This window comes from Neobacillus sp. NRS-1170 (assembly GCF_050468025.1).
The window spans coordinates 1-57,671 of record NZ_JBITPF010000048.1 but is presented as its reverse complement, the minus strand read 5'-3'; the positions used below and the strand labels follow the sequence as shown (position 1 = coordinate 57,671).

At 39.1% G+C, this 57,671-nt stretch carries 55 protein-coding genes, 13 tRNA genes and 1 rRNA gene (1 of these 69 running past the window's edge); 12 read left to right on the top strand and 57 right to left on the bottom strand.

The features are described 5' to 3' along the window. From ACIFOT_RS20490 to ACIFOT_RS20455, 8 genes are all read right to left on the bottom strand, one after another. On the bottom strand, nucleotides 1–946 hold the 5' portion of the coding sequence (locus ACIFOT_RS20490; RefSeq protein ID WP_430067170.1) for an MDR family MFS transporter. Its footprint begins 269 nt before the window's first position; only the first 946 of its 1,215 coding nucleotides appear in the window; the start codon lies at nucleotides 944–946; its stop codon lies off the left edge, out of view. A 77-nt stretch (nucleotides 947–1,023) separates the two neighbouring features. Continuing rightward, nucleotides 1,024–1,422 (bottom strand): helix-turn-helix domain-containing protein, encoded by a 399-nt coding sequence (locus ACIFOT_RS20485; RefSeq protein ID WP_430067169.1) that lies wholly within the window; start codon nucleotides 1,420–1,422, stop codon nucleotides 1,024–1,026. Nucleotides 1,423–1,434: 12 nt separating this feature from the next. Next, nucleotides 1,435–1,917: a hypothetical protein gene (locus tag ACIFOT_RS20480; RefSeq protein ID WP_430067168.1), complete on the bottom strand. Its 483-nt coding sequence runs from the start codon at nucleotides 1,915–1,917 to the stop codon at nucleotides 1,435–1,437. Nucleotides 1,918–1,939: 22 nt separating this feature from the next. After that, nucleotides 1,940–2,728 (bottom strand): HAD family hydrolase, encoded by a 789-nt coding sequence (locus ACIFOT_RS20475; RefSeq protein ID WP_430067167.1) that lies wholly within the window; start codon nucleotides 2,726–2,728, stop codon nucleotides 1,940–1,942. Between the two features lie 181 nt (nucleotides 2,729–2,909). Beyond that, nucleotides 2,910–3,842, bottom strand: a complete 933-nt coding sequence (locus ACIFOT_RS20470) for an alpha/beta hydrolase (RefSeq protein WP_430067166.1) — start codon at nucleotides 3,840–3,842, stop codon at nucleotides 2,910–2,912. Nucleotides 3,843–4,053: 211 nt separating this feature from the next. Next, complete coding sequence (locus ACIFOT_RS20465; protein WP_430067165.1) at nucleotides 4,054–4,401, bottom strand: YkgJ family cysteine cluster protein; 348 nt, start codon at nucleotides 4,399–4,401, stop codon at nucleotides 4,054–4,056. 19 nt (nucleotides 4,402–4,420) lie between these two features. Then, entirely contained in the window at nucleotides 4,421–4,837 is a 417-nt protein-coding gene (locus ACIFOT_RS20460) for a GNAT family N-acetyltransferase (RefSeq protein ID WP_430067164.1), read from the bottom strand. A gap of 18 nt (nucleotides 4,838–4,855) precedes the next feature. Further along, the gene (locus ACIFOT_RS20455; protein WP_430067163.1) at nucleotides 4,856–5,023 is read right to left on the bottom strand and encodes a hypothetical protein; all 168 of its coding nucleotides are present in this window, start codon (nucleotides 5,021–5,023) and stop codon (nucleotides 4,856–4,858) included. A 207-nt stretch (nucleotides 5,024–5,230) separates the two neighbouring features. On the opposite strand from ACIFOT_RS20455, the gene ACIFOT_RS20450 reads away from it, so the two are divergent. From ACIFOT_RS20450 to ACIFOT_RS20435, 4 genes are all read left to right on the top strand, one after another. Continuing rightward, nucleotides 5,231–5,719: a hypothetical protein gene (locus ACIFOT_RS20450; RefSeq protein ID WP_430067162.1), complete on the top strand. Its 489-nt coding sequence runs from the start codon at nucleotides 5,231–5,233 to the stop codon at nucleotides 5,717–5,719. Beyond that, nucleotides 5,710–6,024 carry an ABC transporter permease subunit gene (locus tag ACIFOT_RS20445; protein ID WP_430067161.1) on the top strand — a complete coding sequence of 105 codons (315 nt, stop codon included), beginning with the start codon at nucleotides 5,710–5,712 and terminating at the stop codon, nucleotides 6,022–6,024. The genes ACIFOT_RS20450 and ACIFOT_RS20445 overlap by 10 nt, the downstream gene beginning before the upstream one ends. Nucleotides 6,025–6,104: 80 nt before the next feature. Further along, entirely contained in the window at nucleotides 6,105–6,866 is a 762-nt protein-coding gene (locus tag ACIFOT_RS20440) for a hypothetical protein (RefSeq protein ID WP_430067160.1), read from the top strand. A 36-nt stretch (nucleotides 6,867–6,902) separates the two neighbouring features. Next, nucleotides 6,903–7,106, top strand: a complete 204-nt coding sequence (locus ACIFOT_RS20435) for a hypothetical protein (RefSeq protein WP_430067159.1) — start codon at nucleotides 6,903–6,905, stop codon at nucleotides 7,104–7,106. A 55-nt stretch (nucleotides 7,107–7,161) separates the two neighbouring features. On the opposite strand, the gene ACIFOT_RS20430 is transcribed toward ACIFOT_RS20435, so the two are convergent. Further along, the gene (locus ACIFOT_RS20430; RefSeq protein WP_430067158.1) at nucleotides 7,162–8,253 is read right to left on the bottom strand and encodes a CotH kinase family protein; all 1,092 of its coding nucleotides are present in this window, start codon (nucleotides 8,251–8,253) and stop codon (nucleotides 7,162–7,164) included. 202 nt (nucleotides 8,254–8,455) lie between these two features. On the opposite strand from ACIFOT_RS20430, the gene ACIFOT_RS20425 reads away from it, so the two are divergent. After that, nucleotides 8,456–8,926 carry a CotG/ExsB N-terminal domain-containing protein gene (locus ACIFOT_RS20425; protein ID WP_430067157.1) on the top strand — a complete coding sequence of 157 codons (471 nt, stop codon included), beginning with the start codon at nucleotides 8,456–8,458 and terminating at the stop codon, nucleotides 8,924–8,926. A 66-nt stretch (nucleotides 8,927–8,992) separates the two neighbouring features. Here ACIFOT_RS20425 and ACIFOT_RS20420 read toward each other — a convergent pair whose 3' ends face one another. The 9 genes from ACIFOT_RS20420 to eutL all read right to left on the bottom strand — a co-directional run bounded on the left by ACIFOT_RS20420 (nucleotide 8,993) and on the right by eutL (nucleotide 16,848). Continuing rightward, complete coding sequence (locus ACIFOT_RS20420) at nucleotides 8,993–9,712, bottom strand: DsbA family oxidoreductase (RefSeq protein WP_430067156.1); 720 nt, start codon at nucleotides 9,710–9,712, stop codon at nucleotides 8,993–8,995. Between the two features lie 153 nt (nucleotides 9,713–9,865). Further along, nucleotides 9,866–11,401 (bottom strand): amino acid permease, encoded by a 1,536-nt coding sequence (locus tag ACIFOT_RS20415; RefSeq protein WP_430067155.1) that lies wholly within the window; start codon nucleotides 11,399–11,401, stop codon nucleotides 9,866–9,868. A gap of 15 nt (nucleotides 11,402–11,416) precedes the next feature. Then, nucleotides 11,417–11,554 (bottom strand): hypothetical protein, encoded by a 138-nt coding sequence (locus tag ACIFOT_RS20410; protein WP_430067154.1) that lies wholly within the window; start codon nucleotides 11,552–11,554, stop codon nucleotides 11,417–11,419. Nucleotides 11,555–11,599: 45 nt separating this feature from the next. Continuing rightward, a complete protein-coding gene (eutC, locus tag ACIFOT_RS20405; RefSeq protein WP_430067153.1) occupies nucleotides 11,600–12,463 on the bottom strand; it encodes an ethanolamine ammonia-lyase subunit EutC in 864 nt (287 codons plus the stop codon). 16 nt (nucleotides 12,464–12,479) lie between these two features. Further along, nucleotides 12,480–13,841 carry an ethanolamine ammonia-lyase subunit EutB gene (locus ACIFOT_RS20400; protein WP_430067152.1) on the bottom strand — a complete coding sequence of 454 codons (1,362 nt, stop codon included), beginning with the start codon at nucleotides 13,839–13,841 and terminating at the stop codon, nucleotides 12,480–12,482. A 5-nt stretch (nucleotides 13,842–13,846) separates the two neighbouring features. After that, nucleotides 13,847–15,262: an ethanolamine ammonia-lyase reactivating factor EutA gene (locus tag ACIFOT_RS20395; protein ID WP_430067151.1), complete on the bottom strand. Its 1,416-nt coding sequence runs from the start codon at nucleotides 15,260–15,262 to the stop codon at nucleotides 13,847–13,849. Between the two features lie 98 nt (nucleotides 15,263–15,360). Then, nucleotides 15,361–15,801 carry a EutP/PduV family microcompartment system protein gene (locus ACIFOT_RS20390; RefSeq protein ID WP_430067150.1) on the bottom strand — a complete coding sequence of 147 codons (441 nt, stop codon included), beginning with the start codon at nucleotides 15,799–15,801 and terminating at the stop codon, nucleotides 15,361–15,363. Then, entirely contained in the window at nucleotides 15,798–16,139 is a 342-nt protein-coding gene (gene eutS / locus ACIFOT_RS20385; protein WP_430067149.1) for an ethanolamine utilization microcompartment protein EutS, read from the bottom strand. Before eutS ends, ACIFOT_RS20390 begins: the two co-directional genes overlap by 4 nt. Nucleotides 16,140–16,191: 52 nt before the next feature. Next, nucleotides 16,192–16,848, bottom strand: coding sequence for an ethanolamine utilization microcompartment protein EutL (eutL, locus tag ACIFOT_RS20380; protein ID WP_430067148.1), 657 nt, complete (start codon nucleotides 16,846–16,848; stop codon nucleotides 16,192–16,194). A gap of 198 nt (nucleotides 16,849–17,046) precedes the next feature. Here eutL and ACIFOT_RS20375 point away from each other — a divergent pair, with 198 nt between their 5' ends. The 3 genes from ACIFOT_RS20375 to ACIFOT_RS20365 all read left to right on the top strand — a co-directional run bounded on the left by ACIFOT_RS20375 (nucleotide 17,047) and on the right by ACIFOT_RS20365 (nucleotide 18,889). Continuing rightward, the gene (locus tag ACIFOT_RS20375) at nucleotides 17,047–17,844 is read left to right on the top strand and encodes a GNAT family N-acetyltransferase (protein ID WP_430067147.1); all 798 of its coding nucleotides are present in this window, start codon (nucleotides 17,047–17,049) and stop codon (nucleotides 17,842–17,844) included. 116 nt (nucleotides 17,845–17,960) lie between these two features. Further along, nucleotides 17,961–18,434: an SRPBCC family protein gene (locus ACIFOT_RS20370; protein WP_430067146.1), complete on the top strand. Its 474-nt coding sequence runs from the start codon at nucleotides 17,961–17,963 to the stop codon at nucleotides 18,432–18,434. Between the two features lie 26 nt (nucleotides 18,435–18,460). After that, entirely contained in the window at nucleotides 18,461–18,889 is a 429-nt protein-coding gene (locus ACIFOT_RS20365; RefSeq protein WP_430067145.1) for an acyl-CoA thioesterase, read from the top strand. A 176-nt stretch (nucleotides 18,890–19,065) separates the two neighbouring features. Here ACIFOT_RS20365 and ACIFOT_RS20360 read toward each other — a convergent pair whose 3' ends face one another. From ACIFOT_RS20360 to ACIFOT_RS20350, 3 genes are all read right to left on the bottom strand, one after another. After that, nucleotides 19,066–19,164 (bottom strand): putative holin-like toxin, encoded by a 99-nt coding sequence (locus tag ACIFOT_RS20360; RefSeq protein ID WP_223590929.1) that lies wholly within the window; start codon nucleotides 19,162–19,164, stop codon nucleotides 19,066–19,068. 96 nt (nucleotides 19,165–19,260) lie between these two features. Beyond that, the gene (locus tag ACIFOT_RS20355; protein ID WP_430067144.1) at nucleotides 19,261–22,452 is read right to left on the bottom strand and encodes a UvrD-helicase domain-containing protein; all 3,192 of its coding nucleotides are present in this window, start codon (nucleotides 22,450–22,452) and stop codon (nucleotides 19,261–19,263) included. Beyond that, nucleotides 22,445–25,453, bottom strand: a complete 3,009-nt coding sequence (locus ACIFOT_RS20350) for a PD-(D/E)XK nuclease family protein (RefSeq protein WP_430067143.1) — start codon at nucleotides 25,451–25,453, stop codon at nucleotides 22,445–22,447. Before ACIFOT_RS20350 ends, ACIFOT_RS20355 begins: the two co-directional genes overlap by 8 nt. Nucleotides 25,454–25,638: 185 nt before the next feature. Between ACIFOT_RS20350 and ACIFOT_RS20345 the strand changes: the two genes are divergently transcribed. After that, a complete protein-coding gene (locus tag ACIFOT_RS20345) occupies nucleotides 25,639–26,361 on the top strand; it encodes a hypothetical protein (RefSeq protein ID WP_430067142.1) in 723 nt (240 codons plus the stop codon). 51 nt (nucleotides 26,362–26,412) lie between these two features. Here ACIFOT_RS20345 and dacB read toward each other — a convergent pair whose 3' ends face one another. After that, nucleotides 26,413–27,846, bottom strand: a complete 1,434-nt coding sequence (gene dacB / locus ACIFOT_RS20340) for a D-alanyl-D-alanine carboxypeptidase/D-alanyl-D-alanine endopeptidase (protein WP_430067141.1) — start codon at nucleotides 27,844–27,846, stop codon at nucleotides 26,413–26,415. 167 nt (nucleotides 27,847–28,013) lie between these two features. Between dacB and ACIFOT_RS20335 the strand changes: the two genes are divergently transcribed. Further along, nucleotides 28,014–28,838, top strand: a complete 825-nt coding sequence (locus tag ACIFOT_RS20335; protein ID WP_430067140.1) for a dienelactone hydrolase family protein — start codon at nucleotides 28,014–28,016, stop codon at nucleotides 28,836–28,838. Nucleotides 28,839–28,886: 48 nt separating this feature from the next. On the opposite strand, the gene ACIFOT_RS20330 is transcribed toward ACIFOT_RS20335, so the two are convergent. From ACIFOT_RS20330 to ACIFOT_RS20270, 13 genes are all read right to left on the bottom strand, one after another. Further along, nucleotides 28,887–31,481: a polynucleotide kinase-phosphatase gene (locus ACIFOT_RS20330; protein ID WP_430067139.1), complete on the bottom strand. Its 2,595-nt coding sequence runs from the start codon at nucleotides 31,479–31,481 to the stop codon at nucleotides 28,887–28,889. Next, entirely contained in the window at nucleotides 31,478–32,830 is a 1,353-nt protein-coding gene (locus ACIFOT_RS20325) for a 3' terminal RNA ribose 2'-O-methyltransferase Hen1 (protein WP_430067138.1), read from the bottom strand. Before ACIFOT_RS20325 ends, ACIFOT_RS20330 begins: the two co-directional genes overlap by 4 nt. 200 nt (nucleotides 32,831–33,030) lie before the next feature. Continuing rightward, the gene (locus tag ACIFOT_RS20320) at nucleotides 33,031–34,893 is read right to left on the bottom strand and encodes a M6 family metalloprotease domain-containing protein (RefSeq protein ID WP_430067137.1); all 1,863 of its coding nucleotides are present in this window, start codon (nucleotides 34,891–34,893) and stop codon (nucleotides 33,031–33,033) included. A gap of 186 nt (nucleotides 34,894–35,079) precedes the next feature. Then, a complete protein-coding gene (locus tag ACIFOT_RS20315; protein WP_430067136.1) occupies nucleotides 35,080–37,656 on the bottom strand; it encodes a DEAD/DEAH box helicase in 2,577 nt (858 codons plus the stop codon). Nucleotides 37,657–37,838: 182 nt separating this feature from the next. Beyond that, a complete protein-coding gene (locus ACIFOT_RS20310; RefSeq protein WP_223590865.1) occupies nucleotides 37,839–37,928 on the bottom strand; it encodes a putative holin-like toxin in 90 nt (29 codons plus the stop codon). Nucleotides 37,929–38,028: 100 nt separating this feature from the next. Next, nucleotides 38,029–38,220, bottom strand: coding sequence for a YbxH family protein (locus ACIFOT_RS20305; protein WP_430067135.1), 192 nt, complete (start codon nucleotides 38,218–38,220; stop codon nucleotides 38,029–38,031). Between the two features lie 105 nt (nucleotides 38,221–38,325). After that, a complete protein-coding gene (gene ppdK / locus ACIFOT_RS20300; RefSeq protein WP_430067134.1) occupies nucleotides 38,326–40,995 on the bottom strand; it encodes a pyruvate, phosphate dikinase in 2,670 nt (889 codons plus the stop codon). Nucleotides 40,996–40,997: 2 nt separating this feature from the next. Continuing rightward, nucleotides 40,998–41,813 (bottom strand): pyruvate, water dikinase regulatory protein, encoded by an 816-nt coding sequence (locus ACIFOT_RS20295; RefSeq protein WP_430067133.1) that lies wholly within the window; start codon nucleotides 41,811–41,813, stop codon nucleotides 40,998–41,000. Nucleotides 41,814–41,830: 17 nt separating this feature from the next. Next, nucleotides 41,831–42,466: a helix-turn-helix transcriptional regulator gene (locus ACIFOT_RS20290; RefSeq protein ID WP_430067132.1), complete on the bottom strand. Its 636-nt coding sequence runs from the start codon at nucleotides 42,464–42,466 to the stop codon at nucleotides 41,831–41,833. A 201-nt stretch (nucleotides 42,467–42,667) separates the two neighbouring features. Continuing rightward, a complete protein-coding gene (locus ACIFOT_RS20285; RefSeq protein ID WP_430067131.1) occupies nucleotides 42,668–43,477 on the bottom strand; it encodes an Fpg/Nei family DNA glycosylase in 810 nt (269 codons plus the stop codon). Between the two features lie 100 nt (nucleotides 43,478–43,577). After that, a tRNA-Ile gene (locus ACIFOT_RS20280) sits at nucleotides 43,578–43,651 on the bottom strand. Nucleotides 43,652–43,655: 4 nt separating this feature from the next. Next, a tRNA-Gly gene (locus ACIFOT_RS20275) sits at nucleotides 43,656–43,729 on the bottom strand. Nucleotides 43,730–43,987: 258 nt separating this feature from the next. Further along, nucleotides 43,988–45,229: an esterase/lipase family protein gene (locus ACIFOT_RS20270; protein WP_430067130.1), complete on the bottom strand. Its 1,242-nt coding sequence runs from the start codon at nucleotides 45,227–45,229 to the stop codon at nucleotides 43,988–43,990. Nucleotides 45,230–45,511: 282 nt separating this feature from the next. On the opposite strand from ACIFOT_RS20270, the gene ACIFOT_RS20265 reads away from it, so the two are divergent. Next, nucleotides 45,512–45,838: a TM2 domain-containing protein gene (locus ACIFOT_RS20265; RefSeq protein ID WP_430067129.1), complete on the top strand. Its 327-nt coding sequence runs from the start codon at nucleotides 45,512–45,514 to the stop codon at nucleotides 45,836–45,838. 456 nt (nucleotides 45,839–46,294) lie between these two features. On the opposite strand, the gene ACIFOT_RS20260 is transcribed toward ACIFOT_RS20265, so the two are convergent. Further along, entirely contained in the window at nucleotides 46,295–46,585 is a 291-nt protein-coding gene (locus ACIFOT_RS20260) for a hypothetical protein (protein WP_430067128.1), read from the bottom strand. A 349-nt stretch (nucleotides 46,586–46,934) separates the two neighbouring features. On the opposite strand from ACIFOT_RS20260, the gene ACIFOT_RS20255 reads away from it, so the two are divergent. After that, nucleotides 46,935–47,072, top strand: coding sequence for a hypothetical protein (locus tag ACIFOT_RS20255; protein ID WP_430067127.1), 138 nt, complete (start codon nucleotides 46,935–46,937; stop codon nucleotides 47,070–47,072). 396 nt (nucleotides 47,073–47,468) lie between these two features. Here ACIFOT_RS20255 and ACIFOT_RS20250 read toward each other — a convergent pair. The 21 genes from ACIFOT_RS20250 to rrf all read right to left on the bottom strand — a co-directional run bounded on the left by ACIFOT_RS20250 (nucleotide 47,469) and on the right by rrf (nucleotide 57,665). Beyond that, a protein-coding gene (locus tag ACIFOT_RS20250) for an IS3 family transposase (RefSeq protein WP_430067126.1) occupies nucleotides 47,469–48,631 on the bottom strand; the annotation gives its coding sequence in 2 pieces (ribosomal slippage) (nucleotides 47,469–48,352 and nucleotides 48,352–48,631; 1,164 coding nt in all). Between the two features lie 229 nt (nucleotides 48,632–48,860). Further along, entirely contained in the window at nucleotides 48,861–49,139 is a 279-nt protein-coding gene (locus ACIFOT_RS20245) for a DUF438 domain-containing protein (protein ID WP_430067125.1), read from the bottom strand. 220 nt (nucleotides 49,140–49,359) lie between these two features. After that, entirely contained in the window at nucleotides 49,360–49,920 is a 561-nt protein-coding gene (locus ACIFOT_RS20240; protein WP_430067124.1) for a lipopolysaccharide kinase InaA family protein, read from the bottom strand. 42 nt (nucleotides 49,921–49,962) lie between these two features. Continuing rightward, nucleotides 49,963–50,880, bottom strand: a complete 918-nt coding sequence (locus ACIFOT_RS20235) for an NAD-dependent epimerase/dehydratase family protein (protein ID WP_430067123.1) — start codon at nucleotides 50,878–50,880, stop codon at nucleotides 49,963–49,965. 88 nt (nucleotides 50,881–50,968) lie between these two features. Further along, the gene (locus ACIFOT_RS20230; protein WP_430067122.1) at nucleotides 50,969–52,036 is read right to left on the bottom strand and encodes a phosphotransferase; all 1,068 of its coding nucleotides are present in this window, start codon (nucleotides 52,034–52,036) and stop codon (nucleotides 50,969–50,971) included. Between the two features lie 32 nt (nucleotides 52,037–52,068). Next, complete coding sequence (locus ACIFOT_RS20225) at nucleotides 52,069–53,247, bottom strand: ATP-grasp domain-containing protein (RefSeq protein ID WP_430067121.1); 1,179 nt, start codon at nucleotides 53,245–53,247, stop codon at nucleotides 52,069–52,071. A gap of 11 nt (nucleotides 53,248–53,258) precedes the next feature. Then, nucleotides 53,259–54,557, bottom strand: coding sequence for a glycosyltransferase family 4 protein (locus ACIFOT_RS20220; protein WP_430067120.1), 1,299 nt, complete (start codon nucleotides 54,555–54,557; stop codon nucleotides 53,259–53,261). Beyond that, nucleotides 54,554–55,210 (bottom strand): PIG-L deacetylase family protein, encoded by a 657-nt coding sequence (locus tag ACIFOT_RS20215; protein WP_430067119.1) that lies wholly within the window; start codon nucleotides 55,208–55,210, stop codon nucleotides 54,554–54,556. Before ACIFOT_RS20215 ends, ACIFOT_RS20220 begins: the two co-directional genes overlap by 4 nt. 213 nt (nucleotides 55,211–55,423) lie before the next feature. Further along, entirely contained in the window at nucleotides 55,424–55,774 is a 351-nt protein-coding gene (locus ACIFOT_RS20210) for a YkgJ family cysteine cluster protein (protein ID WP_430067118.1), read from the bottom strand. Between the two features lie 516 nt (nucleotides 55,775–56,290). Then, a tRNA-Leu gene (locus tag ACIFOT_RS20205) sits at nucleotides 56,291–56,372 on the bottom strand. A 22-nt stretch (nucleotides 56,373–56,394) separates the two neighbouring features. Further along, a tRNA-Trp gene (locus tag ACIFOT_RS20200) sits at nucleotides 56,395–56,465 on the bottom strand. Nucleotides 56,466–56,468: 3 nt separating this feature from the next. Beyond that, nucleotides 56,469–56,553 (bottom strand) — tRNA-Tyr (locus tag ACIFOT_RS20195). 18 nt (nucleotides 56,554–56,571) lie between these two features. Continuing rightward, nucleotides 56,572–56,664 (bottom strand) — tRNA-Ser (locus ACIFOT_RS20190). Nucleotides 56,665–56,680: 16 nt separating this feature from the next. Further along, nucleotides 56,681–56,757: transfer RNA gene (locus ACIFOT_RS20185), tRNA-Met, on the bottom strand. 17 nt (nucleotides 56,758–56,774) lie between these two features. Beyond that, nucleotides 56,775–56,850: transfer RNA gene (locus ACIFOT_RS20180), tRNA-Ala, on the bottom strand. 22 nt (nucleotides 56,851–56,872) lie between these two features. After that, nucleotides 56,873–56,949: transfer RNA gene (locus tag ACIFOT_RS20175), tRNA-Pro, on the bottom strand. Nucleotides 56,950–57,010: 61 nt separating this feature from the next. Continuing rightward, a tRNA-Leu gene (locus ACIFOT_RS20170) sits at nucleotides 57,011–57,099 on the bottom strand. A gap of 5 nt (nucleotides 57,100–57,104) precedes the next feature. After that, a tRNA-Gly gene (locus ACIFOT_RS20165) sits at nucleotides 57,105–57,179 on the bottom strand. Nucleotides 57,180–57,214: 35 nt separating this feature from the next. Then, a tRNA-Leu gene (locus ACIFOT_RS20160) sits at nucleotides 57,215–57,299 on the bottom strand. A 5-nt stretch (nucleotides 57,300–57,304) separates the two neighbouring features. Next, nucleotides 57,305–57,380, bottom strand: a tRNA-Thr gene (locus ACIFOT_RS20155). Nucleotides 57,381–57,548: 168 nt separating this feature from the next. Next, nucleotides 57,549–57,665: ribosomal RNA gene (rrf, locus tag ACIFOT_RS20150) — 5S ribosomal RNA — on the bottom strand. Nucleotides 57,666–57,671 lie beyond the last annotated feature (6 nt).

Genomic DNA, 57,671 nt, shown 5'->3' with positions numbered 1-57,671 from the left:
AACAAAGAATTTCTCCTACAGAAAAAAGGATCATGGAAACGATGAACAAAACTAGTGAATCAGATATTCCAAAACCCAATATCCCTATTGAAAACAATAGACACCCTGCTTTTAATGCGGTTAAGGAAGAATACCTCTTCATCATTTTAATAATAGGAAACTGCAGGAGAAGAATGGCCAATGCATTGGTGGTGAACAAAATCGTATACACACTTGCTTTGTCACTGCCTAAATATTGAGAAAGAGTCGTATCAAGATGGGCATAGCCACCAGTTACAAATATATTCCCCATCAGGAAAAATCGAAAAACACGATCCTTGCTAATAATCTTCAAGCTCTCACCAAAGGTATTTTTTTCTTCTTTTTCTCTCGTTACCTTAATCGGATATTTACGGCTCCAAATGAAAATTAGGAACCCGTATACCAGATATATACCTGCACTTATCATAAAGGGAATCATAGTTTGTGCTCCGCCAATGAACAAGCCTATAATCTGTCCAATTGCTCCGCCTAGATTTATTGCAAAATACCGGATGTTGAATACTTCGACCCTTGTTTCCTGTGGCGTAACATCAACTAGCATAGCTCGTGCAGTCGGTTCAAAAATGCTTCGGCATAAACCGTTTAAGGCATTTAGAATAAGGAAATGCCACACCTCTTCTGCTGCAGCGAACCCTGAAAATACCCCTCCCCAAATAAAAATAGAGAATATCATAATCGGATATCTTCCGATTCGGTCCGACATTGCGCCTCCAATGAAACTCGCAAAGGTACTAACAAAAAAACTTACTGCCAAAATGGCGCCAGTCACAACAGGGTTAAAGCCTTTCACCTCATGCAAATAAATCCCTAAAAACGGAAGACTCATAAAAAAGCCTGCTCTTGCTAAAAAGGTCCCATAAATGATTCCCAAAGCTACCGGGTGAAATTTAGTCAATGATTTCATATGTCGTTCACACTTCCTAATTAGTTGATACATTGAATTTATCAAAGGAATTAAGAAGCTTCTCTGTCAAAATTGCTTTATTCCTTCCAGCAACTTTTGAACATGAAAAAACCATTGCGTATTTTGCAATGGTTTCCGTTTAAGTTTTTATTTTTCTTACGAAAATCTGAAATCGTCACGCCATATTTTTTCTTGAATATCCTTTCAAAAGTATGAAGGCTGCCAAATCCGACTTCAAAACCAATCGTGGTAATATCAAGGCTCGTGGCCAGCAATAATTCAACTGCCCGCTTCAGCCTAGTATCCGTCACATATTTGGCCGGCGTACAATCCATCACCTCTTTAAAAGAACGAATCAAATAATACTTACTGAGACTTGATTCGGCTGCTAAAACCTCTAGTGAAATTTCAGATTGATAATTTTCCTCAATATAATCAACAGCTCTCTTAATTAAAGGATGGAATCCAAGGGTCACTTCCCTTTTCCATTATTTGCTATGGGAGCCTTTTTGGATACCTAAAAAAGTCTCCGCTAATTCCCATTCTAGTTCCTCTGTCCTGACAGGATCTGAATTCCCTAAGAGATTCAATCTAATGAGGTCATCCGCAATTTTAATTAATTTTTCAGAAGAGCCCTCGCCAAAATGTTTGAAGCCAATTCCGCCAAACTCTTTGTTTAAACGGGAGGACACCACCTGATCAAGAAAGTGCCTATTAATATTAATTAATAAAATTCGGCTCTCCTCTTCACCAGTGAAGTGGAAATGCTTTTCACCAGGAATGGTAATAATCCGATTGCTTTTATTCAATGAATTTAATTTTTGCTCAAGTTCTAAAAAAGGTGTCCCTAAAATGGGCATGGTAATTTGATAATCGTCACCATGGTCATGTGCCAAGGGATCAGATTCATGAGGGGCTAAATGAGTCATCATAAACTTCGTATTATCCAGTTTCAGTCTTAAATACCTCATTTGCCTCCCGCCATTTCAGCATTTATTTTTTTAACTCCTCCAAAATTGAATAAAGTTCTTCAAGGTGCTTTATTTCATAAGAAGGAATCACTTCATTCCGCTCCTTTTTGTGGCGGTTAATCCACACGGATTTTATTCCGGCTCGATTGGCACCGAGAATGTCTGTCATCAGGTTATCCCCAACCATGATAGCTTCCTCCTTATGTAAGGACATTCGTTCCAATGCATGTTCAAAAATGGCTGGATCCGGCTTGCCTCTTCCAAAATCTCCAGAAATTACAATTTGGTCAAAATAAGGAACAAGTTCTGGCGTTATCGCAAGTTTAGTATTTTGCAAATCCGGTGATCCGTTGGTTAACAGAAGAAGCTGGTAATTATCTTTTAAATCATCTAATATTTTAAAGGTTTCTTCATACACAAATGGCAGGTTCCGGCGCTCTTGAGGGAATCGCTCTGCTAACTCATGGCCAAAATCAGGGTCCTCTATCCCCATTGCCTTTAATCCCAATGTCCAGGCATTCTTGCGATAGGCAGGAACCGTTTCTTTCATTTTTTTAAACTCATCCTGGTCATCTAAAAAATTGCCCCATAATCCTTCAAAGGGATTGATACCAATCATTTGGGTAAAAGAATAGAACTCATAGGACGAGTAAAGATTTCTAGCGGCCTCGCGTACGGCTTCTTCAAATTGAATCGGGTCAAGACCATGCTTTTCCTGAGCTACTTTACAGGTGGCAGCAAAAGCCTCCTTTATACTTTTTTGATCCCATAAAAGGGTATCATCTAAATCAAAAAAAATGGCTTTAATCATATTGTTCCTCACCTATTAAAAAGATTTTTTATTAGTTTACCATTTTTACATAAAATTCGTAATATTTTTATTCATTAACTTAAACAAAAAGGTCCCTCAACTAAATAAAAGGGACCTTCGTTTCCTGAACTTTAAGTACCCAAAAAAGACCACCTGAGGATAAGGCGGTCCTTATTTGGATCTATTTTGTATTAAACGCTTTCTTTAGGGTGCTCCCTGATTTTTCAAGGGCACGTTTTCCTTGCTCTATCACCGCAGCCATGCTGACAAATCCATGGATTGTTCCGTCGTAGCGAACACATTCCACTTCCACACCGGCTTCACCAAGCTTTTTCGCGTATTCCTCACCCTCATCTCTGAGAGGATCAAATTCAGCGGTAATCACAAGTGCTGGAGGAAGGTCTTTAAAATCTTCATACAGAATTGGCGATAAAAGCGGGTTATGCTTATCTTCTTCACTATTTAAATAACAAGCCCTAAACCATTCCATCGTTCCTTTTGTTAAGAAATATCCTTCTGCATTTTCCCTCATAGAAACAGTTGGTTCTCCTCCAACGTTTGTACTTGGATAGATTAATAGTTGGAAGCATATAGCTGGTTGGTTATTATCCTTGGCCAGATTTGCAACGACTGCCGCCAAATTTCCACCGGCACTATCACCACCAACTGCAATCCGGGAACGGTCAACTTGAAAAGCTTCTGCATTTTCGAAAACATACTGAACTGCCGCATACGAATCTTCCACTGCAGCAGGGAATTTATGCTCAGGAGCTAGACGATAATCGACTGAAATAGTCACACAATTGGCTAGATTCGTTAATGCCCGGCATACATTATCATGAGTTTCAATGTTTCCGATAACCCAACCGCCGCCATGATAAAAGACAAGTGCGGGATAGTTAGTTTGACTTTCCTTAGGATAATAGACTCGAACAGGAATATCCGTCACTGGACCAGGGATTGTCCGATCTTCTATTTTACCTACTTCCTCTAACTCAGCCTGTGGCAATAAAAACGCTTGTCTTGCTTGCTCAGGAGTTAAAGTTTCCATAGGAGGTGCTCCGGCAGCAGCTAACTGATCTAAAACTAATTTTGTTTGTGGATCTAGTGACATGAATTCGCCTTCCTTCTGTTAGAATATTCTTACATTAATTCAATTCGAGATAAGGCATTTATTTCCTTCAATCGGAAATTATTTGTTAATAATAGATTAAATGAGGCACCCATCGAGTAAACGATGGCTATTGTGTCCGAATGAGGTGCTCTTGATTTTAAACTTATCAGTAATCCTGTTTGAAAAACAGCAATTTTTGCGAAAACAGCTTTTAACTAAAATCTTTCCAGGTAAAATCGACACTAAGCATTCCGACAAATTCTTCTGTAAATGGTTCTGGTTCTTTTGTTGCTGCTGCTGGATTCCTGAAACAAACGAGATGTTTATAATAGCCAAACTTCCGGCAAGTTTCTGGCCGAGCTGCATGAATGCCACATCTATCTTTATCAAGGTCATAGAAAATACATGTTCCATAAAATCTTTTTTGATTTTGAAGCTGTAGACGTAATTTAGCTGGCATCGTTTTGATCTTTGTTTTAATTCTTTTTAATTCCTTTGAAGTGACTGGCACAGGGCCGCAGCATAGACCTCTGCAGCCTTGACATGGAAGACTTTCCATAAATCTCTCCCTTAATTATCTATTTATTTATTAATCTCATAAAAGTAAGGTCGCCCAATTTTTCTGAAAATCCCCATTTATGATAAAAAGGGACCATTTCTGGGCGGCAATATAATTCGAAATGCTTTACATCTTTTAGAGAATGTTCTATTAGAATAGTATTTATTATAGCACAACCTAGTTCTCTTCCTCGATAGGCTTCCTTTACTATAACATCAAAAATCATCGCCTTATAGACATAGTCTGTTAATACACGCGCAAAAGCAATTAACTCATCTGTCTCTGGATCAATATATCCTACAATGAAGTCTGAATGTTCAACCATCCGCTTAATATCGGAAAGTTCTCGTCCTTTTGTCCACCATTCTAACTGAAATAGTCTTTCTAACTGGAACAATTGATCGTTAGAAAGCTGAGTTACAATATTAAAATCCATTTAGTTTCACCTTTCGATTTAATATCGAGTTAATCTTTTCATAATCTCTCTTTTTCTATCCCTATCTTTAATTCGTGTTAAATCAAGGGCATACTCATGTCCTTTATGCTTTGCCCGCAAAATTTCTCTAATCGCCTGTTTTACACTGTCTTCATCATCTGTTACAACAATTACATTTCTAAGCATTGTTTCCCCTTCCCTTCTAATAGGGTGTCAATTGCCTGTCTTAGTCTGTTTCGCATTTATTTTTTTACAAATTTCTTCAAGTTCCGCAATAAATAGACGTAAATTTGACAAAAGATGTTTCAGAAAATTTTTTCTTTTATAGAAGAAACCTTTTATTTCTATTTCCGGCAAAATATTGAACAGTGTTTATGGAAGGGAATGGAGCGCATGATTAAAAAAATATTGTATTCCCCTGTGAGACTGATCGCTATATTAGCGGGCTTTGTATGCGTAGTAAATATACCGATCCTTTTTGTTTTCAATTCCAGCAATAAAGGGGTTGAAGTTCATTTCAGCTCGTATAAGTACTATGTCCTAGACAACTTAGCCTTGTTTTTGCACTATGATGACTATTCTTACATATTTAATTATTTTAAAGGTGAAGGTATGGAGAAGTATGCCTATACGATGACCATCTTATCGATTTCTCTACTATTAGTCGTGTTTATCGGAATTCTTGCGGCTACCGCGATTATGTTGCTTCCTCATACATTTCGAAAACAAATAAGCAATTTTATTGATTTCACGATTACCGCTCCAGACCTCCTAATTATTTTTCTGCTTCAATATATGGTCATTTATATTTATAAGACCTTCGATGTAAACTTTTTCAGTTATATGGCGGAAATCATACAGAACCCTATTTCATGTCTATAGTCATTTCGATTTTTGTTCCTGCCATTTTTTTAATACAGTTCCTTTTAAAAGAAATGGCCGGCGAGGAGCAGCAGGATTATGTTTTATTCTTGAGGGCTAAAGGGCTTCCTAAAAGCGTCATCTATGTTAAACATATTATTCGTAATATTTTTCCATTAGTATTGATTCATTTACGGACAATCATTTGGTTCTTGTTATCAAATATTATCGTAGTAGAATACTTGTTTAATATTCATGGTTTTGCAGAGGTGCTGCGCTCCATTTATGGCCAAAGAGCAGAAACTTTTATTCTTGGTTTCCTTTAATTTGCCGTACCCATTATCATTGCCAATCTAATTGCTTACTTAGTTATCAAGTTGAGGAAAAGAAAGGAAAAGGTCAGCGTATGAAAACTCTTAAATACAAAAAGACGATTATCGGCTTATCCGTTCTCGGGATGGTGTTCATCCTTAGCTTGCTTTACCCGCTTTATGGACCTGAAGATTTTAATAAAGTTATGTACTTATATGACAAAAAGGGAAATTTGATAGGGGTACCGCCAATTCCGCCCTCCTCCCATTACCTTTTAGGCTCAGACCGAAACGGGGCAGATATTCTTCTCATGATGATTTACGGAGCTAAATTTACTTTACTATCTGCCTTTGGAGTGACCTTTATCCGCGTATTGATAGGGGGAGCATTAGGGATTATTTTTTCCTTTTGGCTGAAACGAATTCTACCTATCCTAAAGGATTTTCTGTTAGTGTTCAATTTAGTTCCACCGATTATCATCGCTCTAGTTCTTATGCTTCCTGTATCCACTACATATATAGAAGATTCGGTTTATAGTATATTATTTTATCAAATTATCATTTTAGTTATTATGGGCGTTCCATCTGTTCTAATTATGACCTCAGACATTATCAATGAAATGAAAGGAAAAACCTATATTCAATGCTCCTATTTAATGGGGGCCAGTCATTTTCATGTATTGAGGACCCATTTGAAGCCGTTCTTGACTTCATACGGATTTTTGATGGCTATCCAGCAACTGCTTAATACCTTATTGTTGATCATGTATCTTGGAGCCTTCCAGGTTTACTTGGGTGGTGTTTCAAAGGAGGAAGTTCGGGGACTGCCCCTCTTAAATTCAATATCCAAAGAATAGGCTGGCCTAATTGGTCAAAATTATCGAGAGTTTTTCATGTCCCCATGGGTTGTGCTCATCCCACTCACTTGTTATTTTCTCCTAATCATGATTATTAATATGATTAAGAAAGAAATTGAAGCATCCTTGGACATCAATTCACTAGGAATGACCTTTAAAAAGAAGAAACAAAATGAAGTGGTTAGTAAAAATAAATTAGGCATAAAACCAGATTTTACTTTTCAAAATAATGTCCAATAATTAACAACAGGTTGTCAGGTGACTTAGTGAATTTTTCACAAAGGCACCTGACAACCTAATTTAATTTTGCTAGTTTTCTCTGTAAATAATTTCTTCTTTCTTTAATATAGTTGGAAATGACCTCTAGTTCTTGATCGAATTGGTCTATGTTTTGTTTTTTATATGGGTCTTGCAGTACATAGGGGCGAATTAATTGGAGGAGTTTTTCTGCTCTTGGAATCATAAATTCTAATGTAAACTGTTTTTTCATAATGTCCTCTAGCAGATTTCGATATTTTCTCCGAAAACTTTCCACATTTAACAATCTTGCTGTCAAGGTGTTAAAGCCTTCAATCGGCACATAATTTGCCTCCATCACTTTTCCGTTCACATCCCTCCCCCATGTTGCATCGTAATCCCAAGGAATGACTTCAAATAACTTTGTTTCACGATTTCTGTAAAGAGCATAATTATGAACAAACCCGTCATAGTTAGCAGTAAAGATAATGCCGGCAATCCAGCGTAGGTATTTATCGACATCCACGTATTTCGGAATTTCCTTTTCAAATTCCGGAACAGGTATGGTATTAATCTTAATGATGAATTCCTGCAAAAAGAAATCTTCAGTCGCCGGCCCAAATTTTCTTTCATAGCCTAGTTCCAATGATTTTTTTATTTCCTTATCCAAATCACTCATCAAGGAAAAATTGGCATCACCATCAACTGCATAGAAAATGCTCCCTGTTGGGAGGTTTCTACGTTTTAAAAAATGCTGATCCACTGATTCAATTTCTAAATAAACCCCCTCAAATTTTCCATTAAGTGTTAATAATACATGCTGGGATTGTGGCGAGAGAACCCCAAGCTCCGAAAAAAAGTCAAAAGACAACTTGTTCCGTATTATCGATGGGTCCTTGTACTCTGCATTTAAATGGATTTGTTTTGAACCTTTAAACATATTTGGTTTATAGAAAGAAATTTGATATGACTTTTTCGAAAAATCACGGATATGAGACCCACGGTAGCTTATATCAATTTCCAGCCTTTTTCCATCTACCTTTAATTGTGCCGGAATTGGGTCATCAATCCAAATGTCTCGTTTAAGCTCCTTTAAATCAAAAGGGTTAATGAAAAGCTTATATTGCGGAATATTAGCTCCCTCGTCCATGATCTTCACCTCCCTCCATTATTCGTATGAATAAAAGTAGGTAGATGTCACGCCATGAGTGCATTTTTTCCTATGTTAGGCGTTTGTCCCAAACAAAAGCACACTTTCATACGTAAATTGTAAAAAGAAGAGTGAGTTTTATAGACAAACACTGTCAATCAGTTTTCGTACTCCCTTTTCTATTTTAAAAGGAGGTGCAAAGATGAGCGAATTTACTTCAGATGATATTCAAAATGCTGCAGACGAGGCCAGACGAGGCGGGTTGTGGGATTTCATGTTCAGAGACCCTGGACATAATCGCGGCACTTCACGCAGAAGAACTTCTAGAAACCGAAATACTTCAAGGAGAAATACTTCAAGGAGAAACACTTCAAGAAGAAATACTTCAAGAAGAAATACTTCAAGTAGAAATACTTCAAGAAGAAATACTTCAAGAAGAAATACTTCAAGAAGAAATACTTCAAGAAGAAACACTTCAAGTATGAACACTTCCCGTCGCAATACTTCAAGGAGAAACACATCAAGACGTTGTACATCTAGACGCCGTACATCTAGACGCTGTACATCTAGAAAAAGATGCCACACTACTTGCTACCGTAATTGCGAGATAAAAAAATGCTGGGATAGAAGTAATAATCAGAATTATTTCAGACAAAGAAACTGTAGAAGATAAGATACCGAAACTGTTCTGGTAAAAAAGGGAAAGGAGCCAAGGACCCCTTTCCCATCTTTATTTATATTATTTTTCAGGAAGGGCACAGCTGCCATCTTCACAGCTTACAGCGGCATCTGTTGACAAATCCTGCAGCACCGGTGAAGCTGATTCTTCCTCCCATACCTTTAGTAGCGCACCCTTAAAGGTTTCAATAGGCTGGGCTCCAGAAATAGCATATTTTTGATTAAGAACAAAATAAGGAACCCCACGAACTCCATATTGCTGAGCTAAGGACTCGTCAAATCTTACATCCTGTGCAAATGAGTTTTTATCCGCTAATACGTTCAGGACTTCTTGACGATCAAGGCCTGCCTCAACTGCAATTTCTACTAAGGTTTCATGCTCTCCAATATGCTTTGAATCAGTGAAATAAGCTTGAAGAAGTTTTTCCGATACTGTCGCTTCTTTCCCTTTTGCTTTAGCAAATTTCGCTAACCGATGTGCATCAAATGTGTTTGTCGGCTTCATTTCATCAAAATTGAAGGTCAAACTAACCGTTGCTGCCTGCTGACCAACGTTTCGATTTGCCTGCTTCGCCTGCTCAATACTCATTCCATATTTTTTAGCAAGGACCTCATGAATATTTTGACCGCTATTAATCGGAGAATTCGGATCAAGCTCGAAGCTTTTAAATTCTACCTCAACCTGCTCTTTATGTGGAAACTGGGCAAGCGCCTCTTCTAATCTACGCTTTCCAATATAACAAAATGGACATACATAATCAGACCATACCTCAATTTCCAAGTTCTACACCTCATTTATCTTAGGTTGGTTTTATAGTAACACATCGGGAAACAAAACCAATAGAAGGATGCTCATTGAAGGTGCAAGCGAAGGGTTGACTGTGACTGTAATTAAAAGTGCCCTCCATTTTAAAGGGCACTTTTTACATTGGATTTAATCATTTTCACGTTCAAATTCATCTTCCAATCTTCTAATCTCATCGATTGATTTTTCAAGAGCTGCCTGAGGGCCTTTAAAGTTCTTTTTATAATAACCAAAATCCATAATTAGTAGTAGAACAAACATTCCTCCAAGCGCGTATGCCGCCATTTGATTTGGCGGAATGACCATGATGACGCAAATAAACACGATCCAAATCAAGCTGATAATATTAATCGGCTTGCTCCATTTTCCAAGGCTCCAAGGCCCGTAATGCTTTGGTAAGAAGATTCCCTTTGACTCTGCTCTAAGCTTTAAATAAATCGGGATTCCATAGGCGACATATAACCCCACCACACTAACCGCAGTTAAAAAGGCAATCGTGGAGTACCCGACATCTGGGTTAATCAGCTTTGTGATATAGTCTATCAATGCTAAGACGAAGGAAAGAATAACCGAAAGCCAAATGGCTTTTGCCGGAGTGCGGAACTTGCGGCTGATTTCTGCCCAGTGGCGGCTCAAAGGCATTCCATTGTCTCTCGAGAAAGCATACATCATCCGTGAAAACGACGTGATGGAAGATAAGCCGCAAAAAAACATGGCGAAGGTGACGAGCCAAAGGACGACGTTACCAAACGTACCGCCTAATGCCTGGCTGATGACATAAATAAAGGCATTATCAGAGTTGACCGCACCGCTTGCATCATGGATGGAAAGCGTCACGAAGGAAAGCATGATAAAACCAAATACGAACGAAAAGGCAACCGAGTTAAAAATCCCCCATGGGGCGCGAACCCGCGGATGGACCGTTTCCTCAATCGTATGAGCAGATGCATCGTAGCCTGTAAACGTCCATTGTGCTTGCAATAATCCAATTAAGAAAGCGAGAAAATAGGGTTTATCAGAAAAGGTTTGCCCGACTTTAAACAAATAATCAATTGGCTGCAAGCCATTTTTTGTAAAAAAGGCCAGGCTGACTACCAAAATGGCGACCACAATCATATGGTACCAGGCAGAAAAATCATTAAGTTTTGCAACGATTTTGATCCCTACATGATTGAGGATTCCGTGTAAAAGGAGAACAGCGCCAAAGACAATTAGAGTGGTAGTATCGGTAGAAGAATAGTCGAAGATTCCTGCCAGGAGCGGATCGGCGAATAAGGCTACAGAGTAATCAATTCCGGCAACAATGCCAATTTGACCAATTAAGTTAATCCATGCAGTGTACCAGCCAATCCTTGTTCCTTTTAAGGCAGCGGCCCAATGATATAGGGCACCTGCAGTGGGAATGGCTGATGCCAGCTCTGAAAGGGAAGCGGCGATGAGAAGGACGAAAAAAGCGACGATTGTCCATCCAAATCCCATCATCCCTGGGCCGCCATAGAGTAAGCCATGACCATAAAGCGATACGGCACCGGTTAAAATTGAAATGATAGAAAAAGAAATGGCAAAATTTGAAAAACCACCCATGTCACGCAGCAATTCTTGGGCATAGCCATAACGATTGAGCTGTTTTCGATCCTCCAATAACTGTTGGTCCTTATTTTTCATTCCCCTGGCTCCTTTCTATTTGTTATCCCTTCCGACAAAAATTTCATGTTCTTCTTCATTAAAAGCTCTGACATTTTTATTTGCCCTCACACCAATGGCTGCACCAACAGATAGTGTGAACAACACTAAAGCAAATCCAATTACAACCCCCATTCTTTCCCCTCCTTCTTTGCCTATTTCAATAACCGACAACCAATACTATAACTCTAGTTTCACACCGCTCACCTTTTGTTCAATCATTCTTCGTAGAACGGTTCCTATGTGAGCGCCTGCTTCTATTGGCGGGGTACCAAGCGGATGGATATTCGAGATGACGTTTCGGTCTGATTCAATTATCCCCTTTCGCGGCCGGTAACACATATACGCACTCATCGAGCTTGCTGACACAAGCCCAGGACGTTCGCCGATTAAAAGCACAAGGACCTCCGGCTCTAGGATTTCACCGATATGGTCCATACAGGCAACCCTTCCCCCTTTGACAAAAAAAGAAGTTCCATATGATAGATTGTTTATTTTCAATGAATCTATCAGGGCAGGGTAAACATCTTTTAGGTTTGTCTCAACGGCACTGGCACTCAGTCCATCGGAAACAACAATTTGAACTTGAGGCCGCTTTTGGCAGCGGCTGCTGATATTGTCAACGGCAGCGTCCGTAAGCACCCGGCCTTTATCAGGTCTTTTCAGGTAAACTTCTTTATTTTCATAGCACGTCTCAACAGTAAACAAATTGAATTCCTCTAAGTATTTTTCTATGACCTCACTTCCAACCGCATCAATGGCAGCTGCATGATCGAACTGCAGCTTTAACATTGTTTTCGTTAATGGACGGGTGCCAGTTCGCCAGACTCCAATTCGTGCGGGGGTCGAGGCGGTCAACTCCGCCACACCTTCCTGGTAGGCAGGCTGCGGAATCGATGTTTTCCAATCCTGCTCTGAAAAAACTAAACCTTTTTCGATAATTTCTTTTACATTCTCCCTGGCAATATTATGGTCAGGTGTAAACCTTTTTTGCAGCTGTTCCATTACTTTTTGAACAATTAATTCAATTTGACCCTCATTCATTCTTGAACCCTCCTTTCTACATAAATATCGTCGGATCTCCTGCACGCTCTGTTAATTTGCCATTTTCCATAATGCCTATTTTCTCCAGCCATTTCTCGAAATAAGGGGCAGGACGTAAACCCAGAACACTTCTTACCGATGCAATATCATGAAAGCTCGTGGATTGATAATTGAGCATGCAATCATCAGCCATTGGCACACCAATGAGGAAATTGACCCCTGCAGAACCAAGGAGAATCGCAAGGTTTTCCATATCATTTTGATCGGCTTTCATATGATTCGTATAACAAACATCGACCCCCATCGGAATCCCCTGCAGCTTTCCCATAAAATGATCCTCGAGTCCTGCCCTAATCACCTGCTTGCTGTTATACAGGTACTCGGGACCAATGAATCCGACAACTGTGTTGACGATAAAGGGGTGATATTTTTTAGCGAGACCATAACATCTTGCTTCAAGTGTTACTTGGTCAATGCCATGATGGGCATCCGATGATAACTCCGAACCCTGTCCTGTTTCAAAGTACCAGAGATTCGGACCAGCTGACGTTCCTTCTTTTTGAATTAAATCATTCGCTTCATCTAATAATTCAACACTTATTCCAAAAGCCTTGTTACCTGACTCCGTGCCAGCTAAGCTTTGAAAAAGCAAATCGGACGGCGCCCCATTTTTAATCGCTCGCATTTGCGTGGTGACATGGGCCAATACACAGTTTTGTGTAGGAATTTGAAAACGGTCCATTTCCTCTTTCGTCATTTGTAAAATTTGCTTTACACTTTCAGCTGTATCAATCACGGGATTAATGCCAATGACCGCATCGCCGATTCCATAGCTCAATGCTTCATAAAGGGATGCTTTGATGCCTTGGATAGAGTCGGTCGGATGGTTGGGCTGCGCCCTGCCGGAAAGCGTTCCTTTATATCCTATTGGAAAATTGCACTGTGTTATGACTTCTATTTTCGATGCAGCTTGAATTAAATCCAAATTGGACATAATTTTCGTGACGGCTGCAACCATTTCACTTGTAAGGCCCTTCCTAAGGCGAGTGATTTCTATATTGGTTGTGGAATCGGAAAGAAGGGTTTCACGCAGGTCACTAACGGTCCAATCGGCAATTGATTGATAGATTTTTTCATTGATTGAATTTTCTATTACTCTCGATACCTCGTCCTCTTCGGGGGCGAGGACTGGATTGTTTCGAATATCGCTAAGGGTTAAGTCTGCCAAAAGGTGCCGTGCGGCGAGCCGCTCCTGGGCATCCTTTGCCGCGATGCCCGCAAGCTGATCTCCAGACTTTTCTTCATTAGCTTTAGCGAGGATTTCTTTTAAATTACTAAATTGATAAGTTTTATTAAGCAAAGTTATATTTGTTCTCATTGCTTTCACCTCCTAAATGCCAGAGTTTTGACGACAACCGGCACTATCGTGTCCGTTAACGGTTCGCCAATATCAATGTAATCACCATGTTCAATATTAATTTGATCGATACAAATAACATCGAGGGCAAATTGCAGCTGTAAAGCCTGCCCTAGGGCCTTTGCCATATCATTTTCACAAACTACTACTAGAATCTCACTACGAGGGAAAAATCTATTGTAAAGAGTTCCAATCACAGAGGATAGGTCTTTCATTTTTTCATAGGTTAAATATTCTGTCCCAGATAAACCAATGGCAAAGGGTAATCGTTCATTTCTACCAAACATTTCTTTTCCCAGTAAAAAGTTTCGTTTAATCTCCTCGACTGAAAGAGTTATTTTAATAACGGGAATGTTTCGTAACGGCAGGCGGTTCGCTTGAATCGAAATCGTCGCCCCACTGATCTTGGTCGTTTGCATCCCAGCACCGACGACAGTTGCCCTTGAGGTTTGCAAAGGCTTGATGACCTGGAAATGGTAATCTATTATTTTTTGATTTATACTGTTTGCCAGCATGGGGCCAATGTCATTATATTGCGCTGCCTCTTCCATTGTAGTTGGGGGTCCTGCTAAGATGAGATTCCCTACTCCACCGGATACCATTACTTCATCAATCCTTGGCAATGTCTCACATGAAGAACTGTGAACCAATGAATTCAGTAAATGGATGGATTTTTTACCAGCTAAACAATCAAGCATATCAATGACTAGTGCCGTGCTGATTTCAGATAAAATCTTTTGCGTCAGCCGCATGCCCTTTTCTATTTGAAATTTTTTAGAAATAAGCCATGGCCTTATGGAAGGTGAAACTGCTAAGACTTCACCGGTCGGATTGATTTCTATTAATCTGCCTCCAACATGAAACGTAATTGTTTCAAGAACTTTACCTTGCTGAAAAAGAACCACGTTTGCCGTACCACCGCCAATGTCAATATTGGCCACTATCCCCTTCGTCTTATAGGAATGTTCATGGGCGCCCGAACCTCTTCCAGCTAAAACCGCCTCTAGGCTGGCACCCGCTATCGCAACCACAAAGTCCCCCGCCCGTTCGGCTAAATAATGAATCAAGGCATCTGCATTCTTTTTAATGGCTGTTTCACCCGTAATTATGACAGCACCAGATTGTATATCCGAAATGGTTAGACCCGCTTGAAGGTATTCTTTTTCTAGCCAAGCAACTAACTGTGTAAGGTCAATTTCCTCTTCGTCTATCAGTGGAGTTGATATGATTTCACTTACAAAGGTGACCTTGCGCTCAATAATATCAAAATGCGGCAGAGCAAACTGACTTGACACCCGTCCAAATGTCAATTCGCTCATCATCAATTTGGTCGTACTCGTGCCGATATCGATTCCTACACTTTTTATTATTTTATTGTTCAAGCTGGTCACCTCCTTGTCGTAGTATTTTTGAAAAAAATGTCTAAATAGACAAAACCACATAAAAAATGAACAAAACCATTAAAAAAATAGACAAACCTTTAAATATACTCAAGAATCGCCGCTCGAAGTTCCGAAATTCCTGCCAAAGTAACCGATGATACCCGAAAAATAGGTTGAAAAGGCAGGACTTGCCTCAATATCTGCTCAGCCCGCATAAAATCGGCATCGGGATGATCAATTTTTGTAATCACACCCACCGCAACTATTGGAAATCCCCCTGAAAAATTTGGCGGAAGTACTTGATAATGCTTGGTGGCATCCTGTATTACCAGCAATACGCGAGCTTCCAATGACGTCGCGATTAAGGAACGATAAAACATCGGGTTTTCACTATATTCACCTGGTGTATCAATTATCCAGTCTTTATAGTTAAGTGCCTGAGTTTTCTTGACTGGAGACGACTCCTCCAATAATCGCACCGCTAATGTGGATTTTCCTGCACCAATTGGACCAATCAGCATAACCTTTCCTTTTTTCATGACCGGGTAATTTCCGCAGGTTCAAACTTTAAATGCCTGCATAAAAAGTGATTAATGGCTTGTATGGCCATTTCAACATTTGAAACATTTCCACAAATAACCAACGATCCAGTAAAACGGTCTAAGTACCCTATCTCGATATCCGCAGCTTTTGTGGCAATGTCGGCCGCTATAATGGCCGTTTCAACAGGGGTCAAAGTTAAAATTCCAATCGCTCCAGCCTGCCCGATACCCAGCTTTGTATATAAAGCCTCATCTGGGTTGGCAATAATGTGAGCTAATGTTAGTTGTTTTCCAGGAACATATTCTTGAATGACGCGCTGCTTTTTCTCCGTCATTGAGTTCAACACCCTTTTTACAAACTAATGTTGCTATTATTTTCTTACCCTATTAAAATGTTAGATGAGGAGTTTTTGCAATTTTCTTAATTACACCTGCAAACGCTTCCGCTGCGGCCATACAGGCAGATTGCCTTCCTGTTAATAGACCGCCTCCAAAATTAGTTTCCGTCGGCGGACCATAAAAAACACAAAGCCTTACATCTGCAGCTTTCAAGGCGGCGTCCAAACCGACCATGGCTTCAAGCGGCGGCGCGATTAAATACGCTAAAGGCTCTCCTGGATTGATTCCGGCCATTTTGGATAAATAGGTTCCTGTTCTAGAAATCGTGTGAGCATAATACGCATGTTCTCCTGCTTCGTCCATTGCATAAAATGCGGGACCATCGTTTATCATTTGAACCGCAATTTCAAGACCGCTCTTTACTTCTGATGGAGTTGCTGCTCCTAAAATGCCCAAAAACTCTCCTGATAATGGACCAGAAGCATGAGCAGCCCCTGCGTAGAAGGACTTCGCATATACAACCTCAACAGCAGATTTCTTTGTCGCTTCGTCTAATGCGGTATACCCAACATCATCACTAGTACTTGTAACTAAGGCAAGACACTTAATATGATTCGGGAGCTTTAATGACTCTCTTAATCCAGTATCGACATTCGGGATAATACGGCTTGCCAGTGCAAGTGAGGGGACTTTTTTTACTTCCATGTAAACTCCTCCTATCACTAAGAAGTACCCTGAAAACAGTGCTAGACTGCATACAAGGCACCTTATCCAGCATCTATTTACTTATATATATATCTGCTTCTTTCAATCTATGACTTATTAAGTCGGAATGTTGTCCATACGTTCTAACGGCTTATTTTTAACATAATCATTACTAATTAAATCTAGGAGGATTTTTACTTGAAACTTACTTTAAATGAATTGGATAAAGACGATTTGGTCCACATTACACAGGACAATATGATTGAGCTTATGCGCTATTGGAGTGAATGTACCGATCAATTTCAAGTCGTGGAAGATCAGCAAAGCTTCCGAGTAAAGTCCTATTTGCCTCATCCATTATTTAATAACATCCTAAAGACAGCCATTAATCATGACGAAACGGAATCAGTCAGGCAAATAGTAAAAGAATATAAGGACCAAAAGGTTCCTTTTCTTTGGCGAATTTGGGACCATGACACTCCAGTAAATATCGGGGAAATTTTGTTGGAAAATGGCGGGCAGCCAATACCTAATACAACGCTTATGGCCATTGATTTAGGTTCTTTTCATCCGTTGACAGAGCCATATCCAGGCCTCACCATTCAACGTGTTAAAAATAAGCAAGATGGACTAAATTTTTCAAAATGTGCTTCAAGCGCTTTTGGTATACCTTCAGATTTAACAAATGTCATGGCTGAATTAATCGCAAAGCAGGACCATAACACCTCCCATTATGTTGGATTTATCAACGGAACCGCCATTTCTACGTCATCCATTTTTTACAACAATGATGTTGCAGGTATTTATAATGTTGGAACCTTACTTGATTATCAGGGCAAAGGAATCGGGGTAGAAATTATGACCACCATTCTTCTAAAAGCAAAACTTGATGGATATAAAACGGCCATTTTGCATGCTACCCCTGCAGGAAAGAGACTATATGAAAAGCTCGGATTCAACACATATGGCGAAATGAGGCAATATATATTTGTCTAATAATTAATATGAAAATGCATCGGTCTCTTTTAAAAACCGATGTTTTTTTATTTGTCAAAAGGGTTTCTACTTTAAAAATAGAACTATTAATAAATAAATAACTGAGGTGATGTTTGTTGAAGGAATGGACAAAAGAAATTGAAATCGATGCTCCCATTGACTATGTATGGGATTTATTAGAAGGACCCTTGGAAAAAATGCAAAAAATTATGCCACAGGTGGTCGACCACCAACCAGTGAAACTGACGGATGAAGTGGTGGGAAGTATTTACCGACAGAAATATAAGGAAGGGAAACGGATTGAAGAGTATGATGTGGAAACACTAGACTACCTAAATACCCCTGACAAAAAGAAATTAAAGGTTGGATTTACTCTTGCTAAAATGTTCGAAATTACAGCTTTATATGAGCTAAACCCACTCAACGAAAACAAAACTCTATTTAAATACACCTGTACCAATCGTCCATTGAAATCATTCCTCAAATTATTCATGTTGTTGGCAAGTGATCGCGTTGTGGTCCAATTTTGTGAGAGAGTTAAGGAAACAGCAGAAGATGAGTTCAAAAAGTCAAAGTTTATATTAAAGTAATTTTACCAAATAGAAAGGTGATTTTTATGACTAATGACTATCGTTTTTCTCATCGGTTAAAGGTTCGTTATTCAGAAATTGATGGACAAAAGATTGTGTTTAATGCCCATTATCTGACATATATCGATGTGGCCGTAACGGAATATTTTCAGGAAGGGTTAAAACTGGAATTGGGAGAATCAGATTTTGATTTTGTCCTGGCAAAATCCACTTTGGAATACAAAAAATCCGCCCATTTAAATGACTGGTTAACGATTTGTTGCCGAATGGGTAAAGTAGGCAAAACGAGTATGACAATGAATTGTATGATTACAAGAGAAGGGGAAGAAGACCCCATCCTCTTAGCAGAGATTATTTACGTCAGCTATAATGCTGAAACGAATTCCTCCCAGCCTGTTCCTGATTTTGTCCGCACCCGAATCGAATCATTTGAAAATGATAGCTCTTTTTCTTAAGCTGAATCTAATAACCTTTACTTAGCGCCATTTTGTGGATATAATTTAACTATAATATCATATACTAAAAAAGAGCCCCGGCTGGCGGGCCGGAAGCTCTTTGTACAGCGTACTGCAAGATGTGCAGTGGCCTAGAGGAGAATAACTCACCCAACTTATGCCAAGAGCGGGGTGGGTTATTTCTTTTGTTGAGAAGAAATAACAACTGCTATGACTGCCACGATTAAACTTCCAAAACCAATCATCAGACTGATTACTTCGTAAACAGTTAGCATCAAGCGTCACCCCCCTTCTAAAAAGGAGTGCCACTGCCACCCAGCTTTTTGCTGTACTTTTTTATTATAATATTCGTTCCTGTAATTGTCTAACTACTAAAGTGCCGCCAATCGATTTGGTTCAAGGAAATAGAGGTATACACCTTCTACCTTTTCTCCGGTTAACACTTCCCAAGCATGCTTATAGAAATTTAGCTGACTAGAATAAAAATCCTGCAGCTTTTCATAGTCCTCGAACTGCTTAGCGCGATCGGTTTTGTAGTCAACGATTATCCAGGTCCCATTCTTTTTGTAGATAAGGTCAATGATTCCTTTAACATAAAATGGATGATTATCATCAGAATCCAATGTAATAAGTGAATAAAGCTGTTGACTCTTTTCTACCTTAAATGTAAACGGTACTTCGGTAAGAATTTCTTCTGCCGCTTGTAATTCGTTCCAAAGTGACGACGACCTGAAATTATCTAAATAACGATTTACTTCTTCTTCTCTTGCCATAGGAAGGTTAAATTTATTTAATGCGATATTTATATAATGTGACACGTCCATTCCCTGTACTACTTTATCAAAAATATCATGAATGAGTGATCCCCACTGTTTTCCGCCGCCTGCCTCCCGTTCAATCGTTATGTCTGAAAAATCCTTTTCCTTAGTCGGTGTCCAATGGTCATAGGTTTTAAGTTTGCTTTGCTCGAGCCAGGCATTTTTGCTGCCCGTTTTTTCTTGGTAATCACTTAGTGTAATCTCACAGGATGCATCATTCATTTCCAACCTAACTAGGTCAAGAATTTCAAGCTCCTTCATGTTGTCTATTTCAAAAAGGATGTTCCAAGGGTTTTTTTTGTTTCCTCCGTTTGAACTGATGATTAACGCCTTCTCTGCCCGAGTTGCCGCTACGTAAATAATCCGATACTCCTCTTCCGATAAATACGTCAGTTCCTCAGCCTTATGATTCTCCCACTTTAGAGGAATCGCTACCTCTTTATTGCCATATCCATTTTCTACTGAAAAAGTAAAATACCCTTTTGATTGTTGGTCTTCCCGTTTAATATGCTGTGATAAAAAAGATTCCGGACTAACTGCCTTAATAGGATGGGCTAAAAAGACAATCGGCGCCTCCAGTCCTTTCGCCTTATGAACATTCATAATGCGTACGGCATGCGCCTCTTCTTCCATATTGGCAACAGCCGTTTTTTCAAATATCATTTCGGTTAAGGTATTCACAACATGTTTATAGGTGGAATTCCCTGCAGCTTCTTGATTCCTTAAGGATTCGATCATTTGCAGCAGACTTTTAAATGTCTGTTTGCTGTGTCCATTTCTTAAAAGTAATGGATAAAATCCGATTTCTTCGATTATTTTTTCAATCGCAGCAGTAGGAGCTAGTTGACGAATAAACCTTTGACAAAGCTGCAATTTGGCCAAGGCATATTCAAACTTTGCTTTTGTTTCTGGTGCTAAACCAAGTGGTACATTCGCATATATGGAAAAGCGGCCCTTGTTCAATCGCCACTGATACAATTCCTCATCGCTAAAGCCAAAGAATATCCCTCTTAAAACGGCCAAAAAGCTGACTTCGTCGGTTGGATCCAAATATGATTTTAAGAGAATCCACAAATCTTGGAACTCTCTTGTCTCACCAATGATGACTTCACCGCTTATACTGACTGGAATACCAAGGTCTTCAATCATTTTTGCATAAACAGCGACTCCATCGTTGTACCTGGTCAGCACCATGAAGTCTTTCGCCTTATGTCCCTGAGCCATTAGGTGATAAATAGTGGATGCAATGTTTTCGGCGTCCTTTATGATTACTTCTTCTTTCTTTTTTAAATCTGCTGGCACCGAAAGCCTTTTAATCCCAGAAAATCCATTTCCCAGATCTTCGTGATAAGAGATTAATGGACGGTAGGCTGCTTGATAATCGGTTTCAAATTCGGGCAAGTGTTTTTCAAAAACTACATTTAATTCTTTAGTAACCGTATCAAAGGTTCGGAAGTTGGTTGTTAGCTGGAGCACTTCCCCGCCATGCTCCTCCATAAGCTGCTTGACGCGATTGTAAGTATCGATATCTGCCCGTCGAAATCGGTAAATGGCCTGTTTAGGGTCGCCGACAACAAATAAAGATCCAGTTTTGGGCCTGCAGTTAGTCCAGTTTCTTTCGTTGATATTTTCACCTGTCAAAAAGAACATAATTTCTGCTTGAATCGGGTCAGTGTCCTGATACTCATCGATCAGCAGGAATCGATATTTTTCCTGGAAGTAACCGCGAACTTCAGTATTTTCTTTCAATAGTTTAGAAGTATGAATCATTAAATCCTGAAAGTTTAACAAGGACCTTTGCTTTTTAAGAACCTCATAAGTAAGTATTGCTTCCCTTATGAATCTGACAATCTTAGGATGACAGTATTCCTTCCATGCTTTAAGAAGCGGCTTGATTGTACCCTCGAATTCTGCACCAATTTTGTCAAAGTAAAAATTTGCATCCTCTTTTGAAAGCCAGCGGTTGTAAGTAGGTTTTAGGTTTTTATCAAATAAGCTGAAAATGCCGATGATGTCCTTCTCTTTTGGGGTATCAATAAACCGGCTTTTTTGCAGAGCCGTTACTATGGCCTTCTGCAGGGCATCGTACCCTTTATCCGGCTCCTTGTCGGGAACGCATTTTTTTGCCTCTTTAATGAGTTTAATAAAAGACTGGTATTCCGAGTGTAACTCTGGTTTTTGGACCAAATTTGTTACCCATTCTACATCAGAATACTCCTTTAAACGCTTTATCCACGGAAACAGCTGATCCACTGTTATGCCGATTTCATCTATTTCCTCAAACTGGCGGGGTGACTTATTCATCAGGTTTTGCTGCCATGCTTCTTCTAATACCTCTAAATCATCCGCTTCCTCAAGCTCTTTAAAGGTCAAATCAAGCTGGGATTCAATTGGACGCTCACGAAGGAGCTTAGCACAAAAGGCATGGACTGTGCCTAAATAGCACCGTTCCAAATTTTGCAAGGCTTCACCTAATCGAAATTGGGCATCAATATCGGTTTCTTTCTTCCATGCTTCCTCTAATTTTGCTTGAAAACGGACCTTTAACTCGTCTGCTGCCTTTCGTGTAAAAGTAATCGCGACAATTTCTTGAATCCGAGCCGTGCCTGTATAGATAAGGTTAACCATTCGGTCTACTAGACTGGTTGTTTTTCCAGAACCTGCCCCAGCTTCCACGAGAAAATTCGTTCCAAGTTCAAACTTAATTTTATCACGTGCTTCTTGATCGGGAATCCTTTTAGTCATAAGCTCTGACCCCCTTTAATTTTTGATTGGACTGCTTCATTTCCAGGGCTTCTTTTGGATAAAAATGCCGCCTGCAAACAAGCTTATACTCACAAAACTTACAATCATTTTCGTCATCGGACATCTCAAAATAACCATGTTTAATCACATCAATTAATTTTTCTAAAATGTCCAAACCCTTTGTTCTAAGGACAGTGTCCTGTTTTCGTGAAAACCGCTCCGCCATACCTTTCACGGTCGGAAAATAATAGGCGCTTTCTTCAACGGCACCTTCACCAAGATTTAAATGCTGTTCAATGGCTAAGGCATAAATAAAATGCTGCAGCTGCCGTCCGCCCTTGAATGCTCCATTTTTCGCATATCCATAAGTGCTTCCTGTTTTATAGTCAATGATATGGTATTTACCATCCTTCGATTTATCGACGCGGTCGATAATTCCAGAGATTTTAATCTCTCCTGATGGAAGTGTAACAATCGCTGGTTCCTGATCTCCAATCCCAAATGAATATTCAAAATAAAGCGGATCGTAATTTTCACCATACCGCTCCTCTTCTTTTAAAAAGATTTCACAGCACGCTAAAATATCATTTACTTCACGTTGGTAGACTCTTTCATTTGGAGGTGGTAAGATTTCTTTTTGATGCTCGATTAACCTTGCAGCAATATCTTTGATCAAGTTTAAATGTTTAGCCACTGAAGGCTTTGAGTTTTCCTCCTTCAATGTTTTATAAAAAGTTTCAAAAATACTGTGCAGCAAGCTACCGCGGGTTGCGGCATCGAGCCATTTATTGGCGTCATATGAAACATCCTCAACAGGTCGTACCTTTAGAACTTCTTTTAAGAAATAGGAATATGGACACTTTGCCAGTGTTTCCAGCTTCCCGGCACTCATGGTTTTTTCATGATTTTGAAGCGGGTCAAATTGTGCTGCATCGATTTTTACAATCCCGTTGTATTCTGAATATCCACTTGAATGACGAGCTCTTTCGGCATTTAGACCATTAATGACATTGGGAAAGTGCTCCAAAACCCCCTGCGGCACATAAGCTTTTACATCATTCGTTAATTTTCCATTCCAGTAATCTTTATCTTCAAAAATATCATCAGCAATGGTACAGGTAGGAAGTTTTTTTAGCTCTTTGAATTCCGCCTCTTTATTGCCGGTCATCAAGCGATAGCATTGTATGGCAACAAATGCTGGATTGATGGCCCGATTATCGTTGATATCAAAATTGCAATAGCTGACGGTTACTCGTCCTGCCGATTGAGCTAAAACCTGAAGCAGAGTATATAAACTTTCTTGCCCTTTTTCGCGAAGCAACCTTAGATTGTTTCCAAGCCTTATTCTTTCTGTATCTAAAAGCATTGGATCTTCGCTTGAATTTCCAGGAAACTTCTTATTATCTAAGCCAACTACAAATATATTTGAACGACTACAATAAATTCCATCCTGATAGGAAGAAACATGGAGATGGCCTGGTTTTGGACGAGATTGATTGACCCGTATAGATAGCAGTAGATCCCCTACCTTTTCAATTACCTCATAAGTAGGCAACGTTTCATCTGCATAAGGGAGGATTCTTTCAATCGCCTCAATTAGTGCTGATTTTGATAATTCATCGAGGGCCGATCCCGTTTTACAATTATTTTCAAGAATAAACCTAATCCCTGTTAAGCATTTTTTATAGTTAATGGTCGAATCAAATGGAGGGAGGTTTTTAAAAATGGTTTTAAAACTCATCCATATCCAAGTATGTTCTTTGATATGGTTTTCAAGTGAAGTATTTTTTGTATCTTGGAGTAATTCTTCCTTCAATCGATCGATTTCATTTCCAAATTGTTTATCATAGCGTTCATGAGACCATCCTATTTGAAGATTCCTAAGGATATTTGCTATTCTCGCTTTGGAAACAACCATTTTATCCAGATCAGAAAATCCTGAATTAATAAACGGGACATTCTTTCCAAGTTCAATTAAGCCTTCATTTAACAAATCCAGAAAGACTTGTACACTATAATTGGATTGAATCCACTCCAACAGCACTAAAGTCAGCCGGCCTGGGCGACTAAAGGTAATAGTAAGGCCGTCTCCAAAAGTAATAGGAAGTTCTATCTTTTGTGAAAGTTGATAAAGCAGGGTTATGTAGGCATCACCGTTGGTATAAAAAATGACATTTTCATCTAATTTTTCATCTGTCATTTTTATTTTTTCTAATACCAGTTTTATTTCCAACTCTTCTGTTTTTGCCGTAAAAAGGTGCAAATCCGCTTCTCCTCTTGCATCATCCTGTTGGTAGAGATAGCTGAGTGGAGTTGGGTCAGCAAAGCGAATGGAACTAAGACTTGTCCTTTCAGGGGTATTGATACCAAATACAGGTGCGAGCGGAAGTTTATTGTGCGTTTCAGGCAGTATTTTACTAAGGAATCGTTCTTCCAGGTACGAAAGCTGAAGATTCGATTGTAAAATAAATACAACTTGATCATTTATTTTAACATGTTCATTTGCTTTTGTTAAAAGTGCAGCACGGTCGATAAATTTCAGACTGTTTATCCTTTCTTCATATGCTGCAATAATTTTGTCCATGTCCTCGGCTTTGAGAGGAGTTATGAAGGCATCCTTTTCTATCGTATCTTTTGTATAACCTGCTAGGCGAAGGGTTTGTATGGTGTTATAGATGGCATGGCTAAACGAAGGGGTAATTTCCATCCCTTCAAAGTATTGAAGTTTCCCTTTTTCCTTTAATTCCTTTAGCAAGCTGTACGTTAATTGAACCCCAATGGAATGGTCCAAAAGCTTGATCTCCTCGTCTGAGTTCAATTCAACTAGATTCTGCGCAAGGTCGTTAACCGTTTTATACTTTAGATTAATGGCTTGATGGCCTTTTTTTACGAATGCTTCATTGATTTGCTCCCCAATTGAGTGAGAATCGACAATGACAATTTTTTCATTAAAAATAAATTTGGTGCACATTTGGTTTAATTCATTTACTAAAGTTATCAAAGGATCACCACCATATTTTATCTACTAGTTTATTATCCCACATTATTTTCCAATGGCATTACCAAAAATGGGAAAGGTTTATGAAATATGTATAGAGGGTTGATTTTGCAGCCAATTATCTCAACATATATTTTAACATATTGGAAATAATAACCTCGATGAACTTTGAGAGGATGGGATAACGGATGTCGTTAGAATGGTTTGATAGAGTTTGCGGGGAATTGCAGGATCATCTGGAGTCTATTTGTGAAGAATATGATCAAGTAGGCCAAATGGCAATTGAAAGAGCCGCCAAACATCCAAGGATTGAATTTTTCGTTGAAACAGCGGATACAGAATCTGATGAACTTGATCGTGAATATTTTTGCTCGCTTTTCTTTGATCCGCAAAACGAAGAGTTTTACATTGATACCTTTGATGTTGACAGTGGTCACATTGCAAAAATCATCCTTTCTGATATCGAGGAGATTATCGAGGAGGTTCACGAAAGTCTTCATGATTACATGAACGGTGAGGATCATTATACAGATGACGGGGTTTATCTTCAGACAGATGAGGTCTTTGAAGATGAAGAAGATTGTGAAACTGTTGACGACGACGAGTATTACCAGGCTGAACAAGTGAACAGCGATGACATCTTTGAGGAAATTGATGTTGATTGGTCTACACCTGAGGTTACGGCTTTCAAGCATGAGGATGAAGTCGAAATCACCTATCAATTTGGTGTCGTTCAAGCAACTGGGGACGGTGTCCTCAAACGGGTGAACCGGATTTGGACCACTGAGGATGAGTTAATCAAAGATGAATCTCATTTTATTTTTAGTAGAGAAGAAGCAAGTACGATTATTGCAATGATTGCGAGTCATATGGATCAATTAAGTGAGTTTAATTTTGATGATTATCAATAATAAGAGGGAGCATGCCGTTAATGTGCATGCTCCCTCTTATTATTCAATCCATTATTGGCTGGCTAAAAAGGTGACTATCCTATCTTCTATTTTCTTGCCCTTCGACTCATCTAGAAGGTTGTTTAACAAAATGGAAAAAATCAATGCTTTTCCACTTTTGGTATGTACGTATCCTGACAATGAGCTGACGGTTGAAATTGTGCCAGTTTTGGCTCTAACTCTTCCTTGAGTGCCCGGATTTTTCATCCTATTTCTTAGTGAGCCGCCTACCATTTTGTCATGGATACCTGATAATGGCAGTGCATTAAGATAGGAGGAATACCATTTTTGCCTTTGTATATTCCATAACAGCGTCGATAATTGGTTAGCTGAAATCAAATCCACATGGGAAATTCCTGACCCATCTCGTATTACCATTGTCCTCGGGTTAACACCTAAATTTGTAATCTCAGTCTTTAGTACGTCTAATCCCTTCTCCCAGCTTCCCTCCCCTTTCACTACCTTCCCCATTTCTTTAATTAAACCTTCTGCATGAACATTGTTGCTCAATTTTAAAAAAGGGACTAATAGCTTTGAAAGTGGCATTGAATGATGAATATATAAATTTCTTGCCTTTTCAGGCACCCTGCCTGTTTTTATTTTCCCCTCCAATGTAATACCTTGGTTTGCTAAAGACTGTTGAAAAAGTGTAACCGCGTAACGGGTAGGGTTCCACACACCAATCCATTCTTTTTCAACTTTCGCTTTTATTGGAATGGTTCCTTCAATGAAAATGGTATTTGTCGCATGCTCCCGTTCGACGGTAAGTTTCTTTCTCCCATCCTCTTGCACTGTAATTGCCTTGTTTACTATTTTCACATAGTCCGTTTTCGGGGTGATTTTCACTTTTGGTTTGTCCCATCTATGGATTCCAGGCCGAATCTCCACTTTAATAGACCCTGTATCATAGTCTGTTGTCGGTGAAGCAGTAAGAGCTGATACTTGCGCACCGTAATAGGCGGTTTCGTCACTCCAGGGCAGATCAAGTGAATAACGTACATCATCGTACCAAGAATCATCCCCTATTAAATTTCCCTTTATTTTTTTGATTCCTAGTTTTTGAATCGCTTCTGCCATCTTATCGAAATCTGTTTTTAAAAGTGTCGGATCACCTTTTCCTTTTAAAAACAAATTTCCTTTAAGTGTATGCTTTTTCACTGGGCCGTCAGCATATATTTCCGTCGAAAAAGTATGGTCTTCACCCAAAACGCTGAGTGCAGCTGCTGCTGTTAATAGCTTCATATTCGAGGCCGGCCTCAGCCTTACATCACCTTGATGCTGATAAAGTATTGTCCCATTTGCAGCAGAGCGAATGCTTATACCAGCCATGGCCCCTTGCAATGCAGGGTCAGTAGATAGAAGTTGATCAATTTGGCTTCTCAAAGAAGAGGTGTTTTCATTTGCAAAAACAGGCTGATTATAAGCAACTGTTACCGATAACATCATAAATAAAATTACCTTACATTTATTAAGCAAACTCTTTCCAGCCTTCCCTTTTTTCTATAAGTTTGTCCAAAATGTCCCAAAAGATGAAAAATTGATTAAAAAGTGGATAATTTATAATATTTCTCCTATATTTAGGAGGAAAGATATTTTTTGTGAGGTGACTAATCATGGCCGTACATACGGAATGGAAAACTTTTGACGGAAAAAACAGCAAGTGCAGGGCATATTTTGCTTCCATCGGGCCTGCAGTTGAATTGCGCCCTACCGTTATTATCATTCAGGAAATCTGGGGAGTAAACAAACATATCCAAGAAGTAGCACAAAGGTTTGCCGCTGCTGGTTATGTAGCCATTGCTCCAGATTTATTTGCAATTGAAGGGGTCCGGCCTGAAGAACTAAGTGCTGAACGGTTAGAGGATGCGAAAGAATTTTTACATTCAATTCCCCATTCTTCCTGGTTCAATCCGGATGAGCGGGAAACCGAAATCCTACAGCAGCCTTCATCACGTCAGGAAAACCTCAGATTGACATTAAATGGATTATTTGGCTTGTTAAATCCTTCGAAATCCCAGTCCTTAGCTGGAATTTTAACAGACACGGCTGATTATGCCAGAACTTCATTTGAAAAATCAAAAGGAATGCCAGTAACTTCTGTTGGTTTTTGTATGGGCGGGGCCCTCTCAGCGGTATTAGCGACTTTAGACCTCCAACACTCCGGTTCGGTTGTGTTTTATGGCCGGCCGCCTCAGCAGGGAATTCCAAATATTAATTGCCCTATACTTGGTTTTTATGGCGGGGAGGACCCAAATATTACGAATTTAGTCCCAGCTTTTGAGGAAGAAATGAAAAAGAACGGAAAATCATTCGAAGTGGTCATTTATCCTGATGCAAAACACGCATTCTTTAATGATACGAACCCAACTTATCACGTCACTCATGCTCGTGATGCCTTTGCACGAACACTTAACTTTTTAAATCAGGTTGTAAAATAGGAATTTAATAAAAAGCATCGGTTTTCAAAGACCGATGCTCTTTTATTCTTATAATCTAGGATCAATCGGCTCCGCCTCGAATGCCAATACCCCTAATACACATTCATGATATCGCTCCAAAGATTCTCTTTTGACAAAACGATTTACCGCTTCAACACCTAGTGCGAATTCCTTTAATGCATTCCTTTGTTTTTTACCAGGTTTGCGGAGCTTTAACCGAGATAAATTCTCAGGCTCCAAGTAATCGATCCCGTAAATGATGTGCAAGTATTTCCGGCCCCTGACTTTGATGGCTGGCTGCAAAAGCTTCCCTTTATTACGCACCACAAACGACTCCGGTTTTACCACAAAGCCTTCATGACCATCTTCTGTCATATCCTCCCACCACTGAATCGCGGCCTTCATAGAATCTTCATCCGTTACGACCCGGTACTCTGTTTCTACGAACAAAGAGGATAACTCGCTATATTCTTTATTTTTTTCCATATGCCAGGTGTGCGGCTTATTGAAAAATGTCTCTGTGCTGTAGGCTAATGTATGAAAGGGGGCGATTTGAATTCCTTCTAAGCCTTCTGTTTCCCAGCAGTATTTTTGATAAACCTCATTAAAAACAACTGCACTTCCTATCTTTTCATCTGTTTCTCGCAGCCAGTAACCAACGTCTTTACCATTATCATATGCCATTTGCAGACCGGCCCTTAATTTATTTCTATCAAACAGTGCCATTTCGCCAACATGTGCGTATTGGTTCATGATTAGCTCTTTTGCTTTTAAATTCCACGGAAGGATTTCCGCATCTAGCAAAACGAAGTCGGTGTTGTATTTTTCAAAATAGCCAGCGAGGTCTTTATTCAATACCTCAAGAATTTGTGCCTCCAGTTCTTTTTGAAAAAAAGCCCTACCTGTCCTTGTATAAATAGCCCCTAATGATTCCCTGCCAATGTACTCCTGGGCTGCTTCCTTATTTTTAAATAGAAACAATATCCCACGGCTGCCCATATGTTTTTTCTCCACAACCATCGTGTCCACGCCATTGGCCTGATAGTATTCAAAGGCTTCCAACGGGTGCTCCAAGTACCCTTCTAAACTTGATGGTTTTGGTGTAGGGCTCATCGTCGGCGGCAGATAAATGATTTCCTCAAGAGGTAATGTGTAATGGGAAAGGTCATCCAAGGCGGATTTGATTCCCTCTTTGTAAATGGCTATCTCCCCCATTTGCTCGGTTAACACAGAAAAGCCATTGATAAATTTGCCAAGGTTCGGAGATGAGAGCCGTTTTCTTTCCCATTCACGAAGTGGATTGTCCGGAACATTGGCATAATCCTGCTTTGCCTCAACGGATACAAATTGTTTTTCCGGATAACGATAAGCTGTTAACCTGCCCCCAAACACTACACCTTGGTCGATATTCAGGGTATTATTGACACGCAGCGGCTGTGGTTTGGGATCATGGCCCCAGATAATTAATTCACTAGATTGATGACCGATGGTCCAATCTTTGCGGATTGGCTTACCATTTTCATCGAGACCATCTGAATCACCATATCTGCAAAAATCAGAAATCCGCTGCGATTGTTTGCCAATATAATGATCTCTTATTCCCGCATGTGTGGCGACCGCAACCTTTACTCCTTTTTTTTCAATGATTAAATGCGATTTGGCTGCTAATAGTAATTCTTTGAATTCATTCTTTAATTGGTCAGAAGCTTCTTTTCCAAATGTTTTTTCATATTCTGCAAATTCAGCAGCCAGCTTTTCATCCCCATGCGCAAGCTTTACACTGCGGCCATCGAGCCACCGGGCAATCTTCCAGCCATGGTTACTGTCAATCATATAGGCGAGCCCCGCTCCCACATGTTTATTGAAAAATTGCAAGGTTTCCAATGAACGTGGTCCGCGGCTCATAACATCACCTAAAGATAATATCTTTCGTCCCTCAGGATGTACATAATACCCTTCTGTATTTTCTTTATAACCCAGTTTTTCTAATAGTTCCATAAATTCCTCATAGCAGCCGTGAATATCTCCGATAAAATCAATGCCATTTCCAAGGTTCACAAGCAATGAATTCTGCTGACGCCCTAGCTCAAGATCCTTGAGTTCTGCTTCATTTAAGATATATGTTCGATGGAAGCCTTCTTTTTTTATAAATCTAAAGGTCCGTTTAAATTGCTGATATTGCTGTTTGATACGATTCTTTCCGCGTGGATTATCACGATGCTCATCACGTGTTAGGAGCTCTTTTTCTGAAACATTGAAAACAATCGCTACTACGGGAACATGATATTTCTTGCCCATGCGTATATAGCGTTCACGATCGTCTTCTTTTAAATGGGTAGCATCAATAATCGTTAATTTATTTAAACAACACCGCTTCCCTATCAAGTAGTCCATTGTATCGAAAGCTTCGTTTGAGATGCGAAAATATTCATCATAGAGGGCATCTGATTCATCCTTTGGCCGCTGATTCCAATTAATAAATTCAACATCGCTAACGAGGACACGAAATTGGTCTGAGCTTATCACCTCGGAGGATAGAATGCTTTTTCCATTCACTAACCGGTTTAATAACGTCGTCTTGCCGCTATTTGATGGTCCGACTAGTAAGACGATGCCTGCGTATGGTAAATATATCTTTGTCATGAGTGCCCATCCCCCTTTCTAGTGAAAATTGCCATTTGTGTTGGGTGGCCATAGGTTGGATGCTCCTCACCTATTCCTTGATAACTCAATTGGTATGGAAACGGACTCGACCAATCCTCACAATTTCTCTTGAACTCTTTTCTAGTCCACTCAAAACGATGGTCAGCGTGTCTCATTTCTTCCTTCATTTCATAAACAGCATTGTATTCCTGGTTTGGGGTAGTCACAATCAGCACGCCTGGCCGATAATCTTTAAGGATGGTTTTGAATATTTTAGGCAGCCGATGTTCATTGATGTGCTCGATCACTTCACATAAAATCATAACATCCTTATTGCTAAGGCGATCATCATAATAATATAATGAGCCTGTAACTGAAATTGGCTCCAAAAATCCATGCTTTCCTTTTGCCAGTTCAAACCTTTCTATAGCTCTTAGACGCGCTTTATTGGATGGCTCCACGGAAAGGATTTCTTTTATTCCATCCACAAATCCTATTTGAACCGAAAGCTTTCCTTCACCTGCCCCCAGGTCGACAATAAATTCTTTTTTTTCTAATGCTTTGACATAATTTAGGATTGCTTCATAGCGAAGGTCATTTAACCGAATTTTTGATGGTTCATCCCTTTTTGCAGCGTACATTTCTTTTTCATAGAATTTAGATTGGGAAATCATGTTTTGAAAGCGTAAAGAGCGCTTTAAAATTAATGCTTTTAATGGGTGTAATGCTAACCAACCTTCTCCATAACGGTCCAGCTTTTCAATTTCCCTTTCATCGATAAAATAATGTTTATAGTTATCCATCACCGGAATGAGAATGGAAACATGCCTTAATGCCATTTGAACGGTTTGTTTGCCATTTAATTTAATAAATCTGGCGGAGCTTTTTTCACGTATAAAGCTTTGAGAACGTTCAACCTCAACCCGATAACCAATTGGCTCAAATAATGCTTCAATTTCCTGATCCCGTAAGTCAGAAGCAATCGGGCCAAATGCCAGTTCCATTTCAAACGGATGCTCCACCCAAACTTCATATTCATCTTTCGGCTTCCCATTTAACGCTGTTCCTAAAGCCTTACGGATGGAGGAAACAAAAATACTGCTCGCAGCAAATTCGCGATCATTTATGTAATGGGTGATATCGTAAAGGTCAGGTGAATTTTTCACTAATTCAATTGGGTCTGGCTTAACATAGATTAACACTTGAACCTCTTCTGGCGAGAATCTGGGATAAACAATTCGAACGTTCAATCCTTTTTCACCTCGTTCATAGAGGTTCTTAGGATTTTTGGCTAACAAATGGGACACCACTTCAGCATCGGTGCCTTTCACTGTTAATAATAGCTGCATTTTTAACACTTCACTTTCCTAAAAAACATTCATAGACTTATTTTATCAATTATTTCATTAATAAGGAATTAATGGTCATTTTTCCCTTTGGAGAAAATAATCATGACAAAAAAAATCTACCGGCTAAGGTAGATTTTTTCTGTTTGTTGGCTCAGGAGAATGCCTTTATTCCAATTTACGAAAGAACAGAAGCTCTCTTTTTACTTTTGAGATTCATTAAAGTTATAGTAGAATTTTGCTGTAATTGATCCGTCTTCATTTTCTGTGATATCTGTGACATGGATTCCGGAATCTGCAGGTGTTGAGCTGAAGCCCTTCCAGAAGTAGTAAGATCCCGAATGAACGTTACCGGAAACTGGTGTTAGCTTGCTGCCAGTCTTAAAAAAGTCTGCCGCATCTCCACGGTTCACATTCTTTTCTAAATCATACTGGCCGTCAGCCTGCACCACTGATAATCCGTAGTGTGTGACGACAGTTCCGTTGCTTGCCGTTTGGGATTGGTTAAATTGGAAGCGTTTGTTCATCCAGTTTTCGACATTGTTCGGACGGAAGCCGGCTGTTTGATAGAGTGATAGGACATTTTCATCCACATGCCATGCTAGTAATCCATGTGCATCTGCTCCCTCACGAATTAGACCTTTGTTAAATCCTTTCTGCTGAACATTTTCAAATAGGAAATATTCTGTTCCGTTTGAACCAGGTACTTCCATTTTCACAATTCCATTGGTTGATTTAGCCTCATTAACTGGCGGCAAAGTAATGGTTTGGACTCCGTCTGTAGGTTTAACGACAATTGGGGAAGCCCAATCAAGGAAGATTTTTGAATATGGGTCAAAATGAACTGGTGAGTTACCAGAATAAGCTGCCGCATTCGGGTATCTCATCCAAGAACCGCCAGACATCATTGAATAGTTTCCAGCTCCCTCTGATGTGTAGACAGTATCATAGAAGTCTGGCAATCCTAAAGCATGTCCAAATTCATGGGCAAACACACCTGCCTGACCAGGGAATGGACCTGTTTTCGAAGCTTCATCATAACCACCTGTTGCTTCATTGTATCCAGCAACGTTTCCGCCAATTTCTGGCTGGATATTGTAGTTGTTCACTAATACACCGTCAAGGGTATGTTCTTTTATGAAATTCGACTGCCAAGTGCTCATTTCACTTGATGAAACTTTTCCGTCTTTATTAACGTCTGGCGTAAAGAAGCCTGTCTCATAGTACTTTCCATAATATTCCGCACTTAAAGCATTCCATTTATGTGACCAAATTTGCGCCGGGTCGGCACTGAATTCTGCACCGGTTCCTTCATGGACAATAAAGACGTTTGGAACTTGGCCTTTTACCGCATATTTTGAATAATCTACTACACTATCAGCTGCTTTAAATAGATCCGTAACTAATTCCCCATTATGGGCGTCTCCATTTACGTTACCATTGACATACTTACCTCCCTCAGCGTATTTCCCATCCTGATCTAAATAGTAGGACGCACCTTTAGGCAGTTCGACCCAAACTAAGTCTGTATTATCTTTCTTTACTAGTGTGACTTTTCCATAACTAGATTCCTTGTAAATATTTTGCATGGTGCTATCAGTTGGAGCCTTTTGACCATTAAATTCTGCATACTGTTTAAACTCATCTAATTGGTAAGGATCATATTGATCACCAAATATTAAATCCTCAAAATACTTGGGAGGGACCTGGCCAGGAACGTCGCCTTTTGGCTCATCACCTTCTTTAAACTTTGCTAAAATTACCAGTACAGGTACATCACCTGTTGCTGATTGATATTTCATATGGTTATCACCGGCTTGCTCAAATTTAGTCCCGTTTTGATCGGCTACTTTTTCAGCAGGGTCCACTTTTGATAAATCTTTTCCTAATTCTTTTGCCTTAGCCGCAAGTTCGGGTGAAGCCCCAACATAATGAGCAAGGCTTAATTCATATGTACTCTTTGCATTTGTTACCTTTGCTGGTATATCGCTAGTTTGGAAGCCAGTAAATGCAAGACTTCCGGCCATCGCTAAAGCAAAAGCTGATTTTGATAGAACCTTTATCACTCTCAACACCCCTATATATTTAGTAGAATTCAAATTTATCAGAATAATTAGTAAATAAAAAGCTTCAAAATACCTGATTTGGAAATTATTTGGAATGTCGAATATAGTAAAAAAGATTGTTAAGTGTTCATCATACTGGGACTTTTAGCATTTAAACACAAATAAAAAAGGCCTCTCTCAGGCCTTTTAAAAATCATCATCATACCAATATTTTTTGTACCTTGCTCGATAGCAGGCATCGCAGGTTGGAAAGGAATGATCCCACGGCAGTTTTTTTCCGCAGTTTTTGCATTTCTTAACGAATTTTTTGATATCTGTTTTTAGCCGTTCCTGCACCAAATCACTGATTTCCTCCCGCAGCCGTTCCCAATAAACTGTTTCAGTCCTCTCTCCTAATCGGTATAAAAATAATAGATGAAGACCAACAGCTTTATAGCTAAGCTCTAGTTCCTCCAGGCTTTTCTCCTTAACAATCGGCTCAGGCAGCTCTCTCCCCTGGATAATGGCGTGCATCGTATTTTCCCATTGGTTAATAAGTACAGGTTCATTTTTTGCAAAAGGCAGATGTAAAAAGCCGTATAAATCGGTTAATGATAGTCGCGCTTCAATTTCAGTACCAGCAATCTTTTCATAAAGCATCCGTTCCTCTGACAATGAAGCCTTTTTTGTACCCTTAGGACTTTCAAATTTCCCCCACAGTTCAAAAAAGGTCCCCAGATCGCGATAATAGCGCTGAAATCGTTCAAACACAGAACTGGTTGGCGCAATTGCAAAGGTATGAACAGGAGTATCCTCCTGAAGCAATAAATTCCTCATTTTTTTAATATCACTAGTAAAAGCAACCTTTCCGACGTTATAGATTCCTTTCCGGCCTGCCCTCCCGGCAATTTGCTTTACTTCTTGTGAAGTTAAAATTCTTCTTCTTGTTCCGTCAAATTTTTCGTTTTCTAAAAACACAATCCGACGAATCGGCAGGTTCAGCCCCATCCCAATCGCATCTGTTGCTACAATAACTTTTGTCTTTCCTTTATTAAATTGCTCGATTTGCTTTTTCCGGGTTTCAGGCGGCATACTTCCATAAATCATACTCACAGAATGGCCATCATTTTGCAGACGAGAGGCCATTTCAAGAACGCGCCGTCTTGAAAAACAAATAAGTGCATCCCCCTTTTTAACATGCTTAATATGAAACTCTTTTGACTCTACATCCAGCGGAGTATCACGGCTGTAATCATGAATCTCTATATCTGAAGCACCCAAGAGCTCCAGTAACATCGTTTTGGAATTTCTGCTTCCAATTATATGTACCACTTCTGCATTGGCTTTAGTAATAGCCTTATACCAAGAAAAACCACGGTCCTTGTCGGTAATCATTTGTGCTTCGTCAATGACTACGACTTCATAAAATTCCTTTTCATGAAACATTTCTACCGTGCAGGAAATGTGATTGGCATTTGGAATGATTTTTTCCTCCTCACCCGTTTTCAAAGAGCAAGGAGTACCCTCGGCATTTAATTTGTCATACACCTCTAAGGCAAGTAAGCGAAGTGGAGCTAAATACAAACCGCTATTTGCCTCTTTCATTTTTTCTAGGGCATGATGCGTTTTACCAGTATTCGTTTCACCGATATGCAGTACATAGCGTGCGTGTCTTTGTAGGGATGGATCATACTCTGCTCCAAAGATGTCCTTCATCATCCGTTCTTCTTCTGCTTTTTTCCGCTCTAATTCCGCTTGTTCCTCGGCTTGCTTTCTTTCCCTTTCATTGAGATCTTTTTCGAACATTTCCTGATGCAACGAAACATCAAATGGGATTTCTGCTATTTTCAATAGATCCGATAGGTATTCGTCCTGAATATCCTCAATAAAATAGCCTTCCACATCATAAAGAAGCTCTGTTATACTTCCTTTTACAAAGGAAGGTGTTAATGGTTCGTGAAAGGACTCCAAAAACTCTTCCTTCAGTTGGCCAGGTAACTCACCTAATACTTTTTGGGGAATCAACTCTGAAAGATATTCAGAGATCAGCCCTTCATATACGTAAAAATACGTTTGATACTCAAAATAGCTTCTGCCCCAATTTAAAGTTTTGTGGATATCACCGGTTAATTCTTCAAAAAAAGATGCCACAGTTGTATATTCCGCTGGGTTAAAGGCACCTTCATCCTCTAATTTTTCTTCAAGTGCTAACGTATCTACAGATTTAAACTTCACATTGCTTTTTATATCTGCTTGTAGCTGTTTTGCAACAAAGTGTCGGACATATAAGTAAAAAAGTTGATATTTCTCTTCCAAAATAAGAGCAGCTTCTTCTTCGATTTCTTTTTGAATGTACAGTTTCTGTTCTTCAAACTGCTGTAGTTTTTCTCTATGCAGAAAATTTTCCATGGCAGTCTGGTAACGTTTGATCCATTCCTCTTCTTGATTTTGAAAGCTTTCTTTTACCCATGACATAACATCAAAAGGCTGATAGGTCCTCATTTCATCACGAAAAAGCTTGTTGATTAATTTGCGGTCCACCCCTTGAACCTCGAACCCTTTTTCACTTAAAAATTGTTTCTTTTCGTTCTTTGGAACATCATTCGTGGATTTATTAAGCCAAACATTGATCCAAAGCTGTTCAAGATAGTGGCTGCGGTCGCTTAGATACTGCTCAAAGGTTGGCACCGATTCCTTCGTTTCCAAATATCGATCAATATCTTCATATACTTTCATTTTTGTATGTTCAATCGCTTGAGGATAAATGGTTATTAATTTACTCATTTCGTTCTCACCTCAATATTTCTTTTTTCTAAGAAGTTATGTATAATGTTAGTATAGAATCTCATATAGTAAAAAAGACCGAGCATGACTAGACGACTCGGTCATGCAATAGCTGTTTCCCTCAGGGGAATCGGCATATAAGGCAGTAATCCACCGCTTATGCTTGCCGGCTCAAGGGTGGATTATTTTTTTTTGTGGAACGACAGAACCGTGACAATGAGACTAGCAAAGGAAATAGCTAACATCAATGCTTGAAAAACTGTCAAAAGCATCACCTCCTTCCAATCGGAAGTGTGCCGCCCACCCTTGAGAAATTCAATTCTATTGCATTTTTAATTATAGCATTTTTCTCTTTACCGAACAAGCGTTCCGTCAAATGTTATGTAAATCGCAATATCGGTCTACTAAGTCCTCGATTTGATCTAGTTCAGGAAATTTTCCAGAAAACTGAAATTGAATTTCCTCTATGAAATGATCTCTGTTGTAAACATGTATAGCTCCATTTTGTTGAATGATACTATACTCTGGTACAAACCGGTACCCGTTACGTTCGATTGCCCCCATATCATTACTCCCTTTTCCATGATTTTTTTTAGTATAAGCAGAAAATAAAAGTATAATCCCATTAAAAGAGACGGTACCTTTCAAGGTAACCGTCCTAAATTAGAGTTAAGCTGTTGTATAAACCTCTTCTTTATTCAACTCATGACGAATTGTTGCCTGTGCAGCTGCCAATCTTGCAAGAGGCACACGGTATGGCGAACAGCTGACATAGTCTAAGCCTGTGCGGTAGCAGAAATCAATCGAGCTCTTTTCACCGCCATGCTCACCACAGATTCCTGTTTTTAACGATGGCTTTGTGCTGCGGCCAAGCTTTACACCTGTTTCAACAAGCTTACCAACACCATCCTGGTCAAGTACTGCAAATGGATTTTCTGGCAGTACTTTGTTTTCTATATATGCCTGCAGGAATTTACCTTCGGCATCATCACGGCTATACCCGAAGGTTGTTTGTGTTAAATCATTCGTTCCAAAAGAGAAGAAATCCGCTTCCGCAGCAATTTGGTCAGCCGTCAAAGCAGCACGAGGGATTTCAATCATCGTTCCTATTGTATATTGGAACGTTTTCCCTGTTTCCTCTTGAATCTTAGCAGCCGCATCAATAACCAGCTGGCGCATCTGCTTTAATTCATTCACATGGCCAACAAGAGGAATCATGATTTCCGGCTGTACTTCAATACCTTTTTCTGAAAGCTTTGCAGCTGCATAGAAAATCGCCTTCGCTTGCATATCATAAATTTCCGGATGGATCATACCAAGGCGGCAGCCGCGGTGACCGAGCATTGGATTGAATTCATCTAATTGACGAACTTTTTTAAGCAATAGTTCTTTTTTCTTTAATTCAGGTGATTGCGGATCTAAAATTTGCAGCTTCGTCACTTCTACTAAAAGTTCCTCTTTATCTGGTAAAAATTCATGTAATGGCGGATCTAGTAAACGGATGGTTACCGGGAAGCCTTGCATCGCTTCAAAAATCCCTTCAAAGTCGCCTTGCTGCATTGGCAGAAGCTCATCTAATGCTTCCATTCTTTCACTGTAATGCTCCGCTAATATCATTTTTTGAACAATTGGAATCCGCTTCAAATCCATAAACATATGTTCCGTACGGCAAAGCCCAATTCCGCCTGCCCCAAATTCAAATGCTTTCTTTGCATCCTCTGGATTATCAGCATTAGCTCGAACACCTAGTTTTCGTTCTTGATCGGCCCAAGTTAGCAGCAGCTGGAACTCATCTGAAAGCTCAGGGTCGATCATTGGAATTTCTCCGAGCATAATTTCACCCGTTGAGCCGTCGATGGTAATAATGTCGCCATAGTTAACGACGGTTTCACCAACCGTAAATTGTTTGGCTTTTAAATCAATTTTCAACGCTTCACAGCCGCAAATACAGGCTTTCCCCATTCCGCGTGCAACAACAGCTGCATGGCTGGTCATTCCTCCGCGGCTTGTTAAAATCGCTTGAGAAGCTACGATTCCATGAATATCATCAGGAGTTGTTTCTGGACGAACGAGAATTACTTTTTTCCCATCATTACCCAAAGCTTCTGCTTCATCGGCATCAAAGACTACCTTCCCTGTTGCCGCTCCTGGCGAGGCCGGTAAGCCCTTTGCTAAAATTCTTTTTTCAAATTTGTCATCAATACGGCGGTGCAGCAATTGATTTAATTGATCGGGATCGACACGAAGCAGTGCTGTTTTCTTATCAATGATACCCTCTTCTACCATTTCAACGGCAATTCGAATCGCCGCTTGAGCTGTACGCTTTCCGTTACGGGTTTGCAGAATGAAGAGCTTTCCGCATTCAACCGTAAATTCAATATCCTGCATTTCTTTATAATGCTGCTCTAAACGTTTGCAGGTATCAGCAAATTGCTTGTAAACCCCAGGCATTTCATCCTTTAAAGTGGCAATCGGCTGCGGTGTACGGATTCCGGCCACCACATCCTCACCTTGGGCATTAATTAAGTATTCGCCATACAGCACATGCTCACCCGTTGACGGATTTCTTGTGAACGCTACGCCTGTTCCAGAATCCTCGCCCATGTTGCCAAACACCATACTTTGAATATTAACAGCAGTTCCAAGATGATCAGGAATTTTATTGAGGCGGCGGTATACAATCGCCCTTTGGTTATTCCAAGAGTTAAATACGGCATTAATGGCAAGGAAAAGCTGTTCTTTTGGATTTTGTGGGAAGTCTTTTCGCGTATGCTTTTTAACAATTCCTTTGTACCCGGCAATAACCTCCTGCCAGTCTTCTGCGGTCATTTCAGGGTCAGAGGAATAGCCTTTTTGCTCGCGGGTTTCTTCTAGAAATTGTTCGAAGAAATACGTATCGATTTCAAGAACGACATTGCTAAACATTTGAATAAAACGGCGGTATGAATCATAAGCAAAACGTGGGTTGTTGGTTAATTTCGCCATCCCTACAACTGTTTCATCATTCATTCCCAGATTTAATATGGTATCCATCATCCCAGGCATTGAAAAAACAGATCCAGAACGAACAGATACTAGTAATGGATTTTGCGGGTCACCTAATTTTTTGCTCATTTTTTCTTCTAAACGAGTAAGAGCTTCTAAAGTTTGCTTTTCTACGATTGTTGGGATGGTTTTGCTAGCTTCATAGTAGGCATTACATGCTTGCGTCGTAATCGTAAAGCCATACGGCACTGGTAAACCAATCCGGGTCATTTCCGCTAGATTTGCTCCTTTTCCACCTAGCAATTCTCTCATATCGCCATTACCTTCTTGAAATAAGTAAACGAATTTCTCCATGATTAAAAGCTCCTCTCTTTTTTCAACACTTCTAAAATTAAACCCGCAGTTTCTTCCACTGCTTTATTTGAAACGTCAATGATCGGACAGCCAACCCGCTTCATAATTTTTTCAGCATGATCGAGTTCGTCTAAGATTCGCTGGAAGCTTGCATAATTTGCCTGCGAGCCGAGCCCCAAAGCCTTTAAGCGCTCCTTGCGAATTTCGTTTAATTTATCTGGTGAAATGATTAAGCCGATACAATTTTTCCGCGGAACTTGAAACAATTCATCTGGCGGCGGTACTTCTGGAACTAAGGGTACGTTCGCGACCTTAAAGCGCTGATGAGCTAAATACATCGACAAAGGTGTTTTGGAGGTCCTTGAAACTCCAATTAGGACTATATCAGCTTTGGTAATCCCCCTTGGGTCACGGCCATCATCATATTTTACGGCAAATTCAATCGCTTCAATTTTCTTGAAATATTCCTCATCCAGCTTTCTCATTAACCCTGGACGGTGATGCGGCTGCTTATTGAACCTTGTTGCAAATGCATTCATCAAGGGACCGAGCAAATCAACTGCTAATATACCTTCTTCGGAAGCACGTCGATCGATATATTCCTTTAAAGAAGGAATAACAATGGTATACGCAATAATGGAGTGACCTCGTTTCGCCAGCATGATGACATCTTCAATATCCTCAAAGTCATCGACATAGGAATTGCGGCGGATTTCAACCTGTCCTCCGTTAAATTGTGTTGCCACTGCTTTTACTACAAACTCAGCCGTTTCCCCTACTGAGTCAGAAACTACATAGACAACCTCTTTCTGGACCAAAATGGCAGCCTCTCCCCTTAGTGTGATTTTTCTTCCATAATTTCCAAATAGGCTTTCGTAATTGTCGTTTTTGTAATTCGTCCCACTAGCAAATATGTATTGTTTTGCTCTTCCTTAACAACTGGTAAGGAGTCTATGTGGTTATTTATCATTTTTTTCGCTGCTTCAAGCAGAGTTTCATCAGGATTAATGGTGATGATATTCGGCATCCTCGTCATGATGACACTGACCGGCAATTCATGAAGATTCCTGTTTCCTAATGATGCTCTAAGCAAATCTTTACGGGAAATCACTCCAGCCAAATGCCCTTCTGTATCTACGGCATACAGGGTACCAACATCCTCTAAAAATAATTGGACTATAGCGTCGTAAACCGAGGTCGATTTTTCAACTACAATTGGATGTGCTTTGTAATCCGTCACTTTTTGATGGATAAATTCCTTAGCTTGGAGCTTAACTTCATAATTATCATTAAAGAAATAACCGACTCTTGGTCTTGCATCCAAGTTTCCTGACATAGTTAAGATAGCGAGATCCGGCCGTAATGCTGCCCTGGTTAAAGATAATTTCTCTGCTATTTCCTTCCCTGTTATAGGTCCATTCTGCTTAACAATTTCAAGAATCTCATCTTGGCGTTTCGTTAGTTTAATCATTAACACCCCCTCACTTTTCCATTAGGTATCTTATTTTATAGGATAATTTTAAATGTGTTATACTTATTTGTATATAGTATATTACATTTGATGCAAAATCGAAACAATAACTTATACTTTTTTTTGACAAAATAGAAAACTATTTATTTTAAATATTTTGATTATTTTTTTAAAAAAATTTCCCGCTATTGATCGCGGGATCTATTTCTGACAATTAGGACAATAAAAGGTTTTCCTTGAAGAAATCATTTCTTCGATGATTATCGCTCCACACCTTATACATGTCCCACCTTTTCTGTCGTAAACTTTGCGTATTTTATAAAAGCTTCCAGTTAACTTGTCGCCAGTATAAAATGGATTTTCAAGATATCCACCATGTTTTAGGGCTTCCTGAAGGACGAATTTCATAGATTGGTATAACTGTCCTCGTCCCATTTCGTTAATATCATCTATATCTTTTGATGGTAAGATCTTTGCATGGAAGCATATTTCAGCAGAATAGCAATTGCCAATACCAGCTATGAATTCTTGATCCAGCATCGCTGTTTTCAAGCGACCATGTTTTTTATTGATTCTTAATAAAAAGTCATTTACGGTGAAATCGTTTGACAATGGTTCGGGGCCCAAATGGGAAAGCTCCTTTTCGACTTCTGATTGATTATAGAGGTGAAGATATCCTAGTCTTAAACCGATAAAATACAAATGATTTTGCCCGAACGATAACCGGATTTGAACCGTTCGTTTTGGTTTGTCCGCTTCAGATCCATAAAACATCCAGCCTCCGAGCATTAAATGCAAAAGAAGGATTTGTCCATTTTGCAGTTGAAAAAGCAAATGCTTCCCACGCCTATTTATATTGAGCACTTTTTGCTGCTTAACGGTATTGATAAATAGTGTAGGATTAAGATTAATTGATTTTTCCCTGTTTACTTGTACATCGGTAATAACCTGACCAGCTATCCTTTCGTTTAACAGGATTTTATAGTTTTCCATTTCCGGAAGTTCTGGCATTTCATGTACCTCCACATAATGATCCATTTCTTCGATTTATTTTCCCCAAAGACACAAAAAAACCGAACAAAAATTGTTCGGTTTCTCTAAAACGATATGATGGGCCTAAATGGACTCGAACCATCGACCTCACGCTTATCAGGCGTGCGCTCTAACCAGCTGAGCTATAGGCCCAAATTGGAGCGGGTGATGGGAATCGAACCCACAACATCAGCTTGGAAGGCTGAGGTTTTACCACTAAACTACACCCGCATATGTTTTCAACGACGAAAATAATTATAACAGTATTTTATATATTTGTCTAGATATTATCAGTATATTAATAATTCATTTTATGTCGTAGTAAGTATGGTCTTTTGATTAACCGAACACCTAGTTTATTTTGGTATCCGGTCAATCAAATTTTTTTCATTGACCCTGAGTCCTCATTTTTTGGGTTCTCGGGCAATGAAAGGCCATTTCATTTACCGCATCCCCTCTTATTACTTGCTCTTGGTCAATGAAATTAACTCATTTTGGAAGTCCATGGAGTTGATTGGCGATATTTAAATAGAAGTCATTAATTTGTCTAATTCCAATAACATGAGCTTCACTTAATCCAACAAAATCGAAGTGATCCCATGTGTATTGGACGGGATAGTAGTTCCATTCTCCTTTTTGAATCGTGCCGTCAAATGATTTATTTGCCTGTCCGAATGGATATTTGGAAGATTTCACGTTAACAATACCATCGTTTTGCCACCAAGATTTGTCAATCACTGGTGCAGGGTTTGTTCTTGTATAAGAGCCAATGAACAGACTTGAATCCCATAACAGAGGAGTCATGGTTGGCAGCGGATAATAATGACCAGTCAAAAGTCCTTTATAGGAGGCGTCCCCAGTATATGAAAAATAGTATACATCTTTATTGGTTTTCACCCAGTTGTTAAGTTCAGCAGCTCCGACAGTGTTTAAATCATACGAACTTATATCTTTACTAGTCCAGATTGAGCTATTCATGACACGATCCATATAAGTAAGGAAGGATTCTTCTGGTTTTCGTTTCAATCCCCATTGGTCCATCTTGAAATCATAAACGATATTTTCGCCACCAGCTCCTGTTACAGCAGCATAATCAGTAACCATATTTTTAACAAGCGTTTTTACTGTTTCTGCATCAGCATACGTAGAACCATTATTCGGTGTAGCCAGCGTGGTAACACTATGAACCCAATGCTTTCCCCCTTCAAAAAGTGGAGAAATTCCTTCCTCAGGGTGCGCCTTATAATATTCTTGTTCAGACTGGCTTCCATTTTCCAATAGCTCTGTCAGCATTCTGATAGTTTGTCCACCCATACTATGTCCAACAAGGTGAATCTTATTTTTACCATTCCATTCGCTATAGAAGCCAGGAAAAGTCTGTCCATATCTTGCGTGTCCAAACTCTTTTGCATGGGCAGCCCCATAGTCAACCGTTCCACCTGTAATATAGTAATAAAGTTCCACCGCCCTATCCCAGTTACTAGAAATTGGTCCAACCTCGGCAGTATACGTTTTGTGTCCGCTGTTATTCAAATATTGTTCAAGGTCATTCATGCCTCCCCAATATTTGAAGCCAAACAATTCATCTCGTCCCCATCCTGTTAGCCCATGTACCAATACAATTGGATAATCATTACCGGAAGATTCAGATGTTGAAGACGATTCAGCACTTGCTGAGAAAGCTGGCATGAGCAAGCTGCAAAAGAATAGTGATGATAAGACATACCGCATTTTTGATACCCCCTTTAATAAATATTTACAATTTTCTGAATTACATTTTTATTTTAAAAGAAAACAAATAAAAAAGGACCCTACATTTGTAGGAATCCTCTTGTACTATAAATTTCTATTCATTTTATTAATTCCGTTTTTCAGGACCAAATCGAATTTATTACGGATAAAAATACCTATTTTTACTATTATCTACTAGTGTAGCATTCTGTAATATCAGATCTGATTGTTCTTGTGAGAAATTCAATGGATTAAAATTTAACTCATAGGAGTTGGCATAAATTGAATAACCTATTGATGAAAAATGATTTATCGGCAGAACAACTTGCAATGGTTAATAGTGAAATGAGCAAAAAACAAAAATCAAAGGGAATTGCTTATGCTCTTTGGTTCTTCTTAGGTACTTTTGCTGGACACCGTTTTTATTCAGGTGATATCGGACGAGCGATACTAATGCTATTATTTGGATGGGCAACATTATTTATTTGGAACTTTGTTGATGTATTCTTTATCGGAAAAAGAATTGAACAAAAAAATGAACAACTTGAGACCGATATAATTATGACTGTTAAAGCTTTATCAAACAACAAAAACGCAGCTAATACCTGATATTAAACAAAATATTATGTTAATAGAGTAGTTCCTAATAAGGAAATGCCCTTTTTGTATCGGATCTAATTCGTTTTTTCACTCGGTATTATTTATCAGGGCCAAAAGCGGCACTTTTATAAAAAATAAAAAGACTTTCAACAATTACGCTGAAAGTCTTGATTCATTTACATTTTTGATACCGATGGTCGGGGTCGAACCGACACTCCTCACGGAACACGATTTTGAGTCAAGACTCTTCGCTTCCAAGCCACCAGTACAATAATATCAACAGTTCATTAAGTTTTAAGTAAAATCGTAGCATACGATTATTCACTATTATGCAGCTTATTATCTGAATAGTCAAGCGTTAATGACTTGTTTATTGAACCTAGCCTGTTGGATCTGCTTGTAATTCTTGATAAGCTCGGCTTCATATTTCCTTGCATCATCCTCATTATCAAATTCAGCCACAATTTAATATTGCAGCTTCCCCTCTTCCATTAACTTTTTATGTTCTTGATTTCTTCTGTTTGTATACCTTCTGCATCGATACCAAACTCCACTACCGACATATACAACTTCATCATCATGCCGATGCTCGTAAACTATAAACTTGTCAGTCTTTCTAAGTTCGTTTTGATTGAGATTGTACTTCTTAGTGAGTTGTTGAATTTTTTGAAAAGTAGTTCCATAAATGTTTGCAATATCTTGGTTGGTCATTTTGTCTAGTAAATGCTGCTTAAGTTCTTTTTTATTTGGTAGCATTCTTATCACCTCATTCATACTTCTATCTGCTCTATCTCATTTGTAAACCAAAGTTGAAATAAAATTTGGATTTTATGCCCAAAAAACGAACTAACAGATGGTAAACCTACATTAGAAGTTATTTACAGGGGAGGAAATATTTCGAAGATAAGAGTCGTTAAATGTCAGAATGATTTGTTTTGGTATAATTACATGATCGGAGAAGAGTTTGAGGTAGTTCGAGCTGTTAACAATCCTAATAATGAAGGTCAAGCATACGAAGTCTTGTTCGATGGCTTTCCATCATACATAGAATACGATGATGCTGAGGTTGTCTTTGAAGAGTTCAAGCAATAAGGAGATGTTCTGAATGACTGCTGAACAATTGTTTGAAATGGTTAAAACGATGGATAATGAGCAGCGATTGAGGTTTCTTCTGATAATGCATAATGAGTACTTTTGCAAAGGCGAACCAATCAGAGAAGAGGATATTGATTGGGGTGATTGAGGTTTATTTAATTTCTTATTTAATTTTTGATTAACCAAATTAAATAAACTCGACACTTATTGAAAACTTTATTTAACTTTTTATTTAATTTATTATTTATGACCGTTATAACTATAATATCAGTCATAACAGTGTTCCTACGAAGCTCTAAGTTGAAACAATTTAGGGCTTTATGGTGGTTTATATTATTAAAGCTACGTTAAATGCGTTGTATGTAAAAAATAAAATTTTTATTTTATTTTTTATATTGGAGCAAAATTATGTTGAGGTGAAAGAATACGTTATTCTTTTTTCAAAAACGGTAGACAGAGATTATTAAAAATACTAATGATAAATAAAAAGCTCCCAATCTTAATTGAACTGACCTATTAAATTGAGACAATGAAAAAGCACCGTTTATGCTGCCTGTTCCCTAAACTCAATAGGGGACAGGTAGTTTAATTTTGCCTGAAGTCGTGTTTGATTATAATGATTGATGAATTTTTCAACTCTTTCGATTACAATAGAATTTGTAAGAAACTCTCTTCCTTGAGAGTAGAATTCTTCCAACTTTATGGTGGAGTGGAAGGATTCAATCACGGCATTATCCAAGCAATTGCCTTTCCGGGACATGCTTGTGGTAATGCCTTTTTCTTTTGCTATTCTTTGAAATGAGTGGGACGTATATTGAGATCCCTGATCGCTATGAAGTATTAAGCCATTCAATTCACGACCTTCTACAGCGTCTTTTAAAGTATTTATTACTAAGGAAACATCTTGGTTGGTACTAATTTGATATGCGATAATCTCATTATTATATAAATCCATGATTGTGCTTAGATACAACATAGATTGTCCGAACGGAAGGTAAGTAATATCAGTTACCCATTTTTCATTTGGTCTAGAGGCTTTAAAATTCCTATTCAAATGGTTAGGTACGACTACCTTCATTTCGCCAGATATATTATTATTACGTTTTGGCTTTACCCGGCATTGCAGGTTATTTTTTTGCATGATCCGTTGTACTGTATTACGATTGACCTTCGTCTTATAATCGCGTAATAGCCAGGCTCTGACTGTCCTATGGCCAATTAGAAATTTATAACGTTTACAAATTTCAATAATTTGTTTTTCGAGTTCAGTTTTAACCTTTTGCCCCCATTTCCTCCACCTATAGAAAGTAGATCTAGGTATATCTAAGCAATGACATAGTAAAGTTACACAATATTTATCTTTTAATTTTTCAACTAAGGCGACTACAGCTCCTGGAACCAACTCCTCTCGATTTCTTGGTACTTTTTTAAAATCTCTATTTGTGCCTTTAAATGCTCATTTTCTCTCTTTAATTGTTCATTTTCAGATAATCCTTCAGAACCTTTCCCATAAGAGTATTGTTTACCTATCCCTTGTGCTAAACGATATTGTTGCCCTTCACGATACCACTGCATCCACCGTTTAACCTGAGTAACATTGGTTATTCCGAATTTATCCATAATTTCACGGTTTGAATACTCACCACTCAATTTCATCTTAATAACGGCCATTTTAACTTCTTCTGAGTAAGCATTTTTCTTTCCCATAAGAAAACACCTCCTGAGTCACGTATTATTTAAATACGATTCAGGGGGTGCTTTTTCCTTTGTCTTATTTAACTAGGTCTCTTCATAATTTCAAGGGAGCTCTTTTATAATATTATTGGGATCAGGAAAATAATGATAAAATCTTAGTCAACGTATTTCCCTGCGAAACCCCTTAAATCGACATGAAGTCACAGACGATTATTTTCAATTAAGGCATTTCTAACACCATTTATACCGCCGCCTCCTCGACCGACCAATTAAAAATTTCAGTGTGAGCTGCATATAATCGATGGACGTCTGCGATTGAAATTCCATCGTCTGTGAGAAATTCATGCGGAAGCTGGCAAATTTCATCAAGGGTCACTTTTCCAAATAAAGCATTAAAATGCGCTTTTACTTCTTCTACATTTCTTCCGTTATGAAGACCCTTAAATATTTCTTTTAATATGATAATACGTTCTGTGTTTTGTTCGCTTTGTTGTTCACGGTTATTTATCATTTCACTCATAAGTATACTCCTTCGCGGTGGAAAGCTTAAATATAGCGATAATTTATCATCTTCCAACAACTTTGTTTATGATGAAAATCATTCAAATGAATGAATTTATTAATAACCTGTGAACATTTCAATAATTGCAACCTAATAACTACTATAAAAACTCTCAAATTTCTTTTGCCTTGGAATTTATTTGACTATGGCGTATAAGGTCATTAATCAGCTTACCGATTCATTCCTTCCATTTTTTGTATAGGGAAGGGCGGAGCTTTTTCACATGCTTCAAAAATGTTTCCAAAAATCCTAGTTTACCTAAATCTTTTAATAATCTTGAAGGCACTTCCGTTTTCCTGTTAAATGCCCTCTTTAGGTCAATTACTTTAATTTCCCCATGATCATTCAATAAAATATGACGAATCTGTGTATCACGTCTCGTAAAACTGATTCTTTTAAATTCATCCAACATGAATAATATTTTTATTACGAGTGCTTCAGAAATCTTTTTCTCTTTTTTTAGGAATTCTTTAAGGGAAGTGCCGTTGACATACTCAATCACAATATAATTTGTACCATATTCAAAGAGTTTTGGAATAACTGAAGAGGATTTCCCCATCTGATAGGCAAATAATTCTTCTTTTTGCGTTTTTTCATTCACAAAAATTTTGACGCATTTGTCAGTTGAAACCTGATAGACTGAACCATCATTCCCCTTCCCTATCATTTTGTAACCCTTTAAAGCCTTTGTGGAAATTCTCCCGTTATTTTTATTAACGAGTTCCTTAAATTCTTTCAAAAACATTCACCTCCCCAGTGATTTGATGGTATGCTTTGCAAATTACAAAGCGGTTTTATAATAATTGAAGGTTTCCCTTAATCCGGTCTGTATGTCAATGGATGGCTTCCAGTTTAAAAGATTTGCCGCTTTGGTATTATCCAAACAACTATTTCGAATATCACCATTTCGTTCGGGCATTGAAATAGGTGGAATATTACACGAAGAAATTTCTGAAATCATTTGATATAGTTCATTTATGCTTGTTTTTGTATTACTGCCGATATTAAAGGTTTCATTTGTTCCATAATCAATGGATAGGACATTGGCTAAGGAAACATCTTTTACATAAATGAAATCTCTAGTCTGTTCTCCGTCTCCAAATATAAAGGGCGCTTCACCCTTAAGAACCTTATTGAAAAATGTCGAGATGACTCCACCTTCCCCTTTTGGAGTTTGACGGGGACCATAAACATTAGCATATCTAAGAATGGTGTAGGGAATTTGATAAAGGTTGTTAAAAGTCTGAATGTATAATTCTGAAGTGTATTTTGAAATACCGTAAAAGGAGAGGGGCTTAGGGCGGAAGTTCTCCTTTACACTGCAGTTATTCTGTTCACCGTAAACGGCACAGGAGGATGAAAAAATTAATTTCTTTATGTTGAACTTATGGCAGCAGGTAAGTAATCGAATAGTGCCGAGGATATTTGAGCTGGCATCTTCGAAAGGATTGTCGATTGACCGGGTAACATCTACTTGAGCAGCAAGATGAATCACAATCTCGGGTTTCTCTTTTTCAAAGATCGGTTCTAGTTCCGAGGAGGTAATATCCACATTATAAAAACGGGCTTGGAGAGGTACAGTATCGCGATTACCCGATTGTAAATAATCCACTACCAACACTTCGTATCCCAATTCGATTAATAACTGTGTAACATGAGATCCGATGAATCCTGCTCCCCCTGTCACTAGTACCTTCATCAGATTTCACCACTCACTTTACTAATTTCCATGCATGTACGTTCATACTCTTTCATGGATACACTCCTTTAGCTTATTTTTGCACTACTTAAAGTAAACCTAGTTCTTTTCCCCAAACGACGACCTTCTCTAAATACCGTTTTAATAATGCACTCTTTTGGCCATCAAGCGACCTTCGTAAATGATTGGCCAGTTTTTTTTCTAAAGTCCTTTGTAAATATGCCTTCTTTAAGAGCTTCAATGGCTCCTCTTGAAAGATTATTCCATGTTTTTTCATTTCCTGTACATATACTTGCACGCAACGATTTCGAATTTCTTCTTCTCTTTTTTGCCAATCCGAGCGGAAATCAACTAACAATTCAACAAGAACCACCAAGTCATACCAGCATGGTCCGTATTTTATTGACTCCCAATCGATTAATCGAAGGTCCCAATCTTCCGAGTCACATCCGTTTTTAATGCAAATATTGTGGACATGGAGATCGCCGTGGATAAGACATTGTCCGGTTTCAAATATTTCTGGAAAAAAAACTGGTCCCTTATTTAAAATTTTTTGGATAGCACGATACTTGGGTTTGACCAATTCTTTTAAATTTTTATCCTTCATTGCCAGATCAAGATACTCCCTTGTTTTTTCAATCAATTCCACATTCTTTTTTGACTTTTGATCTGAATCAAAATGAGGAAGAGAGGAGCCGAAGAGGTGTGAATGCTTCTGGAATCGTTTTTCAAAAGTTTTTGCATGAAATTCAGCCACAAGAGGGATGATTCTCTCTAAATGCTGCGGTGCCAGTTTAATTTGTCCCCTTAGAGGTTGTATAAATTCCGTAAACATCCAAATTTCTTTATTATTAACATTTTCAAGCCAGTACAACTTCGGCATAATTTCATTGAATACATGAAAAGCCTTTGAGTACATTTCAATTTCCAATATATGTTTATCTTTTAACGGTTTTTTGAATATTTTTAGAACAATCGGTATGCTCTCTCGGCCATCCGTCATAACGAGCTTCCAAATGCTAGTTTTTTCCCGCGAATTTTTTAAGTTTTCAATTTGATCTTTTGCCAGTTTAACGGGTTTACCCAGTGCCTTTGATAACTCTTTATCCCAGCCGAAACGGGGCCACTGGCTAATAATTTCATCTTTACTGTTCATTGGAAAAATATGCTCCTTTACTTTTGTATCAGCTAACTTCTCCTCCACAGGTTTCGCAAGTGAGAAACAAAGCTCCGAATAAACGGGAGTGGATCATCCCAAGCAAATAAAGCCTCTACCTTTTTGCCTGAAAGGCTTTTTAACCATGCAGGAAATGTCATCTCGCCATTTTTTCGTTTTTGACGGAAGGATAGAAAATCCCGGACTAGATACACCCACTTGATCCCCTCTTTTTGCCTCGTTACAGGCTTTGGGTTCTGGCCTGTAAGTGATAAATAGTACAAGTAGGCCAAATTCACACCGCAAGCTATGGATAATGCCTGAGTTAAGCCTATTCTCGGATTAATTTCAATAAATTTTAACTGTCCGTCTCTTGGGTCCCTTTTAAACTCCGTAATCGCCAAACCTTTAAATTGGATTTTTTGGAGAAATGATAAGGCCATTTGAATAACTTCCTCATCTCGGATGCTTAAGGCGAGTGCAGAGGAGCCGAAGCGAGGGGGAAACTGGTGCAATTTTTGATTCATCCAGACACCGATTAAGTTCATTTTGTCATCAAAAAACGTCTTAACAGAATAAATGCAATTCTCATGACCTGGAATGTCTTCCTGTATGAGGAGCTCACCGAAAGGACGATAAAAATGGTACTCATTCCTGAGCTGGGCCGCTTGCTCAACGACGATTGCTTTTTTATACAAACGGTGGTCAATTCGAGTGCGAAAATGGGAAGAAAAAACAGGCTTTAATATACACGGAAAAGTAATTTGATTAATAATTTGCTCAAGATGCTTTTCATCTTGAATGGCGAAGGTTTTTGGGCATGAAACGTTCGAATTGACAGCAAGATCATAGGTTAAGCGTTTGTCAAGAACCGCTTTCACAAGATCGTGCTCAGGTAATAAAAATTGATAATAATTTGCTAAGATGTATCTGTTTTTTGAAATAAAGTAAACATAGTCATCCGAGCCGGCAAATAGGACTGCTTTTTTTCGATATTTTCCAGCAGTTTGAATTAAAAATTCGAGTAAAGCACTTTCCTCATCAACAGGATTTGGACATATACCACAACTGGCATGACGTGTTTTACCAATTTCATATTTTCCCTTGGTATCGTAGGCATTTACTTGGATGCCTTCTTTAGCTAAACTTCGAACAATTCCAATTCCCGTTGCACTCAAATCCAGTACAACAACAGGAGTGTCATGGCTCATTAGATCAACTCCTAATTTAAAGATTGGTAGATTTCCACTATTTCCTTTACCATGCTGTCAACGGTCAGATGCTCATTTGCATAGGATTTAGCCTGGCTGGCTAGTTTGATCCGTAAAGATTTATTACGTAATAGCAGCAATAATTTTTCGGCAAGCTGCTCCGTGCTGCCAGGCTGAGCTATAAGCCCTGTACGGTTTTCTTGGATGATTTCCGGGATGCCCCCGATATTTGTTGTTAGTATGGCTTGCCCAGCAAGCATTGCCTCAATAATCGAGATAGGCAGCGTGTCGCTTGTGGTTGGCAGGACAAAAATATCAGATTGGCTTAACAATTGTGGAATGTCATTTCGCCTTCCTAAAAAGAAGACATTTTTAAGGTTCAGCTTTTTTACCTGCTTCTCAAGAATCTCTCGCATCTCTCCATCCCCGACAATCCTTACCTCTACATTTTTCAATTCATCTTTGATGAGAGCTAGTGCGTCGAATAAATACTTATGTCCTTTCCGCGGACGGAGGCGGGAGACACAGGTTATAATCGTCTTTTCATGTCCATTTTGATCACTTTCTGCCTTAAAATCGATTCCTGTGTAAACCGTTGTCATCCTGTTGTCATCAGCACCTAATTTTTTAAGCAGCGGCCGAAAGGCTTCACAGAGGTTAATTACATGGTTTGCATTTTTAACCGCTTGTTTATCAATGGTTGAATAATATGCTTCTTCAATTGAACCTTTTTTAAGTAATTTAAATTTTAGTTTGTTGTGGGTCATGAATCCATGCGGGGTAAAAAGAAGCGGAATTTCATAGGATTTATTCACTATTCCCGTGACATTACATGTAAACCGATCCTGGGCATGAATGAGATCATATTGATGTAAATCCAAAGCCTCCATCATTATCTTATAAAGTGAAAGATTGCATAAATTATTTAAAATATTTTTATTGACGGAGCCATATCGATCGAGAAGATACTGGGTAAAATACTTGGAAATTTTGGAGTGCAATTTTCTCTTAACTTTTTTAGGAAAATGGTTTGGTGCAAAGACGTCTACGTGGTGCCCCAATTTTTCCAATCCCGCTTTAAGTGCTGCAATATATTTTTGCAGTCCGCCAACAGCGGGATAATCCCAAAAGGTCGTGATTAAAATTCGAAGCTTTTTGTTGTATTTTAGACGCTTAGGTGCGTTTCCTTTGTATATCCTTGTTTTTTCATTTTTCCAAACAGGTAAGCCATAATATTGATCCATGGCTGTTAGCAGATAAGAAAACTGGGATGGGAGTGAACTCAAATCATCAATTTGCATATCCATCATTTCCAAACCCTCCTAATGATTTCGAACGCTTCTGCATATTCAACACCGACGGTCATTCCCCTTACACGAGCTAAATATTTGATGCCTTCATAGGAACGTGGATGAGGAAAAGGCCTCATTTCAACATCATAATGCTGCAGCGCCTTGATTTTATCGTCGATTGTGTCTGTTACATCTACAAAGTAATTGGGCTTAAAATCTTTGTCAGTCGTATGCTGGCTCCATTCACTCGAAGACACGGTTTCAAAACAGATTATTTCAATCGGTTTTTTTCCAGGCAGGGGCCTGGCTGCCGTCAACACGGCTTGAAACAAAATTTGATGGTCACGATTTATGTCGCCATAATGATGAGTGAAAATAATCGATGGGTCATACTTGCTCAATAATGCTTCAATCGATTTATTGATTTCTTTAAGCGGAATGGTTTCCAATAATAGATTTGGGAGCTCCAAAAAAATTACCTCTTCCACCCTTATTTGTTTATTTGCCTTTAATATGAACTGATTGATGTGATGCTCCTCTTCCTTTCGTCCTTTGGCGGCAATGACGGAAATGACCTTATATCCGTTATTAACCAGTTTCATTATGGTTCCGGCGCTGCCAAGAATTTCATCGTCAGGATGAGCTGCAATCACAAGCACATTCTTACTCATTAAACACCTCAACTCCTAAAAAATACTCTTTTGAAAGTATATGAAAAATAATGATTTGGGAAACGGACAAACGTTTATGAAATGACAAGAAAAGGTGCCCTTAGAAAGGACAAAAAACCACCTTGATGGAAGGTGATTTCTCGTTTTTCTTTCCAAAAGAATAAGTTCACATTACGATTACTTATTTTTTGCAATTGAGGGCTGCACTTTTTTTTACTTACTAAAATCTTTCCAAGTAAAATCAACACTTAGCATTCCAACAAACTCTTCAGCCTGGGGTTCCGGATCATTTGTTGCTGCTGCCGGATTTTGGAAACAAACTAAATTTTTATAATAGCCAAATTTCCGACAGGTATCAGGCCTTGCTGAATGAATCCCGCATCTATCTTTATCTAAGTCGTAGAAAATACAAGTTCCATAAAATCTTTTCTGATTTTGAAGCTCTAATCGGAAACGAGGCGGAATGGATTTAATCTTCGTTTTGATTTTCTTTAATTCCTTTGCAGTTACTGGTACGGGACCGCAGCATAGCCCTTTGCATCCTGAGCATGGAAGGCTATCCATAATAGATCCCCCTTTTCTTTCATTTTATCTATTTAATAATCTCATAAAATTAAGATCACCCAACTTTTCTAAAATCCCCACTTTTGATAAAATGGGACCATTTCCGGTCGGCAATATAATTCAAAGTGCTTCACTTCTTGGAGTAACGGGTATTGTAAAATAGTATTTATTCTTTATAGACATAGTCTGTTATTACTCTTGCAAAACCGATTAGCTCAACTTTCTCCTGCCCATATATCAGTCCAAATTTTATCTATTTTATTCTTAATTTCACCTGTAATCATGTTGGATCTCCTCATGCTTTTTAAAAGCTTCAATATCTGATGGTCTTGTCCTGATTAATTTCAATTCATCTTCTGTTAATGACCTCTTTCTTGCCATCAAAATTCCTCCCAATGCATCTGATTTAACGCATACGATTTTGGCTTATTTCAATCGTGTTAGAGGAATAAAAAAAGACCTCCAACATGAACTGTTGAAAGTCTTGATTTATAAGGATTCTCACCTTATTTTTGATACCGATGGTCGGGGTCGAACCGACACTCCTCACGGAACACGATTTTGAGTCGTGCGCGTCTGCCAATTCCGCCACATCGGCAAAGTGATAATAATAAAAATAACAGGGGCAGTAGGAATCGAACCCACACTGAAGGTTTTGGAGACCTTAGTTCTACCTTTAAACTATGCCCCTAAATGGTGGAGGGGGACGGATTCGAACCGCCGAACCCCGAGGGAGCGGATTTACAGTCCGCCGCGTTTAGCCACTTCGCTACCCCTCCAAAAAGGATAAATAAATATGGCGGAGGAAGAGGGATTCGAACCCCCGCGCGGTTTAACCCGCCTGTCGGTTTTCAAGACCGATCCCTTCAGCCGGACTTGGGTATTCCTCCGTAATAAAAAACTATTTGGTAGCGGCGGAGGGGATCGAACCCCCGACCTTACGGGTATGAACCGTACGCTCTAGCCAGCTGAGCTACACCGCCAAATATATTATTGAAATTGGTGGAGCTTAGCGGGATCGAACCGCTGACCTCCTGCGTGCAAAGCAGGCGCTCTCCCAGCTGAGCTAAAGCCCCATGAATTTTGTAAAACTTCGACTGGTCGGGAAGACAGGATTCGAACCTGCGACCCCTTGGTCCCAAACCAAGTGCTCTACCAAGCTGAGCTACTTCCCGAATAATGAAAGTTATTTTACTAACGTAAAATAATTTGTTTAATTTACTTCGTAAAAAAACTTGGTGCCGAGGACCGGAATCGAACCGGTACGGTAGTCACCTACCGCAGGATTTTAAGTCCTGTGCGTCTGCCAGTTCCGCCACCCCGGCAAAAATGGAGCGGAAGACGGGATTCGAACCCGCGACCCCCACCTTGGCAAGGTGGTGTTCTACCACTGAACTACTTCCGCATTATGATTAGTTATTTTGCTTTCGCAAAAAACATTGGTGCGGGTGAAGGGAGTCGAACCCCCACGCCTTGCGGCGCCAGATCCTAAGTCTGGTGCGTCTGCCAATTCCGCCACACCCGCATAAATGGTGCCGGCTAGAGGACTTGAACCCCCAACCTACTGATTACAAGTCAGTTGCTCTACCAATTGAGCTAAACCGGCATAATTTAAAAAGAATATTAATATCGAGCACGCTGGCTAGTTATCGTCATCCCAACCTTAGAGTGCATATTCAAGTAGCAGCTCGGTTGGTATGCTGATGTCTATTCAGGAAGCTTATTCGGTCGTGCTCTACCAATTGAGCTAAACCGGCATAAAATAAAGTAAACAGCCTGGCAACGTCCTACTCTCACAGGGGCGCGTGCCCCAACTACCATCGGCGCTGAGAAGCTTAACTTCCGTGTTCGGTATGGGAACGGGTGTGACCTTCTCGCCATTATTACCAGACTATTT

Coding starts and splice junctions, on each gene's coding strand:
- ACIFOT_RS20480 (WP_430067168.1), bottom strand. CDS start 1,917: ATGAGGTATTTAAGACTGAAACTGGATAATACGAAGTTTATGATGACT.
- ACIFOT_RS20475 (WP_430067167.1), bottom strand. CDS start 2,728: ATGATTAAAGCCATTTTTTTTGATTTAGATGATACCCTTTTATGGGAT.
- ACIFOT_RS20470 (WP_430067166.1), bottom strand. CDS start 3,842: ATGTCACTAGATCCACAAACAAAATTAGTTTTAGATCAGTTAGCTGCT.
- ACIFOT_RS20465 (WP_430067165.1), bottom strand. CDS start 4,401: ATGGAAAGTCTTCCATGTCAAGGCTGCAGAGGTCTATGCTGCGGCCCT.
- ACIFOT_RS20460 (WP_430067164.1), bottom strand. CDS start 4,837: ATGGATTTTAATATTGTAACTCAGCTTTCTAACGATCAATTGTTCCAG.
- ACIFOT_RS20455 (WP_430067163.1), bottom strand. CDS start 5,023: ATGCTTAGAAATGTAATTGTTGTAACAGATGATGAAGACAGTGTAAAA.
- ACIFOT_RS20450 (WP_430067162.1), top strand. CDS start 5,231: ATGATTAAAAAAATATTGTATTCCCCTGTGAGACTGATCGCTATATTA.
- ACIFOT_RS20445 (WP_430067161.1), top strand. CDS start 5,710: ATGTCTATAGTCATTTCGATTTTTGTTCCTGCCATTTTTTTAATACAG.
- ACIFOT_RS20440 (WP_430067160.1), top strand. CDS start 6,105: ATGAAAACTCTTAAATACAAAAAGACGATTATCGGCTTATCCGTTCTC.
- ACIFOT_RS20435 (WP_430067159.1), top strand. CDS start 6,903: ATGTCCCCATGGGTTGTGCTCATCCCACTCACTTGTTATTTTCTCCTA.
- ACIFOT_RS20430 (WP_430067158.1), bottom strand. CDS start 8,253: ATGGACGAGGGAGCTAATATTCCGCAATATAAGCTTTTCATTAACCCT.
- ACIFOT_RS20425 (WP_430067157.1), top strand. CDS start 8,456: ATGAGCGAATTTACTTCAGATGATATTCAAAATGCTGCAGACGAGGCC.
- ACIFOT_RS20415 (WP_430067155.1), bottom strand. CDS start 11,401: ATGAAAAATAAGGACCAACAGTTATTGGAGGATCGAAAACAGCTCAAT.
- ACIFOT_RS20410 (WP_430067154.1), bottom strand. CDS start 11,554: ATGGGGGTTGTAATTGGATTTGCTTTAGTGTTGTTCACACTATCTGTT.
- eutC (WP_430067153.1), bottom strand. CDS start 12,463: ATGAATGAGGGTCAAATTGAATTAATTGTTCAAAAAGTAATGGAACAG.
- ACIFOT_RS20400 (WP_430067152.1), bottom strand. CDS start 13,841: ATGAGAACAAATATAACTTTGCTTAATAAAACTTATCAATTTAGTAAT.
- ACIFOT_RS20390 (WP_430067150.1), bottom strand. CDS start 15,801: ATGAAAAAAGGAAAGGTTATGCTGATTGGTCCAATTGGTGCAGGAAAA.
- eutS (WP_430067149.1), bottom strand. CDS start 16,139: ATGACGGAGAAAAAGCAGCGCGTCATTCAAGAATATGTTCCTGGAAAA.
- eutL (WP_430067148.1), bottom strand. CDS start 16,848: ATGGAAGTAAAAAAAGTCCCCTCACTTGCACTGGCAAGCCGTATTATC.
- ACIFOT_RS20365 (WP_430067145.1), top strand. CDS start 18,461: ATGACTAATGACTATCGTTTTTCTCATCGGTTAAAGGTTCGTTATTCA.
- ACIFOT_RS20360 (WP_223590929.1), bottom strand. CDS start 19,164: ATGCTAACTGTTTACGAAGTAATCAGTCTGATGATTGGTTTTGGAAGT.
- ACIFOT_RS20355 (WP_430067144.1), bottom strand. CDS start 22,452: ATGACTAAAAGGATTCCCGATCAAGAAGCACGTGATAAAATTAAGTTT.
- ACIFOT_RS20345 (WP_430067142.1), top strand. CDS start 25,639: ATGTCGTTAGAATGGTTTGATAGAGTTTGCGGGGAATTGCAGGATCAT.
- dacB (WP_430067141.1), bottom strand. CDS start 27,846: ATGATGTTATCGGTAACAGTTGCTTATAATCAGCCTGTTTTTGCAAAT.
- ACIFOT_RS20335 (WP_430067140.1), top strand. CDS start 28,014: ATGGCCGTACATACGGAATGGAAAACTTTTGACGGAAAAAACAGCAAG.
- ACIFOT_RS20330 (WP_430067139.1), bottom strand. CDS start 31,481: ATGACAAAGATATATTTACCATACGCAGGCATCGTCTTACTAGTCGGA.
- ACIFOT_RS20325 (WP_430067138.1), bottom strand. CDS start 32,830: ATGCAGCTATTATTAACAGTGAAAGGCACCGATGCTGAAGTGGTGTCC.
- ACIFOT_RS20315 (WP_430067136.1), bottom strand. CDS start 37,656: ATGAGTAAATTAATAACCATTTATCCTCAAGCGATTGAACATACAAAA.
- ACIFOT_RS20310 (WP_223590865.1), bottom strand. CDS start 37,928: ATGCTTTTGACAGTTTTTCAAGCATTGATGTTAGCTATTTCCTTTGCT.
- ACIFOT_RS20305 (WP_430067135.1), bottom strand. CDS start 38,220: ATGGGGGCAATCGAACGTAACGGGTACCGGTTTGTACCAGAGTATAGT.
- ppdK (WP_430067134.1), bottom strand. CDS start 40,995: ATGGAGAAATTCGTTTACTTATTTCAAGAAGGTAATGGCGATATGAGA.
- ACIFOT_RS20290 (WP_430067132.1), bottom strand. CDS start 42,466: ATGATTAAACTAACGAAACGCCAAGATGAGATTCTTGAAATTGTTAAG.
- ACIFOT_RS20285 (WP_430067131.1), bottom strand. CDS start 43,477: ATGCCAGAACTTCCGGAAATGGAAAACTATAAAATCCTGTTAAACGAA.
- ACIFOT_RS20270 (WP_430067130.1), bottom strand. CDS start 45,229: ATGCGGTATGTCTTATCATCACTATTCTTTTGCAGCTTGCTCATGCCA.
- ACIFOT_RS20260 (WP_430067128.1), bottom strand. CDS start 46,585: ATGCTACCAAATAAAAAAGAACTTAAGCAGCATTTACTAGACAAAATG.
- ACIFOT_RS20255 (WP_430067127.1), top strand. CDS start 46,935: ATGACTGCTGAACAATTGTTTGAAATGGTTAAAACGATGGATAATGAG.
- ACIFOT_RS20245 (WP_430067125.1), bottom strand. CDS start 49,139: ATGAGTGAAATGATAAATAACCGTGAACAACAAAGCGAACAAAACACA.
- ACIFOT_RS20235 (WP_430067123.1), bottom strand. CDS start 50,880: ATGAAGGTACTAGTGACAGGGGGAGCAGGATTCATCGGATCTCATGTT.
- ACIFOT_RS20230 (WP_430067122.1), bottom strand. CDS start 52,036: ATGAACAGTAAAGATGAAATTATTAGCCAGTGGCCCCGTTTCGGCTGG.
- ACIFOT_RS20225 (WP_430067121.1), bottom strand. CDS start 53,247: ATGAGCCATGACACTCCTGTTGTTGTACTGGATTTGAGTGCAACGGGA.
- ACIFOT_RS20220 (WP_430067120.1), bottom strand. CDS start 54,557: ATGATGGATATGCAAATTGATGATTTGAGTTCACTCCCATCCCAGTTT.
- ACIFOT_RS20215 (WP_430067119.1), bottom strand. CDS start 55,210: ATGAGTAAGAATGTGCTTGTGATTGCAGCTCATCCTGACGATGAAATT.
- ACIFOT_RS20210 (WP_430067118.1), bottom strand. CDS start 55,774: ATGGATAGCCTTCCATGCTCAGGATGCAAAGGGCTATGCTGCGGTCCC.